This window comes from Ruminococcus sp. 1001713B170207_170306_F1, from assembly GCF_015668065.1.
Taxonomy (GTDB): domain Bacteria; phylum Bacillota; class Clostridia; order Lachnospirales; family Lachnospiraceae; genus Blautia_A; species Blautia_A faecis.
In genome coordinates this window covers 98,522-156,192 of sequence record NZ_JADPEX010000001.1, presented here as the reverse complement: position 1 = coordinate 156,192, position 57,671 = coordinate 98,522, and the positions used below count along the sequence as shown (strand labels likewise).

At 43.5% G+C, this 57,671-nt stretch carries 46 protein-coding genes and 2 pseudogenes (2 of these 48 running past the window's edge); 35 read left to right on the top strand and 13 right to left on the bottom strand.

The genetic code is table 11. The features are described from left to right. The 4 genes from I4V84_RS00700 to I4V84_RS00685 form a co-directional block, all read left to right on the top strand. Positions 1-817 carry the final stretch of a U32 family peptidase gene (locus tag I4V84_RS00700; protein WP_243283988.1) on the top strand. It extends 1,391 nt beyond the left edge of the window, so the window shows 817 of its 2,208 coding nt (coding positions 1,392-2,208); its start codon lies beyond the left edge, outside the window; it ends in the stop codon at positions 815-817. 6 nt (positions 818-823) lie between these two features. Continuing rightward, entirely contained in the window at positions 824-2,197 is a 1,374-nt protein-coding gene (locus I4V84_RS00695) for an FtsW/RodA/SpoVE family cell cycle protein (RefSeq protein ID WP_118578052.1), read from the top strand. Beyond that, on the top strand, positions 2,121-3,602 hold the full coding sequence (locus tag I4V84_RS00690; protein WP_173715982.1) for a penicillin-binding transpeptidase domain-containing protein: 1,482 nt from the start codon (positions 2,121-2,123) through the stop codon (positions 3,600-3,602). The genes I4V84_RS00695 and I4V84_RS00690 overlap by 77 nt, the downstream gene beginning before the upstream one ends. Before the next feature lie 96 nt (positions 3,603-3,698). Continuing rightward, on the top strand, positions 3,699-4,154 hold the full coding sequence (locus tag I4V84_RS00685) for an NUDIX domain-containing protein (protein WP_021925514.1): 456 nt from the start codon (positions 3,699-3,701) through the stop codon (positions 4,152-4,154). Positions 4,155-4,200: 46 nt separating this feature from the next. On the opposite strand, the pseudogene I4V84_RS20220 reads toward I4V84_RS00685, so the two are convergent. Next, positions 4,201-4,311, bottom strand: a pseudogene (locus tag I4V84_RS20220) (DUF6783 domain-containing protein); the annotation flags it as partial. Between I4V84_RS20220 and I4V84_RS20215 the strand changes: the two are divergent. From I4V84_RS20215 to I4V84_RS00665, 5 genes are all read left to right on the top strand, one after another. After that, complete coding sequence (locus I4V84_RS20215; protein WP_334285980.1) at positions 4,270-4,389, top strand: DUF6783 domain-containing protein; 120 nt, start codon at positions 4,270-4,272, stop codon at positions 4,387-4,389. The pseudogene I4V84_RS20220 and the gene I4V84_RS20215 overlap by 42 nt on opposite strands. Positions 4,390-4,556: 167 nt before the next feature. Further along, the gene (locus tag I4V84_RS00680; RefSeq protein WP_173769063.1) at positions 4,557-4,868 is read left to right on the top strand and encodes a hypothetical protein; all 312 of its coding nucleotides are present in this window, start codon (positions 4,557-4,559) and stop codon (positions 4,866-4,868) included. A 4-nt stretch (positions 4,869-4,872) separates the two neighbouring features. Then, positions 4,873-6,039, top strand: a complete 1,167-nt coding sequence (locus tag I4V84_RS00675; protein WP_195991030.1) for a DUF2953 domain-containing protein — start codon at positions 4,873-4,875, stop codon at positions 6,037-6,039. 2 nt (positions 6,040-6,041) lie between these two features. After that, entirely contained in the window at positions 6,042-6,419 is a 378-nt protein-coding gene (locus I4V84_RS00670; protein ID WP_118578055.1) for a GerW family sporulation protein, read from the top strand. Positions 6,420-6,541: 122 nt separating this feature from the next. Next, positions 6,542-6,679: a hypothetical protein gene (locus I4V84_RS00665; protein WP_173715983.1), complete on the top strand. Its 138-nt coding sequence runs from the start codon at positions 6,542-6,544 to the stop codon at positions 6,677-6,679. Positions 6,680-6,913: 234 nt separating this feature from the next. Here I4V84_RS00665 and rpmB read toward each other — a convergent pair whose 3' ends face one another. Continuing rightward, the gene (gene rpmB, locus I4V84_RS00660) at positions 6,914-7,099 is read right to left on the bottom strand and encodes a 50S ribosomal protein L28 (RefSeq protein WP_118578056.1); all 186 of its coding nucleotides are present in this window, start codon (positions 7,097-7,099) and stop codon (positions 6,914-6,916) included. A gap of 212 nt (positions 7,100-7,311) precedes the next feature. Between rpmB and I4V84_RS00655 the strand changes: the two genes are divergently transcribed. The 9 genes from I4V84_RS00655 (at position 7,312) to I4V84_RS00615 (ending at position 22,471) form a co-directional block, all read left to right on the top strand. Further along, entirely contained in the window at positions 7,312-7,671 is a 360-nt protein-coding gene (locus I4V84_RS00655) for an Asp23/Gls24 family envelope stress response protein (protein WP_117851829.1), read from the top strand. A 21-nt stretch (positions 7,672-7,692) separates the two neighbouring features. Beyond that, positions 7,693-9,378: a DAK2 domain-containing protein gene (locus tag I4V84_RS00650; protein WP_272112844.1), complete on the top strand. Its 1,686-nt coding sequence runs from the start codon at positions 7,693-7,695 to the stop codon at positions 9,376-9,378. A 442-nt stretch (positions 9,379-9,820) separates the two neighbouring features. Then, on the top strand, positions 9,821-11,899 hold the full coding sequence (gene recG / locus I4V84_RS00645; protein WP_195991029.1) for an ATP-dependent DNA helicase RecG: 2,079 nt from the start codon (positions 9,821-9,823) through the stop codon (positions 11,897-11,899). A gap of 275 nt (positions 11,900-12,174) precedes the next feature. Next, entirely contained in the window at positions 12,175-12,687 is a 513-nt protein-coding gene (locus I4V84_RS00640) for a DUF6465 family protein (RefSeq protein ID WP_195991028.1), read from the top strand. A 229-nt stretch (positions 12,688-12,916) separates the two neighbouring features. Then, the gene (gene miaB, locus I4V84_RS00635; RefSeq protein WP_118578058.1) at positions 12,917-14,365 is read left to right on the top strand and encodes a tRNA (N6-isopentenyl adenosine(37)-C2)-methylthiotransferase MiaB; all 1,449 of its coding nucleotides are present in this window, start codon (positions 12,917-12,919) and stop codon (positions 14,363-14,365) included. A 340-nt stretch (positions 14,366-14,705) separates the two neighbouring features. Continuing rightward, positions 14,706-15,794, top strand: coding sequence for a GGDEF domain-containing protein (locus I4V84_RS00630; protein ID WP_195991027.1), 1,089 nt, complete (start codon positions 14,706-14,708; stop codon positions 15,792-15,794). A 57-nt stretch (positions 15,795-15,851) separates the two neighbouring features. After that, the gene (locus I4V84_RS00625; RefSeq protein ID WP_195991026.1) at positions 15,852-17,393 is read left to right on the top strand and encodes a diguanylate cyclase; all 1,542 of its coding nucleotides are present in this window, start codon (positions 15,852-15,854) and stop codon (positions 17,391-17,393) included. Then, complete coding sequence (locus tag I4V84_RS00620) at positions 17,390-21,004, top strand: ATP-binding protein (RefSeq protein ID WP_195991025.1); 3,615 nt, start codon at positions 17,390-17,392, stop codon at positions 21,002-21,004. The genes I4V84_RS00625 and I4V84_RS00620 overlap by 4 nt, the downstream gene beginning before the upstream one ends. Before the next feature lie 96 nt (positions 21,005-21,100). Further along, on the top strand, positions 21,101-22,471 hold the full coding sequence (locus I4V84_RS00615) for an MATE family efflux transporter (RefSeq protein ID WP_330608403.1): 1,371 nt from the start codon (positions 21,101-21,103) through the stop codon (positions 22,469-22,471). Positions 22,472-22,677: 206 nt separating this feature from the next. Here the strand turns inward: I4V84_RS00615 and I4V84_RS00610 are convergent, their stop codons facing one another. Both I4V84_RS00610 and I4V84_RS00605 read right to left on the bottom strand, forming a co-directional pair. Continuing rightward, positions 22,678-23,919: a M56 family metallopeptidase gene (locus tag I4V84_RS00610; protein WP_243110286.1), complete on the bottom strand. Its 1,242-nt coding sequence runs from the start codon at positions 23,917-23,919 to the stop codon at positions 22,678-22,680. Positions 23,920-23,947: 28 nt separating this feature from the next. Then, positions 23,948-24,352 (bottom strand): hypothetical protein, encoded by a 405-nt coding sequence (locus tag I4V84_RS00605; protein ID WP_118578066.1) that lies wholly within the window; start codon positions 24,350-24,352, stop codon positions 23,948-23,950. A 281-nt stretch (positions 24,353-24,633) separates the two neighbouring features. On the opposite strand from I4V84_RS00605, the gene I4V84_RS00600 reads away from it, so the two are divergent. Next, the gene (locus I4V84_RS00600; RefSeq protein ID WP_118578068.1) at positions 24,634-25,680 is read left to right on the top strand and encodes a 5'-3' exonuclease H3TH domain-containing protein; all 1,047 of its coding nucleotides are present in this window, start codon (positions 24,634-24,636) and stop codon (positions 25,678-25,680) included. 206 nt (positions 25,681-25,886) lie between these two features. After that, complete coding sequence (locus I4V84_RS00595) at positions 25,887-30,689, top strand: fibronectin type III domain-containing protein (RefSeq protein WP_118578069.1); 4,803 nt, start codon at positions 25,887-25,889, stop codon at positions 30,687-30,689. A gap of 112 nt (positions 30,690-30,801) precedes the next feature. On the opposite strand, the gene nrdG is transcribed toward I4V84_RS00595, so the two are convergent. The 5 genes from nrdG to I4V84_RS00570 all read right to left on the bottom strand — a co-directional run bounded on the left by nrdG (position 30,802) and on the right by I4V84_RS00570 (position 37,348). Further along, on the bottom strand, positions 30,802-31,311 hold the full coding sequence (gene nrdG / locus I4V84_RS00590) for an anaerobic ribonucleoside-triphosphate reductase activating protein (protein ID WP_118578070.1): 510 nt from the start codon (positions 31,309-31,311) through the stop codon (positions 30,802-30,804). Between the two features lie 192 nt (positions 31,312-31,503). Beyond that, positions 31,504-33,693, bottom strand: coding sequence for an anaerobic ribonucleoside-triphosphate reductase (gene nrdD, locus I4V84_RS00585; RefSeq protein WP_118578071.1), 2,190 nt, complete (start codon positions 33,691-33,693; stop codon positions 31,504-31,506). Between the two features lie 432 nt (positions 33,694-34,125). Next, complete coding sequence (locus tag I4V84_RS00580) at positions 34,126-34,989, bottom strand: carbohydrate ABC transporter permease (RefSeq protein ID WP_118578072.1); 864 nt, start codon at positions 34,987-34,989, stop codon at positions 34,126-34,128. A gap of 1 nt (position 34,990) precedes the next feature. Further along, positions 34,991-35,869: a sugar ABC transporter permease gene (locus tag I4V84_RS00575; protein WP_227200503.1), complete on the bottom strand. Its 879-nt coding sequence runs from the start codon at positions 35,867-35,869 to the stop codon at positions 34,991-34,993. Positions 35,870-36,118: 249 nt separating this feature from the next. Continuing rightward, positions 36,119-37,348: an extracellular solute-binding protein gene (locus tag I4V84_RS00570; protein ID WP_243283987.1), complete on the bottom strand. Its 1,230-nt coding sequence runs from the start codon at positions 37,346-37,348 to the stop codon at positions 36,119-36,121. Between the two features lie 479 nt (positions 37,349-37,827). Between I4V84_RS00570 and I4V84_RS00565 the strand changes: the two genes are divergently transcribed. The 3 genes and pseudogenes from I4V84_RS00565 to I4V84_RS20210 all read left to right on the top strand — a co-directional run. Then, positions 37,828-38,085 (top strand): hypothetical protein, encoded by a 258-nt coding sequence (locus I4V84_RS00565; protein ID WP_148462016.1) that lies wholly within the window; start codon positions 37,828-37,830, stop codon positions 38,083-38,085. 35 nt (positions 38,086-38,120) lie between these two features. After that, positions 38,121-39,053, top strand: coding sequence for an AEC family transporter (locus tag I4V84_RS00560; protein WP_195991024.1), 933 nt, complete (start codon positions 38,121-38,123; stop codon positions 39,051-39,053). Between the two features lie 67 nt (positions 39,054-39,120). Further along, positions 39,121-39,195 (top strand): annotated as a pseudogene (locus I4V84_RS20210) (DUF6783 domain-containing protein); the annotation flags it as partial. 24 nt (positions 39,196-39,219) lie between these two features. Here I4V84_RS20210 and I4V84_RS00555 read toward each other — a convergent pair. From I4V84_RS00555 to gnpA, 3 genes are all read right to left on the bottom strand, one after another. Then, on the bottom strand, positions 39,220-40,563 hold the full coding sequence (locus I4V84_RS00555; protein WP_187564815.1) for a sensor histidine kinase: 1,344 nt from the start codon (positions 40,561-40,563) through the stop codon (positions 39,220-39,222). A 2-nt stretch (positions 40,564-40,565) separates the two neighbouring features. Beyond that, entirely contained in the window at positions 40,566-41,282 is a 717-nt protein-coding gene (locus tag I4V84_RS00550; protein ID WP_173773307.1) for a LytTR family DNA-binding domain-containing protein, read from the bottom strand. Positions 41,283-41,399: 117 nt separating this feature from the next. Continuing rightward, positions 41,400-43,562, bottom strand: a complete 2,163-nt coding sequence (gnpA, locus tag I4V84_RS00545) for a 1,3-beta-galactosyl-N-acetylhexosamine phosphorylase (RefSeq protein WP_195391638.1) — start codon at positions 43,560-43,562, stop codon at positions 41,400-41,402. A 271-nt stretch (positions 43,563-43,833) separates the two neighbouring features. Between gnpA and I4V84_RS00540 the strand changes: the two genes are divergently transcribed. From I4V84_RS00540 to I4V84_RS00485, 12 genes are all read left to right on the top strand, one after another. Further along, positions 43,834-44,658 carry a helix-turn-helix domain-containing protein gene (locus I4V84_RS00540; protein WP_148462020.1) on the top strand — a complete coding sequence of 275 codons (825 nt, stop codon included), beginning with the start codon at positions 43,834-43,836 and terminating at the stop codon, positions 44,656-44,658. A gap of 165 nt (positions 44,659-44,823) precedes the next feature. Then, positions 44,824-45,033 (top strand): hypothetical protein, encoded by a 210-nt coding sequence (locus I4V84_RS00535; RefSeq protein WP_187564817.1) that lies wholly within the window; start codon positions 44,824-44,826, stop codon positions 45,031-45,033. 33 nt (positions 45,034-45,066) lie between these two features. After that, a complete protein-coding gene (locus I4V84_RS00530) occupies positions 45,067-47,172 on the top strand; it encodes an ATP-binding protein (protein ID WP_195991023.1) in 2,106 nt (701 codons plus the stop codon). A gap of 176 nt (positions 47,173-47,348) precedes the next feature. After that, the gene (locus I4V84_RS00525) at positions 47,349-48,710 is read left to right on the top strand and encodes an MATE family efflux transporter (RefSeq protein ID WP_118578079.1); all 1,362 of its coding nucleotides are present in this window, start codon (positions 47,349-47,351) and stop codon (positions 48,708-48,710) included. Between the two features lie 204 nt (positions 48,711-48,914). Then, a complete protein-coding gene (locus tag I4V84_RS00520) occupies positions 48,915-50,252 on the top strand; it encodes a potassium transporter TrkG (RefSeq protein ID WP_195589872.1) in 1,338 nt (445 codons plus the stop codon). Positions 50,253-50,270: 18 nt separating this feature from the next. Beyond that, positions 50,271-50,918, top strand: a complete 648-nt coding sequence (locus tag I4V84_RS00515; RefSeq protein WP_173735587.1) for a TrkA family potassium uptake protein — start codon at positions 50,271-50,273, stop codon at positions 50,916-50,918. A 38-nt stretch (positions 50,919-50,956) separates the two neighbouring features. Continuing rightward, the gene (locus I4V84_RS00510) at positions 50,957-51,232 is read left to right on the top strand and encodes a hypothetical protein (RefSeq protein ID WP_173735588.1); all 276 of its coding nucleotides are present in this window, start codon (positions 50,957-50,959) and stop codon (positions 51,230-51,232) included. Positions 51,233-51,270: 38 nt separating this feature from the next. Continuing rightward, the gene (locus I4V84_RS00505) at positions 51,271-53,247 is read left to right on the top strand and encodes an ATP-binding protein (RefSeq protein WP_195991022.1); all 1,977 of its coding nucleotides are present in this window, start codon (positions 51,271-51,273) and stop codon (positions 53,245-53,247) included. Further along, a complete protein-coding gene (locus I4V84_RS00500; RefSeq protein ID WP_118578082.1) occupies positions 53,240-53,959 on the top strand; it encodes a response regulator transcription factor in 720 nt (239 codons plus the stop codon). Before I4V84_RS00505 ends, I4V84_RS00500 begins: the two co-directional genes overlap by 8 nt. Positions 53,960-54,039: 80 nt before the next feature. Continuing rightward, positions 54,040-55,089: an FUSC family protein gene (locus I4V84_RS00495; protein ID WP_173717784.1), complete on the top strand. Its 1,050-nt coding sequence runs from the start codon at positions 54,040-54,042 to the stop codon at positions 55,087-55,089. 431 nt (positions 55,090-55,520) lie between these two features. Further along, positions 55,521-56,276: a YoaP domain-containing protein gene (locus tag I4V84_RS00490; protein WP_173717785.1), complete on the top strand. Its 756-nt coding sequence runs from the start codon at positions 55,521-55,523 to the stop codon at positions 56,274-56,276. Between the two features lie 21 nt (positions 56,277-56,297). After that, on the top strand, positions 56,298-57,149 hold the full coding sequence (locus tag I4V84_RS00485; protein WP_173717786.1) for a DegV family protein: 852 nt from the start codon (positions 56,298-56,300) through the stop codon (positions 57,147-57,149). A 136-nt stretch (positions 57,150-57,285) separates the two neighbouring features. On the opposite strand, the gene I4V84_RS00480 is transcribed toward I4V84_RS00485, so the two are convergent. Next, positions 57,286-57,671: the end of a tetratricopeptide repeat protein gene (locus tag I4V84_RS00480; protein ID WP_195991021.1), read on the bottom strand. 490 nt of this gene lie beyond the right edge of the window; only the last 386 of its 876 coding nucleotides appear in the window; the start codon falls outside the window, past its right edge; the stop codon is at positions 57,286-57,288.

The following is a 57,671-nucleotide window of genomic DNA, read 5'->3' as shown; positions in this document are numbered from 1 at the left end:
GGTTTACGTGTCCTGTGAAAGCGAGGAGGCTTCTGAAGTCCTCTGCCAAAAAGACGGAATCCAGGGTATTTATCTTCCTTACGCATTAATAGAGAAACATTTGCAGACAGGTCTTGACGATGGAAAAGAAATGTATCTTTCTCTTCCTCACATTACAAGAGAAAATCCACCGGAAGGCTATATGGAGCAGGTGAAAAAGTGGCTGGAAGCAGGGCTGAGCGGATTTCTTGTGCGGAATCTGGAGTCCTACAGTGCACTGGCACAGATGGGACTGGCAGACAAGTGTGTGCTGGATCACTCCCTGTATACCTGGAATGATGAAGCCATCCGTTTCTGGAAAGATCAGGGAATCCTTCGAAATACAGTTCCCCTGGAGCTGAATGAGAAGGAACTTCGCCACAGAGAAAATGCAGGCAGCGAGATGATTGTCTACGGCCGTCTGCCTCTTATGCACAGCGCCCAGTGTGTACGAAAGAATACTTTCGGCTGCAATGGACAGGAGGAGAGGCTTGTTCTGAAAGACCGTTATGACAAGGAATTTCCTGTAGTCTGTTATTGTCGTCCATGGAAAATGGGAAATACAAAGGCGGCAGAGTCGTGTTATAATATCATCTATAACAGTCTGCCATACGGTCTTTTGAAGGAAGCTGACAGGGTGAAAGAGCTTGGTGTTTCATCTGTAAGACTGGCTTTTACCATAGAAAGCAGGGAAGAAACAGAACGGATCGTGGAAGACTTTGTGGCTGCATATCATGGCAGCCAGGTATCTCACGAATATGAGTTTACAAAAGGTCATTTTAAAAGAGGAGCCGAGTAAAGGCGTATGATTAATATTGTTGTTGAATTATCCAAATATGTGATCCTGACACTGATGATCGTGTACACAGTTTTGTGCTACTACCTTGTTGTGGGGAAACACGCTTCAGACAGGAAAGGACTTTTAAGAAGTCAGATCACTTTAACCTTTTTTCTGGATTTTACCGCATTTGTTGTGATTTTTCTGAAAACCTTTGATTTTAAGGTTGTCATCTTTTATGCAGAAATGATGATATATTTTGCTGCGATCCTTATTTTATACCGCAGAATTTATAAAAATGCGTCTATGCTGCTTTTAAATAATATGTGCATGCTTTTAAGCGTTGGATTTATAATGCTGTGCAGGCTGGATATTGCCTCTGCCAATAAGCAGCTTTTGATCGTTGCGTGCGGAAGTGCAGTGGCGCTGGTGATCCCGGTTATGATCCGCAAGATGAAATTTCTCAAGGATCTTACCTGGGTGTATGCAGGGCTTGGGATTGTTCTTCTTGGAGCAGTTCTTGTTCTGGCACAGACAAGCTACGGCGCCAAGCTTTCTCTGATGGGAATCCAGCCTTCCGAGGTGATCAAGCTCACCTTTGTGTTCTTTATGGCATCCCTTCTGGCAAGAGAGGTAACTTTTAAGAAAGTTGTGCTGGCTACTGTTGTGGCAGGTCTCCATGTGGGAATCCTGGTGCTTTCAAGAGATCTTGGAAGCGCTGTAATCTTTTTTGCAGCTTATCTGGTGCTGATCTATGTATCAACCAGGAAGCCGGCATACCTTTGCATTGGAATTGCAGGCGGTACAGCAGGCGCTGTAGTGGCATATCACCTGTTTGGTCATGTAAGGCAGCGTGTCAGTGCGTGGAAAGATCCTATGGCAGTTTATCAGAATGAAGGATACCAGATTGTACAGTCCCTGTTTGCCATTGGTACAGGCGGATGGTTTGGAATGGGACTTTGCCAGGGCTCTCCGGAGAAAATTCCGGTTGTAAAAAACGACTTTATTTTCAGTGCGATCTGCGAGGAGCTTGGCGGGATTTTTGCCATCTGCCTGATCTTTGTGTGTATGAGCTTTTTCCTTACTATCGTGGAGATTGCCCTGCAGATCAAGAATCCATTTTATAAACTGATCGCCATTGGTCTTGGTGCGGAATATGCGTTTCAGGTGTTCCTTACCATTGGAGGTGCTACCAAATTCATACCTATGACAGGTGTGACTCTTCCTCTGGTCAGCTATGGAGGAAGTTCCATTATGTGTATGATTTTGATGATCGCTATTATCCAGGGCTTGTATATTTATAGAGAGGACGAGGACGAAGAAATTGAGAGACATCGACGAGAGGCAGCAAAGAGAGCGAGACAGAGAGCTGTTGAGGCAGCGGAAGAAAGAGATTACTAAAAAGCGCAAAGCCAGAAATAAAGAATATACCTTTGTTTCCATCTTCTTTGGGATTATTTTTATCAGTATGATCGGGTATCTGATTTATTTCGATGGCTTTAAAAGCGATGATTTTATTAACAGCCCTTACAATACCAGACAGGATTCCTTTTCCGACCGTGTAGTACGAGGTAAGATCCTGTCTTCTGACGGACAGATTTTGGCGCAGACCAATGTAAGTGAGGATGGAACTGAGACACGTAATTATCCATATTCCAATATGTTCTCCCATGTTGTGGGTTATGATACCAATGGAAAAAGCGGTCTGGAATCAGAGGCGAACTTTACCCTTCTGACTTCCCATTCCTTTTTTCTGACGCAGATGAAGAATCAGTTCCTTAATGAGAAGAATACAGGAGATACGGTTGTATCTACCCTGAATGCCAATCTTCAGAGCATTGCATACAATGCATTGGGTGACAGAAGAGGGGCTGTTGTGGTAATGGAACCATCTACCGGAAAAAGGCTTGTAGAAGTGAGCAAGCCTGATTTTGATCCCAATACCATTGGGGATAATTGGGACTATCTGGTAAACGACGAGAATGACAGCAGTCTTCTGAACAGAGCCACAAATGGTGCATATCCGCCAGGTTCCACCTTCAAGGTTGTGACTGCACTTGACTATTTCCGCAAAAAAGGAACTTTTGAGGGATACAATTATCTCTGTGAGGGAAGTATCACCTTGCAGGATCACACGATCCACTGTTATCACAATACAGTTCACGGGCAGGAGAATTTCTATTCTGCATTTGCAAATTCCTGTAACTGTGCATTTGCAGATATTGGAGTTGGTCTTGGGGGTGCGTCTCTTCGCGAGACTGCGGAGAATCTTCTGTTTAACAAGAGTCTGCCTCTGAACTCCTACAGAACCAGCAGCTTTTCCCTTGATGCAGATTCCGTAACGCCTCTGATCATGCAGACTGCCATTGGACAAGGCAATACTCTTGTGTCTCCTATGCATATGGCATTGATCACCTGTGCCATTGCAAATGACGGTGTTCTGATGAAACCTTATCTTATTGACGAGGTGGTAAATGACAATGGCGATTCAGTAAAAAAGACAGAACCGGTAGCTTATAAACGGCTGATGAGTTCCAATGAGGCCAATCTTCTTGGCAAATTAATGAAACAGGTGGTTGATTCCGGTACAGCTTCCGCACTTTCCGGCAGAAGCTATACAGTAGCAGGTAAGACTGGTTCCGCAGAGTTTGACGAGGAAGGACACAGCCATTCCTGGTTTATCGGCTATTCCAATGTGGATGATCCGGATCTGGTGGTTGCCGTGATCGTGGAGAATGGCGGTTCCGGCAGTGAGGCAGCAGTTCCGATTGCGGGACAGATTTTTGATGCTTATCACGCCAGCTAACAGCAATCTATATGATATTCCCTGTTGCCAGTTTTCTGAAAAAGAGGTATACTATATACAGTTTAGAAAACACACGCATTACAGGAGGATTGCAGCATGATAGAAGCAACGAGCTGTGGCGGTGTGGTAATTCATCGAGGTAAGATTCTTGCACTATATAAATCTTACAAAAACCGTTACGAAGGCTGGGTTTTACCGAAAGGAACCGTAGAGCCAGGAGAGACTCATGAGCAGACCGCATTGCGGGAAGTGAAGGAGGAAGCTGATGTCAGAGCTTCCATTGTGAAGTATGTAGGCAAGAGCCAGTACAATTTCACAGTGCCGGAAGACATGGTCAATAAAGAGGTACACTGGTATCTTATGACGGCGGATAATTATCATAGCAAGCCTCAAAGAGAGGAATTTTTCGTGGACTCCGGGTATTACAAGTTTCACGAGATTTACCATCTGCTTCGTTTTGCAAACGAGAAGCAGATCGTTGAGAAGGCGTACCAGGAATATCTGGAACTGCGAAGTGCCGGATTATGGGACAGGCAGCAGAAATATTTCTGATTCATGGGGAGAATAAAGGCTGCGTAGCTGATTTACGCAGCCTTTATTATATGATAATGTTGCTAGAGCCTGTTTGAAAAAGCATTCCCGCAATCTGCACGCCCCACTTTGCGGTATATTTTGCCCGAATTCGGTTGCCGTAGCCCGCTACGGCGCCCTCCTCCGGACAAAATCTCCCACAAATTGTGACGCACATCTTGCAGAAAGCCTTTTTCAAACATGCTTTAGGGAATGATTTTTCAAACACGCTCTAGCATCTGACAGGTTCGTTCTGTGAACGAGGTTCACAAGAAATGCTTTGCGGAATAGTTGCAAAATGTTTAAAATTTCCAGAGAAGGGAATCATTAATATAACAAAAGGTGTATGTCAAGCAGTAATAACAAAGGAGAGTTGTGCCGAATATGCTGAAATGGCGAGAAGACTATTATGTGGGAGAAGGAATCAAAGACGCGGCAAAAGCACGGAAGAGGATTGACGCAGGCAGGATGGCTTTTGGGGTTTATCTGGTCACATTGTCTGAGAATCCGGGAAATCTTCTTGAAATTGTACCGTCCTACATGCTGATCCAGAAGAGCTATTATGCCAGATGTCCTGAGATCGTTGGTATGGCGAAGGGAAAAGACGAAGCCATTGATCTGGCAGTAGATATTGTGAAGAATATTTACGGGGAGACAGGTGCATTTCAGGTAAAAGAATATTTTAAGAACAGGTGAGCGCATGTTACATATACTGTGGATCCTCATAAAGTTTATATTGATCATACTGGGAATCCTGCTGGGACTTGCGCTTCTGGCAGTGCTTCTTCTGTTGTTCTGCCCGGTACGCTACCAGGCGAGGGCTGTGAAGGAGACCGGCAGCTTCAAGGAGACAGAACTGGAAGCCAGAATTACCTGGCTGTTCCACGTCATAGGCGTCAGGTTTTGCTTTCATAATGGAGAAGGAAAGCTGGTGATCCTGTTTTTTGGAGTTTCATTAGAAACTATAAAAGGCTGGCTTAAGAAGCTAAAAGGCGGCAGAAGAAAGAACTCCGTCAGCCAAACCTCCAGGAGTAAGGCAAAGAAGAGGAAAAAGAAATCTGCGCAAACGAAGGGAATATCTCAGGAGAACAGAACAAAAAAGCCAGATGTAAAAGAAGCTTCTGGTGAAGAGTCGAATGTGAGTAATGCTGTTGCTGAAGAGAAAACTAAGCAGATGGCAGAGTCTCGCATAGAAACTGAGAAGAAAGCATCTCAGCCTGAAGCACATGCAGCAGAGAATTTTCAAGATCATGCACCAAAAACTGAGGCGGTGCTGTTGGAAAATAATACAGCAGAACCGCAGACAGGGAAGCCATCAGCAGAGAAGCAGGAAAAAAATATCAAATCTGCTTCAAAGTCCGGCTTAATTACGCGTATTTGGGAAATACTAAGCAAAATAATCCGATTCCCGGGTAATCTGTGGAATAAGGTTATTTCAATAATTAAAGGTATAATTGAGAAAATTAAAAATATAAAGAAAACAATTTCAGGAATCACAGATAAGCTTGGCTGGTGGAAAGAATTTCTTACCAATGAACGGACCAAGGCTGCAATTTCTCTTATATGGAAAGATGTAAAAGGTCTGCTCCATCATGTACTTCCAACGAAATTGGAAGGTGATGTTACTTTTGGATGCGATGATCCGGCCATTACCGGGACAGTTCTGGCAGTGCTTGGTATGACCTTTCCATTTCACAAGAACAGGATTCATGTGAATCCGCTTTTTGATGGAGAGAACCAGCTGACTGGAAATGTATTTCTGAAAGGTCGTATTTATGGCATTGTGCTTATCAAGGCAGCAATAGAGATTTACTTCAATAAAAATATAAAATACGTTATCAACCGATGGAAGCATAAGGAGGACTAGAAATGGAAAACGAAAACAACTTTAAAGAAACCGTAAGCTCCCTGTTTAAGGGAATGGATGGATTTGTATCTGCGAAGACAGTGGTAGGAGATGCGATCCATGTAGGAGACACCATTATACTTCCACTGGTGGATGTATCCTTTGGTGTAGGCGCTGGTGCATTTGCAGGTGATAAAAAGAACAATGGCGGCGGAGGTCTCGCCGGAAAGATGACCCCATGCGCAGTTCTGGTAATCCAGAATGGTACCACCAAGCTTGTAAACGTAAAGAACCAGGATGGTCTTACTAAAGTTCTGGATATGGTTCCTGACTTTGTAAACCGCTTCGCACCTGGCGGAGATAACAGCGCGGATGAAACTGTAGATTCTGAAGAGAACTAGATCGTGTCTGATCGAGTAACTGATTATAAAAGCTGCAGACGGTTATTTTAGAAGTTAATGTGTTCAGATGTGGCATTTCAGCATAAAATATACTAAACCAAAGAGGCAAGGCTGTATGAATTATGGGAAAAGCTCTTGGTTTTATGCTGTTTTTCATCGGACTTGGAATGGTGATCGGCTTGCTTGTCTCCGAGACCACCGCACTTCTGATTGCAGCAGCTTTGTGTATGCTGTGTGGCTATCATTTATTTTGTAAATAAAATGGGTATGAAAAGATTATCAGCGAATCCTTTCATACCCATTTACATTTTATGTAACTATCCTTTTTATTAAAATAATTTCTGTCTGGGAGAAGCTGCTCTGGAGTTTGTTGAAAAAGGCCTTCTGCAAAATGTGCGCCATACTTTGCGGGAATGATTTTCAACCACACTTAGAAAATACTTATTCGGGAAACAAAAAAATAGCCCCCACAAAACTGTGAGGGCAGGTGTTTCTTAGGCTCTTTCAACGTTTCCGGATCTTAAGCAGGAAGTACATACGTACATTTTCTTAGCTCCGCCTTCAGTTTTAACCTTAACGGATTTCACGTTTGATTTCCACATCTTATTGGATCTTCTATGGGAATGACTCACATTATTTCCGAAATGAGCACCTTTTTCACAAATTGCGCATTTAGCCATGATAGCACCTCCTTGACGCTTTTTTTCAACAGTTCATATTCTAACAGATGGAAAAACATTTTGCAAGCAAAAAAAGGAAAATTTTAAAACAATTTAAAATAAATTTGCTATTTGCGTGGATGCGTGCTAAAATTGGACATTGTGTTATGAATGAAAAAAGGGTATAATATGGTATATACATTTTGAAAATCAAATTAATGGAGGTAAACCATATGAAGGGACGTATAGATTCCGGCCTTGGCCAGATCATTATTGATACGGATGTAATCGCGACTTATGCAGGAAGCGTTGCAGTAGAATGTTTTGGTATTATCGGTATGGCCGCTGTCAGCATGAAGGACGGCCTTGTAAAGCTGCTCAGGAGAGATTCCTTACAGCATGGTATAAATGTTAAGATCACAGAAGATAATAAGATTCGCCTTGATTTTCATGTAATCGTGGCGTACGGTGTGAATATCAGCACTATTGCAGATAATCTTGTAAACAATGTGAAATATAAAGTCGAGGCTTTTACAGGAATGGAGATTGAGAAGATCAACATTTACGTAGAAGGTGTTCGTGCAATAGATTAGGATTAGAGGAGGAAACTTGTGGTGGATAGACAGACCATAGATGCCAAGATACTTTCCAGAATGTTTCTGGCAGGAGCCAAGAACCTGGAAGCGAAGAAAGAATGGATCAACGAGCTGAATGTATTCCCGGTTCCGGATGGAGATACCGGTACGAATATGACAATGACTATTATGTCAGCTGCATCAGAGGTAAGCAGTCTTACAGATCCTGATATGGAGACACTCGCCAAGGCTATTTCGTCCGGTTCCCTGCGTGGAGCCAGAGGTAACTCAGGCGTTATTCTTTCCCAGCTTCTCAGAGGCTTTACCAAGGGAACCAAGGGACATAAAGAAATGGATGCAGTTGTGATCGCAGCTGCTATGGAGAAGGCTGTAGAGACTGCATACAAAGCAGTTATGAAGCCGAAGGAAGGTACCATTCTTACAGTAGCACGTGAGGCCGCAGTAAAGGCTGCTGAGATTGCAGAGGAATCTGCAAATCTGGAGCTTTTCTTCCGTGCCATTTTCGAGCATGCTGAGAAGACACTTGCCCGCACACCGGAAATGCTTCCTGTCCTGAAAGAAGCAGGTGTAGTAGACTCAGGCGGACAGGGACTTCTAGAAGTTTTCCGTGGTGCATTTGATGGTTATCTTGGAAAAGAAATCGACTATTCTGCATTTGAGAAGGTATCTTCCGGTCCGGCAGTGATCAGGATCTCCCAGCAGGCAGAAGCGGATATCAAATTTGGATATTGCACGGAGTTCATCATTCTTTTGAATAAGCCTCTTCCAGATGAGGAGCTTCACAGCTTCAAGGAGTTCCTTACATCAATTGGTGATTCCATTGTACTGGTAGCAGATGATGAAATCGTGAAAGTACATGTACACACCAATCATCCTGGCCAGGCATTCGAGAAAGCGCTTACCTACGGTGCACTTTCCCGCATGAAGATTGATAACATGCGTGAGGAACATCAGGAGAAGCTGATCAAGGATGCCGAGAAGCTTGCCCGGGAGCAGGAAGAACAGGAGAAGAAGGAAGCTGCTGCGAAAGCTGCCAAAGAGCATAAGAAATACGGATTTATCAGTGTTTCCGTCGGAGAAGGACTCTCCACCCTGTTTAAAGAGCTGAATGTAGATTATATCATCGAGGGCGGTCAGACCATGAACCCAAGTACAGAGGACATGCTCAATGCCATCGCTGAAGTAAATGCAGATACTATTTATATTTTCCCGAATAATAAGAATATTGTTCTTGCTGCAAACCAGGCGAGAGACCTTACCGAGGACAAAGAGATCGTGGTAGTTCCTACCAAGACGATTCCGCAGGGAATCACAGCTCTGATCAGCTTCCAGCCGGAAATGAATGGAGAAGAGAATCTGGAAGCCATGATGGAGGCTGTATCCATGGTGAAGACCGGACAGGTAACATACGCAGTCCGAGACACCAGACTGGATGAGAAAGAAATCCACGAGGGCGATATTATGGGAATCGGTGATCACGGAATTCTTGCAGTAGGCAAGGGACGTGAGAATGTTGCCAAAGAGATGGTGGCAGCTATGGTAGACGAGGATTCTGAGGTGATCAGCATTTACTACGGTGCTGAGACCACAGAAGAGGATGCCGAGAGCCTTGCCGCAGAGCTGGAAGAAGCATATCCGGACTGCGAAGTAGAGGTAAATATGGGCGGACAGCCGATTTATTATTACATTATTTCTGTTGAGTAATGAATGTTACTGTTCACTGATAACGTTCCGCGAGGTGTTTTTTGTGAACAAAGTTCACAGAAAACCCGAGAATTAAGTTTGCGCAGCAAACGCTACTTCTTGTGCTTGTCACAAGAAGGTTCGTCTTTCTGTGCATCGCGAAGCGCGTTACTGGTCACGGAGTGAACAGTAACTAATGAATAGCTGCAGGGCGGCGAGTGATAAAGAGATGGAAGACAGGGTGGAAGATTTCCGCCCTGTCTTCTTTAATAATAAACATAGGCTCATTGGTAATATTAAGTTTTTTTGCGCACCGTGAAGCTGTTATTGAGTTGGAAGTGGTTAGCAGCAGGAGATATTGCTCTGGGTAAAGTGAAATAAGTATGGAAAATTGACAGTCTTTGTTGTAAAATAATGAGAACGCTTTTCGGGTAAATGAAGAAAGACCCGGAAACAGAGATGAATGATCAGAAAGAGAGGAAAAACAGTGGCAAAGCTTCTTCGGGAACTAAAAGGAGTAGGAGAAAAGACGGAAAAACTATTTCAGAAGATCGGTATCACCACAACAGATGATCTGCTCCATTATTATCCAAGAAATTACGACTCATATGAGGCACCGGAGGAAATTGGTTCTTTGAAGGAGAACTCCGTGGTGTCTGTTCGTGGAACTGTCACTGCCGGAGTCTATGTAAACAGGATCCGTAATCTTCAGGTGATCTCCATCACTGTGGCAGATACCACCGGAAAACTTCCTGTGGTATGGTTTAATGCCCCCTACTTAAAAAACACTCTGAAAAAAGGCAGCTGCTTTATTTTCTGTGGCAAAATCTCCAGAAAAAAAGGTCATCTGGAGATGGAGCATCCGGAGATTTTCACACCCGCAGCTTATGAAGAAATCCTTCACAGCATGCAGCCCATATACGGACTTACTGCAGGGCTTACAAACAAACTGATAATCAAGCTGATGCATCAGATCCTGGATGAACAGAGCCTGCAGACAGAATTTCTCCCAGATGAGATTAAGGAATTTTATCACTTGGCAGATGATAATTATGCTATTTCCACTGTCCATTTTCCAGGCAATATGCAGGAACTTCTGGTGGCACGAAAACGCCTTGTGTTTGACGAATTTCTTTTGTTTATTCTGGCAGTACAGATCCTGAAGGGAAAAACAGAAGAAGCTCCTAACGCTTTTCCCATGAAGCCGGTATGGATCACAGAACAGGTTATGGAAGGTCTTCCTTATCATCTGACAAAGGCGCAGCTAAACGCCTGGCATGAAATCGAAAGAGACCTTTGCGGGCATACCCTTATGTCCCGGCTGGTTCAGGGCGACGTTGGAAGCGGAAAAACGATTCTGGCTTTTCTGGCAATGATCCTTACTGTGGAAAATGGCTATCAGGCAGCATTGATGGTACCCACAGAGGTACTTGCAAATCAGCATTTTGAAGCATTTACAAAGCTGATAGAGGAACAGGAAATTTCATCCTGCCATCCGGTTCTTCTTACTGGCTCAACCACCCAGAAAGAAAAAAGAAGAATCTATGGAGAAATCGCATCCGGGGAGGCAAATGTGATCATTGGAACTCACGCCCTGATCCAGGAAAAAGTGGTGTACGAGAATCTTGGCCTTGTGATCACCGATGAGCAGCATCGCTTTGGCGTGAAGCAAAGAGAGGCACTGACTACCAGGGGAAATGCGCCGCATGTGCTGGTTATGAGTGCCACTCCCATCCCCAGAACTCTTGCGATCATTGTATACGGGGATCTGGATATTTCCATTATAGATGAGCTTCCTGCCATGCGTCTCCCGATTAAGAACTGTGTAGTTGGCACGTCTTATCGCCCGAAAGCCTACTCCTTTATAGAAAGGCAGGTGCGGGAAGGGCGCCAGGCGTATGTGATTTGCCCTATGGTCGAAGAAAGTGAGGGGGCAGATGGGGAAAACGTGACGGACTATACAGCACGGCTGAGGGAGATTTTCCCATCAGACATCACCATTGGAATGCTCCATGGAAAAATGAAGCCCAAGGAAAAGAATGGAATCATGGAACAGTTTGCAAGGGGAGAAATCCAGGTGCTGGTGTCTACTACAGTAGTGGAAGTAGGGGTAAATGTGCCAAACGCTACGGTGATGATGGTAGAAAATGCGGAGCGGTTCGGACTTGCGCAGCTTCATCAGCTGAGAGGGCGTGTTGGACGTGGGGCGTATCAGTCTTACTGTATTTTTATGCAGGGAAATGAAGAGGAAGAGACCTCCAGAAGACTGGAGATTTTGAATAAATCGAATGATGGATTTTTTATAGCAGGGGAGGATCTGAAGCTTCGGGGACCGGGAGATCTGTTTGGAATCCGTCAGAGCGGACAGCTGGAGTTTCGGATCGGAGATATTTATCAGGATTCGGATATATTGAAGGCTGCCAGTGATGCTGCGGGAGGAATCCTGGATCTTGACAGGGAGCTGGAACTGCCCCAGCACGAAAAATTGAAAGAAAGATTGAATGCTTATATGAAATATGACCTTGAGAACCTTGGATTGTAAGGTTTTACAGGGAAATAGATGACGAAAAAAATAAGAAAATACATCCTTTTTTTGGTAATAACTGTGCAAGAAAACAAAAATTATCAGGATTTTAAGATTTGTACCCGAGGATTTCCTGAAATTAACAGGTTTTGTTTGTATACTTTTACCTATGAATTCAGAGAAATGGTTTGTCAAGGGGGATTTTATCAGAACTTGCAAAAAAAATTGATTCGTAGTATTCTATCATAGAAGCGAAAACGAAGATTATATTCACCGTCAAGGAGGCTATTATAATGGCTACGAAGAGAACTACAAAAAAGGCAGAAACAATGGCGGCCAAGAAGGCTGCTAAGACTGTGGCTGAGGTTAAAGCTACAGCTGCAGCAGAGGTAAAGGCTGAGCCAAGTAAGGCAGAGGCTGTTAAGACAGCTGTTGTTGAGAATGTGAAAGCAGCTACAGAGACTGTTAAGGCTGCTACTGAGAGCGTTAAAGAGACTGCGAAAGAGGCTGTTAAGGAGACTGCAAAGGCTCCGGCTAAGACAGCTGGGAAGGCAGAGGCTAAGAAGCCTGCTGTTAGAAGAACTGCTAAGAAGGCTGCTGTTGCAGCTGAGGAGATTTTTATTCAGTATGCAGGCAAGGAATTCACTACTAAGGATGTAGTAGCAAATGTGAAAAAGGCCTGGACAGAGATGACCGGAAAGAAAGAAGAAGATATCCAGGATATTAAAGTTTACGTTAAGACTGAAGAGAATAAGGCATATTATGTAGTAAACGGTGAAGCAGAGGGACATTACGTAGAGCTGTAATTTCCCCTATATGAATGGCTTCAGGGAGTGTGTGTGCGTTCCCTGAAGCCTTTTTTTTGTTTCAAGGGACGTGAGAGGAAGTGGGTGTCGTCTGGGGGAGTATAATTGTATAGGTGGTGTGGGGAAATAAATTGCTGGACAAAAGGGGGTAAATAGGATAAAATATTTAGATATAGACAGGAGTAGCCCCTTGATTTGACAAGGGGTCTTTTTATGAAAGGAATAAAGTATGTTTAATGAAATTGATTTCAGTAAGATAGATACGAGTATTACACCGCCTCAGGATGATACAGAGCGTCAGTATTATTATATGGCGAAGCTGGCTGAGATGGTGGCTTTGAGGGAGCGGGAGCTGGGACGGCGGATTACTTATTGTCTGCAGACGTTTGGGTGTCAGATGAATGAGAAGCAATCTGAGGTTGTCGCAGGGATTATGGATGAGATTGGTTTTAAGAGACAGGAAACAGAGGATGCGGATGTTGTGATTTATAATACCTGTACGGTTCGTGAAAATGCCAATCTTAAGGTGTATGGTCGCCTTGGTAAGCTGCATAGTCTGAAGAAGTCTAATCCGGATATGAAGATTGCTTTGTTTGGGTGTATGATGCAGGAGAAGCAGGTTGTGGATAAGATCCAGAAGGATTATCCATTTGTCAATCTGGTGTTTGGAACCCATAATATTTTTAAGTTTGCAGAGCTGTTTTATGAGATGGAGAATCGTGACAGCCAGCTGATCGATATCTGGGAGGGTACGGATAAGATCGTGGAGGAGCTGCCTACAGAGCGTAATTATTCTTTTAAGTCCGGTGTGAATATTATGTTTGGATGTAATAATTTCTGCAGTTATTGCATTGTGCCTTATGTAAGAGGGCGTGAAAGAAGCCGTGAGCCGGAGGCGATTGTGAAAGAGATAGAGGCTCTGGTGGCGGATGGCGTTACAGAGGTTATGCTTCTGGGACAGAATGTAAACTCTTATGGAAAGACTTTGAAGGATCCGGTGACTTTTGCACAGCTTCTTGAGAAGGTGGAGCAGATCGAGGGGCTGAAGAGAATCCGGTTTATGACTTCTCATCCGAAGGATCTATCTGATGAGCTGATCGAATATATGAGTAAGAGCAGGAAGGTGTGCCATCATCTGCATCTGCCTATGCAGTCTGGCAGCAGCCGTATCCTGAAGATCATGAACCGGCATTATGATAAGGAGAAGTATCTGGGACTGGTGGAGAAAATCCGTACAGCGGTGCCGGATATTTCCCTGACTACAGATATTATTGTAGGTTTCCCGGGTGAAACTGAGGAGGATTTTCAGGAAACTCTGGATGTAGTGGAGAAATCTGATTTTGATACTGCATTTACCTTTATCTATTCCAAGAGAAGCGGCACTCCTGCGGCGAAGATGGAGGATCAGGTTCCAGAGGATGTGGTGAAGGATCGTTTTGACCGCCTTCTAAAGCTGGTTCAGGAGAAAGGAAGAGAAGTCTCTTCCAGATTCCAGGGCGAGGTTCAGGAAGTTCTTGTTGAGACGGAGAGCAAGGAAAAGGGTATTTTCACAGGAAGAACCCAGTATAATCTGCTGGTTCATTTTCCAGGAACCCCGGATCTTCTTGGCAAGTATGTGAATGTGCGTCTGGATACCTGTAAAGGCTTCTATTACATGGGAACAAGAGTGGAGGATTAAAGCACCTGCCGAATCGTTACAAAAGATTTATATATCAGATTTTTTGATTCTGTAATCCTGACTATGAATAAAAAGCAATATTTGGCAAAAAGGCTACTGTCACTTCGTGACCAGTAACACGCTTTGCGATGCGCAGAAATCATGCATTCGCATGATTTCGTGCTGAGATTCCCGGACTTCCTGTGAACTTTGTTCGTAAAAAACACCTCGCAGAACGTTACCATTGAACCGTAAAGTAAAAAGCGCAAATAATATAAATAATTACAAAAAAGGTTGCATTTTTGTGATAAATAGTGCAATATTATTATATTGAACACTCGTGGGAAAGGCGGCACCTGTAATGTTTAAAGGGCTGTGCAGGAAATTTAATGCATTGTTGAGGAAAGAAGCAGTTCATGAGAATGAGCCTCAGCGTATATTGTTCCTTCTCAGAATTATATTGTTGATTCTGGGACTTTATTTTCTGATCATTCCGTTAGTATTCTGCATTGTGGGACCGAAGACAGAGGTCTGGACAGGATATATTTTCGCAGCAATGGCGGTTGCTGCTTTTTATGCAACATACCGGCTGAAGGTACACACCAGTGTGCTTGTCTGCAGCGGTCTGCAGCTGGCATGGATAATTGTGTTTGTTGTTCTCTATGGATGGGACTGCGGTATTCAGCATCTGATGTTTGAGATGCTGGTACTGGTATATTTTGCTGTCTACAATTCTCTTGTGTATAAGGTCAGCTATACAGTAGTTCTGTTTGCAGTACGATTCAGCCTGTTTTTGTACTGCAGGGTAAATATTTCTGTTTTTGCCCTGACAGAAACGGCTACAGTTGTATTACAGATCATAAATACCATTGTGACGTTTGTGCTTATGGCCGTAGCGTGCAGTATGTTCAGCTCCAATGTGGAATCCGCGGAGAAGAAACTGGTGCTGTATAATGAGCAGCTGAAGAAACAGGCAGGGACAGATCCGCTGACAGGTTTGTGGAACCGCCGTCAGATGATACAGTACATTACGGAGAAGCGCAGGAAAGAGCCTGTTATGGCGTTTACCATTGGTATGGGCGATATTGATTTCTTTAAGAGAATTAATGACCACTGGGGACATGACTGCGGAGATGCGGTACTGGTATGGATCACACAGCACATGAGCCGGGAATTGGGTGAGCATGCCAAATTGTGCCGCTGGGGAGGCGAAGAATTCATCTTCTTTTTCCCGGATATGAACGGAGACGAAGTATGCCTTATGCTCAACACTCTTCGCATGAAGCTGGGCAACGATCTGTTTGACTGGAGGGGAGAATGGATTCCGGTTACTATGACGTTTGGCGTGGAGGAGAATGATTTCAAGTCCAATATAGACACCTTGCTGAAAAATGTGGATGCGAAACTTTATATGGGCAAAGAACAGGGAAGAGACCGGGTGATCTATTAAACTCACCGGGTCTTTTGTCGAATTAACAACAGTAATAAGCAGGAGAATAAAACTTGTATGTATACAGTTGAAGAAATAAAAAATAAAGTAAAAACAGGAACCTGGACAAAAGAGGATGTGGCACGCTGTGTGGAGGAGCTGAAGCAGATATCGGATTTTACTGTTTATACAGAAGAAATCTATTATATAAGTTATGGGATTTTTGCCTATAATTTTCGGGAATATGCTTATCCTCTGATCGAAATCTGCCGGGAGGCCGGAGTTCACATGGAGCGTTCCAAGGAGAAATCCAGACTTTATCTTGCCCTGGTAAGACTTTATTTCTGCCTTGGTTTTCCCCCGAAGATTGTGGAATATGGCCTGAAATATGCCAATTCCGGATTTACCTTAAGATCCCCTCTGAAATCCGTTTATAACACTATCGTAGCCGCTTTTTCAGACTGTGGACTGTTTTTTGAGGCGGATTTTTATCTGGAGAAAATGATGGATATTTCCAGACTGGATCCCTGTGACAGCAGTGTGGATTTCTGGAATTCGGATACTTTAAATGAGCTGGTCTATTATGACAGCAAGGTTTATGTGAAGCTGGGCATGGGAGATGTTGCAGGCGCGGAGCAGGCGGCAGTGGATATGCAGGCGATTCTTACAGAACGGGAGATTCCTGAAGATGGCAGAGCTTTTTTCCTGCTTCAGAAGGAATTTACGGACTTGTACCTTCGTCTTTACCAGCAAAAAGACAAGGCGGTCATTGCGGAAGAATTTAACAGCTATATAAAGAAAATGGAAGCCGGGGAGGGTGCCAGGGATACCTTAAGCTTCTGCGTCTGCTATTTCGGAGAGTTCCTTCAGGTAATGGCGGAGGAAGAACGCTGGGACGATATTATACGTATTGGCAATTACATTAAGAATGCCAGAAATTTCAGTGGAAGCTTCTGCCCGGTTTATAAGCTTATGCGCACGGCTGCATACGGAAGTGACCGGGAAGAGCTTCGGAGACAGATACCGGAATTCGAGAGAATGTATCTGGAGTCTCTGGAGCAGGAGAAGGAGAATTACGACCAGATGGTACGTCTCCTTACCCGTGAGGAGCTTCGGATTGAACGCCTGAAGGTGTCCATGGAGAAGGATGCCCTTACCGGCTGTCTGAACCGTGCGGCTTTTGACCACAACAGCAAGCGCTTTATGAAGAATCATAAGAAGGGCAGCCTTGTATTTATTGACCTGGATTATCTGAAGCTGATCAATGACTGCTATGGCCATGAAAACGGAGACCGTTACCTGGTGTGTTTTGCAGAGAATATGAAGTGTGCTATGGACAGGCAGGATCTTCTGTACCGGTATGCAGGAGATGAGTTCCTTATTTTGTCTGCACTGGAGCCGGAGCAGATACAGGAACGGCTAAACGAAATTCTGGAAAAGAGCCCGATTCATTTTGATATTAACGGAGAAATCCGCAACATCAGCTTTTCCTATGGCATTGTGGCATTTGAGGAAAAAAAGGGAAAAATCGCAGATTTGGTGAAGGAAGCGGATCAAAGAATGTATCAGTGCAAGAGCCGGAATCATGAGCGTATTTCCAAAAGAGGTGCGGCGGAATGATCACGCGGGAAAATATTATTCATTTTTACACCAAATACAAAGAAAATCTGAAGACGGAAGATCAGATTCAGGAGAATCTGCTGAAGGCAGAAGACCAGGAGGCGTGGATCGAAAATCTGAAGAACAAATCCAGAATGATGCGCCGGCTTTACATTGAAAATGAGGCACTTCTGAATCTGTATATCCGCCCCTTCCTTGACGGAGAGGCGGAGCTGAACGAGGAACTGGCAAGAGAATTTCTGCATCAGATCCGCATGGCCGATGAGGAGGGCTATGAGGATAACCTTGCCATGCTGGAAATTCTGGAGCTTCTGGATAGATATTTTCAGAAAAGTGATGATCTGGACTCTTATATCTGGACCCTGAATCTTCTGGGAAATTTTTATAACCGTCCCTTCAGTGATGAAGATGGAAAGAAAGGAGCCATGTATTTTGACAGACTGCGGGCACTTTCTTCCAGATATTTTGAGATTGAGGATTTTGACGTAAGGAAGCGAATCCTTTTTTCCTATTATAATTTTCCGATAGTGTTGATGAACTTTAATCTGGACACGTCCAAGGAGCTTTTGCAGTACATTGATGAGGCAATGGAATTTTATAATGATGAGAAAGTTCGGGAATTAGACGGAGAGCGGTTTGATTTTGATGAACTGATCGAAGAACTGAATTATGATCTTCTTGGAAATTCAGTCCTGAGATTTACCGTGAGGGAGATTGATCCGGAGCTTCTTTCCAGAGCATCCCGGGTTCTGGAAGAATATTATCAGCGTGAGCTTGAGAAGAATCCGGAGCCCTACGAAATGCTGGATGAAATATACTGTAATTATAAGTCCTGTCTGTTCTATCAGGGTAAGATAACCTGCACAGAGCTTCTGGAGGATTACCGGAAATTCTGTGAACACAGTATGGAGCATGACGATCTGGATAGCCAGGAGGGAGTGCCTTTTTCTGACAGCCGCTATTTTCAGGTTGCGATCAACCATCTGCCGACGATTCTGGAATTGTTGGAGAAATATGCGGATGAATATCACGGAGCACCAGATCTCCGTGATTTTTGTGTATCCAATTATGTGCATGCTATTCGCAGGCTTTCCAGAACAGAAAACGATACCTTTGTAAATGATGTAGTATGGCGTTCTCTTAGGGATGTGTTGAAATATATTACCGGAGATGAAATAAACACCCTGGTTCTTATGCAGATCATGGTAAGCCGGGATGAGGGCACTGCCATGCACAGTGCAATGGTGGAGCAGATTGCCAGGCGAATTCTGAATATAGTGATGAAAAAGCGGCCGGAGCTTCTGATTGGAACCTTTGGTTATGATAACGTGGTGGAAGTGCTGGAAAATCAGGAGACCATTCTGGACTATGTTTCCCAGTCCGCACAGCTTCTGGATATTGGAATGATCAGACTTGCCTCTATTGTGAACAAGCAGTCACGGCAGCTGACCCAAAGAGAAAAGAATGATATTCTCAGCCATCCCTGTGAAGGTGCTAAATTCGTTGAGGAGATTCCGGCTCTTCGCAAATATCGGGATGCTGTTCTGGGACATCACAAATCCTGGGATGGAAAAATAGGATATCCGGCAGATTTTGACAATACCAGGTCAAATGAGCGTATTCTTATTGAAATACTGCATATCAGCGATTGTCTGGATGCAGCCACTGACTTTGTGGGACGAAGCTACAAGAATGCCAAGAAGCTGGAACAGGTAGCGGAGGAGTTTTCCTGGGGAAAGGGTTCTGTTTATTGTCCGGAGCTGGTGGAGCTTCTGGAAGAGGACAAAGAACTGCAGGCAGATCTCAGATATCTGCTGGGAGCGGGACGCATCCGTACCTGTTATTCTGTATATGGAAAGGCAGTAGACCAAACTGAAATAGAAGAAAGCAGGTTGTTTACAGATATTGAAAACTGGGAAGCCAGCAGCCGGAAGCAAAGTGATGAAGAGGGAGATACGATTCTCGATTTCCTTCACAAAAGCGGAAACGAGAGCCGTCAGCTTCTTGGAGCACTGGCAAGGAATTCTCTGATCATTTTGTATGTGGATATGATGTCCGGCGAATACAAGGTATACTACCGCGGAAACCAGAGACTTCTGGATAAAAAGATTCCGGACGGTTATTACGGAGACTTCCTGAAAGAATATCTGGCGCCAAACTGCGAACCGGGTGATTGGGAAAAAGTACGGCTGAAAATCAGACTGTCAGAGCTTTCCCGTATATTTCTGGAGCAGGAGGGCAGCTATGAGTGTGAAGCCCGGATCCGGGCAAAAGATGCTTACCGCTGGGTGCGGTTCCAGTTTATCTGCCTGGACGAGGAAAATGTTATGCCTGGCATGATGACTGTGATCGCGACAGATGTTCAGGAAAGCCACAGCAGAAATGAACAGCTGATGAACAGTCTGAAGGAGGCATATCAGTCTGCAGAAGAGGCAAACAAGGCAAAAAGCATTTTCCTCAGCAGTATGTCCCATGACATTCGCACTCCTATGAATGGAATCCTTGGTATGACCCAGATCGCCATGAATCATCTGAACGATCCTGCGCGTATTCTGGATTGTCTTCAGAAGATCGACGATTCTTCCAGACACCTTCTGGAGCTGATCAATGAGGTTCTGGATATGTCGAAAATTGAGAGTGGGGATACGACGCTTCATGAGGAACCACTGTACCTGAGCAAAACCATGAAAATTGTGGATGGAGTATGCCGTCAGGCAGCTGTTGATAAACGACAGATTTTCGATATGGATATAGAAGAAATCCGGGACGATCATGTGCTGGCAGATCCGGTAAGACTCAGGCAGGTTTTGATCAATCTGATTTCAAATGGAGTGAAGTACACGCCTGAGCATGGATGTGTGCAGGTAAAGGTAACCCAGGGCAATAGCTTTGCAGAGGGCAAAGCAAGCTATTCTTTTGTGGTGAAGGACAATGGAATCGGCATGTCGGAAGAATTTCAGAAGAAGCTGTTTGAGCCTTTTTCCCGCGAAGATAACAGCATGACAAATGCTACCCAGGGAACTGGACTGGGACTTTCTATTGCCAAGTCTATCATTGCGCAGATGGGTGGAAGTATTGAGGTAAAGAGCATTCAGGGGAAAGGTACGACTTTTCTTGTGCGGCTGGATCTGAAGCTTGTGGAAGAAGAGAAGGAGGCTGATCAGGCCTTACTGGCAGCAGAGGCTGGTGAAGAGAAGGAAAAGGATCCGGGCTTTTTGAAGGGACGCAGGATCATGCTGGTGGAGGACAATGAGCTGAACCGGGAGATTGCGTACGAGCTTTTGTCCGAATCCGGTCTGATCGTGGATGTGGCAGAGAATGGACAGGATGCGATTAAGCTTCTTGGAACCCGGCCGGAGAATTATTATGAACTGATCTTCATGGATATTCAGATGCCGGTGATGAATGGTTATGAGGCCACGGCAAATATCCGTGCAGGAAAGAGCGATTACTGGAAAAATATTCCGGTGATCGCCATGACCGCAAATGTGTTCCAGGAGGATGAGAGCCGGGCTGCAGAGTGTGGAATGAGTGATTATGTAACTAAGCCTATTGACATGAATGTGATTTATTCTGTCCTTGAAAAATGGCTTCGGGGACAGAAAGGATGATGTGTGCCAGTACCTGCCAGAGCTTTTTATATACTCTGGCAGCAGACCGGAAGGGGCTTCCGGTGGTGCTGGCATATGAATGAGGGAGCGATAGAGTTGAGTAAGAATAAGTACGAAATTGATATGTGTAACGGAACCATTATGGACAAGCTGGTTTCTTTTGCCATTCCGCTGATGGTTTCCGGAATTCTGCAGTTGATGTTCAATGCTGTGGATATTATTGTGGTGGGACGGTTTTCCGGCAGCCAGGCCCTAGCAGCAGTTGGTTCTACTACCGCTTTGATCAATGTGTTTACCAATCTTTTTATTGGTGTTTCACTGGGAGCTAATGTTTTGGCTGCCAGATTCTATGCGGCAGGTAAGGCAAAAGAGATGTCGGAAACGGTACATACGTCTGTGACACTGGCCTTGGTCAGTGGTGTGGCGATGGCTGCTGTAGGACTTGTTTTTTCAAGATGGGCACTGGAGGTTATGGGAACGCCTGCGGATGTGATTGACCAGTCCACTTTGTATATGAGGATTTATTTCCTGGGAATGCCGTTTTTTATGCTTTATAACTATGGTGCAGCTATTCTGCGTGCGGTAGGGGATACCAGGCGTCCGCTGATGTTCCTGGTCGTGGCTGGTGTGACCAACGCGGTGCTGAATATGATTCTGGTGATCGTGTTTCATCTGGGTGTTGCAGGTGTTGCCATTGCGACCATTATTTCCCAGCTGATTTCCTGTATTCTGGTTCTTAGATGTCTGTATATGACGGACAGCAGTTATCAGCTTCGGTTTTCCAGATTGTGCATGAAGAAATTTTATCTGGTACAGATTTTCCAGGTGGGAATACCGGCGGGAGTGCAGAGTACGGTTATTAACATTTCCAATGCGCTTTTGCAGTCTTCTGTAAATTCCTTTGGTTCCACTGCCATGGCTGGTTATACGGCGGCGAATAATATTCTGGGATTTTTGTATGCGTCTGTAAATGCGGTCACTCAGGCCTGTATGAGCTTTACCAGCCAGAATTATGGCGTTGGGAAATATAAACGTATGGACAGAGTGCTGCTGGACTGCGGAATCCTGTCTTTTGTGATCGCCCTTGTGCTGGGATGCGGCTCTTACATGTGTGGCGGTGAGATCCTGAAGGTTTACACAGAGGACCCGGAGGTTATCCGATGCGGTGTGGAGATTCTTTCCATCACCACAGTGCCTTATTTCTTATGTGGAATCATGGATCTTTTTCCTGGCGCTCTCCGGGGAATGGGACATTCCGGTGTGCCTATGATCCTTTCTATTATCGGTACGGTTGGTACTAGAATTGTGTGGATCTTCTGGATATTCCCACAGCACAGAAGCCTGTACACCTTGTTTATTTCCTATCCGGCATCCTGGTTCATTACCATTGTGCTGCAGGTGATCTGCTTTGTGTTTGTGAGACAGACGGTGCATGGACAGCTGAAAGGTACCGGGAAAGCGGCGTGATGGAAAGAAAGAAGAGAAATGTTATAATATGTTTCTGAAACGGGTAAGAGCCAGGGAAAGCGAAACGCTTCCCTGGCTCGTTTTTAGCTTCCGTTCCCTCTGAGCTTCACGAAAGATAATAATGGAAAATGACATAATTGGGTAAGTGTGAATGATTTAATAATTCGGCTGGGCTAACTTCCTCCCATTAAAGTTAGTGCAGGCGATTATTTGTGTGGGCATTTGGCGTAAGTTGTTGTGCTTACGTAGTCCATGATGACAAGATGATTGCATTTTTGACAAATTTTTGCAGTATAGCGTTTTACTTCACAACCACCATTACTTTTGGGATAATGTCTATCCGCGTATCCCTCTTTAAAATCATGTGTGCATATAAGGGCACGTGTTTCTAAATCGGAAGAAGTAACTGGAACTGAAAAATGATCTTCTGTTTCAAAATATATATCTGAGTTTGAAAACTGAGAATCTAAAGTGTTCACTTCTTCAAAAGAAATAGAGGATTCAGTAATTGGAGAAAATACTGGTGCTTCCGTCGTCTGCATCGGCGCATACCCAAACACCGTAGTCCCGCTCAAAAATACAGATGCCAATATTGCCGCAGCAGTACCAATTTTACTGGCTTTTCTATTCTTCATCATAATAAATTCCACTCTCCTTTTCATTGTATGTTTGGCCCCCAATAAGTTGTTTTTCCAGACTACAGGAACCTGTCTGTTCCTTGCGGAAAGATTCACGAGAGCGACTGCGTAGGCTTTTTTCTCTTCCGTGGTGAAACCTTCGGTGGCGGCTTGATCTGCAATGTTTTCGGAAAAGCTGGTGTAAAGCAGAAGCGTAAGCAATGTTAACGGGTTATAAAAATGAAGGCAAATGGCTAACAGGCAGAGCAGCTTTACAGCTGAGTCATGACGGCGCAGGTGTGAATATTCATGCCGCATAATCATTTCTGACAATCTGGAATCCTCAAGGCTCTCCGGCGCGACAATGAAAGGCTTCAGGAAACCTATAGTATAGGGAGAACCAATAAGGGGAGAAATACGGTATTCTACATCCCCGATTCCAGGTAAGAAACAAGTTCTTTTCTCAGTAATCTTTTTCAGCTTTCGCGTGAGCCGGTGATACTTTATGATTTCGTAAACACTGAAGCCTGAGATTAAAAATAGCCAGCATAATCCAATCATAAGAATCCAGTCGGACATCCATAATGAAATTCCGTGATAAGAAATTGCTCCTTTGTCGTCAAAATTGATGTAATAAGAGATGTTTGCAAGAGCGTCTGTTCTTATCAAAACATCTGTTGGCATCAGATATTTAACCACCTGAAACGGTATCAAATACCCCGCCAGACTCAGAAACACCAGGTTCCGGCCAAGCCGGTATGAAAATTTTTTCCTTTGGAGAAGCAATAGCAGGAGACAGATGATCAGTGGCACTGTTCCTGCTATGCTCATACAGATTAAAAGCATGCAAGTCCCTCACTTAAAATTTGTCAATAAAATCCAGCAAGTCCTTCTGATCCTCTTCGCTGAGACCGGAATCTTCTGCAAAGGCACAGAACAGACAGGTAAGTGAATTTTTAAAGCTCTGGAAATCAGAATCTCCAGAATCCCTGCAGCTGGTCTGGCGATTTTTTATCAGCTCCTTCATCGCATTCCGGAACAACTGGTTCTTCTTATCAAGCTTTCGTCTAAGCTGCAAACAGTGTACGAAGAGACCTAAGGTTACCAGAGGAAGGCTAAAGGATAACAGAATTGCTTTCGCCAGGTAAAAGGCAGCAGCCGGCTGATCTAAATTCGGAATTCCGTTCATCATGCAGATCAGCAGCGAGCATCCGGTGACGATCACAAAAAGAACGCCGGATAAGGTTAAAATTATTTTTTTCATTGAGTACCTCCTCATTCTACGTAGAAGCGGGAATTCAGAAATAATTTTGTTTTCTGCTCCCTTCACTATATATACGAAAACCAGAGAAAGAAATAACACGAAATCTGAAAAAATTTTTGGAAATTTTTCAGATAAGATAAATTTATGGTATACTTACAGAGAGATTGAGAAAAATTACAGGTCTGATATCATATCAGATCTTGAAAAGACACTTCCTGACAGTGTGTAAAAATCAACGCTTCGTTAGGAAACTGTCAAATAATCATAGAAGGAGAACAATCATGCCAAAATTTCTGATCATCGACGGCTCCTCCATGCTGTCCACATCCTATTATGGAAATCTTCCAAAATCTATCCTTTTCGCAAAGACAGACGAGGAAAAAGAGAGACACTATCCGGAAATCCTGCACACCTCCGATGGAAAATACACAAATGCCATGTTCACCATGCTTCGCACCCTTCTGGCTGTCTATAAGAAAGTAAAGCCGGAATACGTGGCATTTACCTTTGATATGACAAGAGATACTTTCCGCCGCACCCAGCTTGGCGCTGATTTTTACAAAGCCAATCGCAAGGAGACTGCCCAGCCATTAAAAGAACAGTTTATCCAGATGGAAGAGCTTCTGAAGGCAATCGGCTGTCCGGTATTTATGAGTCAGGACTATGAGGCTGACGATTATGCGGCATCTCTTGTGGAGAAATTCCAGGGCCCGGATCTGCAGACTTATGTGCTTACCAAGGATCACGATTATTTTCAGCTGGTAAGCGAATATACCCGCATGTGGCGTGTTGTTACGAAGGATAAGCTGGAGAACTTGAAGGATGCATATGGCCTGTTTGGAAAAGAGGTTTACGAGGAACTCCCTTCTAATGTATTTGAATATACACCGGAAATTGTCTGTTCTGAGGAAGGGGTATATCCGGAACAGATTCCTGTGCTTCTGGCGATCACCGGAGATCCAGGCGATGGAATTCCAGGCTGTAAAGGAGTTTCCTCGGCAGCAGCGCCGCTTGTAGCAGAATATAAAACCCTGGATGCGATCTATGAAGCAATTGAGGACTGCCAAGGCGTGGCAAAGAAAGAAAAGGAATTGAATACTTTCTGGAAAGAAAACCTTGGAATAGGAAGAAGCCCTCTGAAAGCACTGAAAACAAATAAAGAGATGGTATACTTAAGCGAACAGCTGGCAACTATGAAACGTGACATTGAGATAAAAGAAAGCCTGGAAGATATGCGGCTTCATATTAATGCAGAAGAACTGATCAGACAGCTGAAGCGCTACGAAATGAACAGTATTTTGACAGAATATGAAAAAATACAAAAATAGTCGAAATATAAAGAAAACAATTAATTGTCAGAAAAAAGAGAAAATATCAGAAAAATACAAACGGGGGGTGGTAATGTGTGTTTATTTACACAAAAAATACATAATTTTTTTCACAAAACACTTGCCTAAAACGGAGTAATACGCTATAATTTCCCCATACTACTTATTGATCAATTTCAATAAATTTAATTCATGGAGGAAAATGTATGAAGAAAGATTTGAAAACACTCAATAAGTCTGTTGCCATTGCAATTGCAGCGGCAATGACCGCAACTTCCGCACCGACACCGCTTCTGGCGTCAGATTTTACAGATGGAGGAGATTTCGTATCTGAGTCTCCGGCAGCGGAAGCGGACACCACAGAGGAAGCTGCTGTAGAGGCAGATGGCTTCGGAGATGAAGCCGCAGTGTCAGCTGTTACAGAGGATGGCTTCGGTGACAGTGAGGCAGTTGCAGACGCAGAAGAGAGCGGAAGCACCGATGAGGTTGCTGCTTTTGATGCAGAGGCACCTGGCAAGATCGGACATGTTGCATTTGATGAGGAGGATAAGAATGTTCTTACCTGGTATGCAGACCAGAAGGCAGATGAATACCAGATCCGTGTAACAGACGGAGAGTACACTTACCGCTACAATTATGATGCAAGCGAGCCAGAGACCGGTTATCCGTCAACAGTCAACTTGAGCTATAGTCTTACAAGTCTTACCATGCGGCCGTTCAAGGTTGACGCAGAAGGAAACCTTGTATACAAACCAGATGGTAAAGACGGATATATTGCAGGTCTTGAGAATGGCAAGACATACAAAGTTTCCGTTCGCGCCGTAAACCGTAACAGCGCAGATGGAACTGTTGCATATGGTGAATGGTCTGACGCTGTAGATTATACCTACGCAAAGAAGGTCGCTGAGCCGAAGAGTGTGACAATTTATGCAGCTGAAAGAAAGAATCAGATTCAGGTATCCGGCGAGAACCAGAACCTCGAGGTTTCCATTAAGGATGAAGCTGGAAATGAATATTATTCTTATGCATATGGAGCAAAGGAACCCTCCTATGTAACTACTTCAGGTAACTGGCTCAATTTCTATGAGAATTACGGTTATCTGCTTAAAAAGAACGACACCACAGGTCTTTATGAAGTCGCTTCTGATGCAGACGGAAAATATATCGGTGCTTTCCAGAAAGGCAAGAAATATACCGTTAAAGTCCGTGCATATACAGGCTCCGGCGACGAGAAGAAGGTAGGCGACTGGTCCAATGAGCTGGTTGTAGAAGCAGACGACAGCGGCAGTCTTGTACCAGAGAAGACCGGTAATTTCAAATACAACGATGAATATGAATATGTAAGCTGGAACCGTATCCAGAATACATATGTATCCCAGTACGAAGTTGAAGTAGATGGAAAAGTTGCCTTTACAACAGATTCCAATTATTCCTATCCAAACTTCTATTTAGGAAGAACCTACGGAGAGTTCAAATTTGAAAGAGGTAAAACCTATACCATCCGTGTCCGCGGAATTAATTACAGATATGAGAATGGTGCAAACAAGAAGCAGGAAGGTGAATGGTCTGACGCTTATACAGTAACTTATAAAGCTGTAGATACAAGCCTGAAGAAAATCTCCGGTGTAACAGCTTCTTCTTATGTTCTCAGCTGGAATCCGGATAAGAATGCAGACAGCTATGAGATTAAGATCACAGACGAAGCTGGACGTGAGTACTTTGAGTCGCTGGCATCCGATCGGAAGAGTGGCAGGTATACCAGAGTAAGCGGCACCAGATATTCCTTTGATGAGTCTGATTATAGAACTTATACAAGCGTAGACGGAGTTCTGGAACCTGTTATTTACCCGGCTACCGGTCAGCCTGTTTATGCATTTGAAGACGGAAAGACCTATAATCTTTCTGTTCGTGCCGTTAAGATCGGAGAGGATGGTAAGGAAGTATACGGAGACTGGTCCAATGCATTTGCATACAAAGTAACCGCTTCAGATGCAGGTACCAGTGAGAAGCCTGCAGCTGTTTCCGGTGTAAATGTAAACACAGAGGATAGTGAGCCAACCTTGCGTTGGAACGCACTTGACAATGTAAACCGCTATGAAATCCTTGTAAAAGATTCTGCCGGCCGTGAATACGTGAGCTCAGCTTCTCTGAAGGATGACGGAACTGTTGATAAGACCTACTACAGCGTCGGACGCGGTAATTTCCCAAGTGTTTCCCTGTCAGAGCTTAAAGATGAAGATTTGTATACATATACAACAGATCCTAAGGTTTCATTTGACCGTGTAAGAGATGAGAAGGGCGATCCGATCAAGGCAATGGCTCCTGGAGAATCCTATACCTTCCAGGTACGTGCAGTACGCACTTATACCGTTGATACAGACGGAAAGAAAGTCACAAAGACCGTAGAAGGCGACTGGTCAGCACCGTCCGCTGCATTTACAGTAGATGCTCTTCAGCCGATCACAGATCTTCAGTATGTAAAAGCTGACGATGAGTACTATTATTTCACATACAGTGCAAAGGTTGATTTAAACAGCGTATGGTATCAGATCGCAACAGGCACAGAATTTACTACTGCAACTATGGCAAGTGACTGGAGCAGCTTCTATTATGATGGCTCAGCTGGTTCTGCGAAACTGAAGATCAGTAAAAACAACAGTAATCTGGAAGCAGGAAAAACCTATTATGTTCGTGCAGTGAGCAGTGCAGACAGACCGGAAGAGGAAGAGGTTGCAAAACTGAAACCTGCAGCAGTCTCCTTCACTACAGATGCAGAAAAGGCACCTAAGAATGTGACTGGCTTAGAGATGTATAAAGAATCTGAAAACAGCTTCGAATTCCGTTTTGATGCTGTTCTGGAAGATGGCGACTCTTATGAGCTCCAGTACACTGATAAGGCACAGCCTTCCGAAGAGGACTGGGTAACAGCTTCTTCCAGTGGTTACTATGATGAAGATGAAGATGAGTACTATGAGGATGATGATGCACTTACATTGAGAAAATCCTTATTAAAAGAAGGAGCAACCTATGTAAGAGTTGTCGCTTATGTAAAAGACAAGAGCGGAAACAAGAAATACGGTACTCCTTCCAATGTAGTAGCTGTCAATGTCTCCAAAGCCACTTCAGCGATCAGCAACCTGAAGCTGGTTGAGAAAACACCGGATGGTTATGTATTCTCCTATGACGGAACTGTAAGAAAAGAAGAAGATGTAGAATTCTGGTATTCCGAATCACCTGAATTTGTAAATGATTACAAGGTTACAGATTGTATTTCTGGTGAGAATAATAAGGCAACACTTTACTTTGAATCACTTACACCAGGCAAGACCTATTATGTGCGTGCCCGTGTAAAAAATGATAAGGCAGCTACACTTGCACAGAAATACAGTGCATACACAAATACAGCATCATTTAACGCTGGTATGCCGAATATATCTGTAACAAATGTTATCACAGCTAAGACCGTTACCTTAAAGATGAGCGCTGAAAGCGGATCAGAAAGCTGGCTTACCGGCTATCAGATCCAGAGAAAGAATGGCAAGAAATATAAAACAATTGCCAAAACTACAGACAGCGTTTATAAGAACACCAAACTGAAAGCAGATACTACCTATACTTACAGAGTAAGACCATATTATTATGATTCCGAAACAGGCAAGACCACTTATGGAGCATGGGCTTATAATAAGGTTACTACCTGGGGCGGTGCGCTGAAGCTGAAAGCAACACCTAAGAGCACAACTTCTGTAAAACTGTCCTGGACCAAGATCAAAGGTGCTAAGGGATATGAGATTTACAGATGTGAAGGATCTTCTATTGGAGATACTGTAGCAGCTGGCATGACCAACAATTTTGCTAAGTATAAACTGATCAAGACTACAAGTGCAAAGGCTTCCAGTTATACAGACAAGAAGCTTCAGAGCGGTATGGATTATTACTATCTTGTAAGAGCATACAAGACTGTAGGAAACAGCAAGTATTACATTGATGAAGGTGTATATGCAAATCTTAGCTTCGAGATGACTACCGTTAACAGAATTTCTTATGCAAACGGTAAGATGAAGTTAAGCTGGCAGCCGGTATATGCAGGAAAGGGTTATCTGGTTGAGAAGAGAAATGAAGAGACTGGTGCATGGGAAACCTATAAGACACTGAAAGCTTCCACATCTTCCATTACATTCCCGGCAGCAGATACGGAAACAACCTATCGTGTACGTGCATACAGAGGACAGGAATACAGCAATGAAATCAGAGCAACAGTTAATCCTGTTTTAGCAACTCCTGGCAATGTAAAAGCTGTTGCAAACAAAGCAGATGGAAGTATTACTGTAACATGGAATCCGGTAGCAGGTGCTGATTACTATCGTGTATACAGAACCACCTCTTCCTGGAACAGATATAACAAAGACAGCAATTCTTACAGCTATAGTTACGGTTCCAGTGCAACTGTCCCGAATTATGTTGCTGATTCCACAACAGTCAGCGGATACAAATTCGTTAGTGAACTGAAGGAAACGACTATTACAGATCGCGAGATCAAGTACACCTATAATGGTGCAACAAGCACAGAGTACAAAGGACCGAAAGCAGGAGTAAAATATTACTATTATGTAATTGCTTACAAGAATGGTAAGTCCTATGAGTACAAAGATTCTGCTGATGAAACATATACAAGTGGTGCAAGCAAATCTGCAAGTGCTATAGTTTCCACAGCAAAGATCGCGAAGCCAACCAGTCCAAAAGCGAAAGCAACAAAGGGCAAGATTACTGTCAGCTGGAAGAAAGTAACAGGAGCTACCGGATATCAGGTATACCGTTCCACTAAGAAAGGTTCCGGATACAAACTGGTAGGAACTATTACAAAAGGCTCCAAAGTGAAATATGTTGACAAGAGCTCCAAGAAAGCTGGAACCAAGTATTATTACAAAGTACGCGCCGTTGGAAACAACGAAGCAGGTGTTCCAATCTATTCTTCTTACAGCACACCAAAATATGCGAAAGCAAAATAAATAAAGTGTAATAAAATCCCCCTCCTGTTAGACAGGAGGGGGATTTTCGATTACCCAGATGTAAAAACTTATGCAACTATTTGAATGCAGATATAAGAAAAGAAGACCCGTATCACAGGCCTTCTTTAATAAGCTTACCATCTTTTAAATGCAGAATTCGCTGATTGCTGCTCCCTCTGAACTGAAGGGAGAGGTTTTTCAATTCCTGAATAAACTCTCCGTCTACCAGAACGTCGATGCAGGAAAGCATCCGGTCTGTAAAAGGAGTGTAGATCTTACCTCCGGGAACCATATCTTTGTCAAAAAGATATCCACTGTAACACCAGATGGATTTATCCGGAAAGGTACGCCTGATCTCTTCCAGAAGCTCTGCCAGAACAGGCTGATTCTCTGGCTCGAATGGCTCGCCGCCGAGTAGGGAGAAGCCCTCTATATAAGACGGAGCAAGCAGCTCCAGGAGCTTATCCTGAGTCTCCCGGGTAAATGGCTTACCGTAGTTAAAATCCCACGTAGGTGCGTTAAAACAGCCCTTACAGTGGTGCCTGCAGCCAGATACGAACAGGCTTACACGCACGCCTGTGCCGTCTGCAATATCGTATGATTTGATGTTTCCATAATTCATAATTGAGTTCCTCCAATCAGATAAAATCTCCCACAAATTGTGACGCACATCTTGCAGAAGGTCTTTTTCAAACACACTCCGGAAACACTGTAAAAGAAATCCGGACAGGGATCAAAATTGTGAAAATTAGAAAGCTGTCCGGATTTTTTTATAAAGGCAATGTAAAAAAATTATAATACAATGCCGGATTTATTATAGATGTAATACACGATCCTTAATCTCCTGGGTACGTCCCTGGTTCCAGAACTGGGTACCGATGTATCCGCAGGTTCTTCTGGCAACGCTCATCTTGTCCTGATTGCGGTTACCGCAGTTCGGGCATTCCCAGATCAGCTTGCCGTTCTCGTCTTCTTTGATCTGGATCTCTCCGTCATATCCGCAGACATCACAGAAATCACTCTTGGTATTCAGCTCTGCATACATGATGTTATCATAGATAAACTTCATAACAGAGAGAACTGCCGGAATATTCTGCTTCATATTCGGAACTTCCACGTAGCTGATGGCTCCTCCTGGAGAAAGCTTCTGGAATTCAGACTCGAATTTCAGCTTGGAGAATGCGTCGATCTCCTCAGTAACGTGAACGTGATAGCTGTTTGTAATATAATTCTTATCCGTAACTCCTGGAATGATGCCAAAACGCTTCTGGAGACATTTGGAAAACTTGTATGTGGTGGATTCCATCGGAGTGCCATATACAGAGTAGCTGATGTTCTCAGCTGCCTTCCACTGGGCACATTTGTCATTAAGGCGCTGCATAACCTTCAGCGCAAACGGACGAACCTCAGGGTCTGTATGAGGCTTTCCGTACATTCTCATGCACATCTCATGGAGACCTGCATATCCAAGTGAGATCGTAGAATAGCCGTCATAAAGAAGCTTGTCAATGGTCTCACCCTTCTTAAGCCGTGCAAGAGCACCATACTGCCACAGGATCGGGGCAACATCGGAAACTGTGCCAAGAAGACGCTCATGTCTGCAGCGGAGTGCTCTGTGGCAAAGCTCCAGGCGCTCCTCCAGAATCTCCCAGAACTTATCAAAATCGCCGTCTGAGGAGCAGGCTACATCTACAAGGTTAATGGTAACAACACCCTGGTTAAAACGACCGTAGAACTTGTAGGAACCGTCCGGGTTCTTCTGTTTCTCCTCAACGGTAAGGAAGGAACGGCATCCCATGCAGGTGTAAACATTGCCGTTTTTTAACTGGCGCATGATCTTGGCTGAGATGTAATCCGGAACCATACGCTTGGCAGTACATTTCGCTGCAAGCTCTGTGAGGTACCAATATTTGGAATCCTCGTGGATGTTATCCTCATCCAGCACATAGATCAGCTTCGGGAATGCAGGTGTGATCCACGCACCGCGCTCGTTCTTAACACCCTGCATACGCTGCTTCATAACTTCCTCGATGATCAGTGCAAGGTCATCACGGGTGCGTCCCTCCGGAACTTCATCAAGATACATGAAAATCGTTACAAATGGTGCCTGTCCGTTACAGGTCATAAGAGTGATCAGCTGGTACTGGATCGTCTGGATACCACTCTGGATCTCATCCTTCAGTCTGCGTTCCGATACCTTCTGGATGATCTCATCATCAAGAGGCTCACCGCAAGCCTTACGTTCCTCGATTACCTTGTTACGGATCTTCTGGCGGCTGATGTCTACAAAAGGAGCCAGATGGGCGAGAGAGAAGGACTGTCCGCCGTACTGATTGCTGGCTACCTGTGCGACGATCTGTGTGGTAACGTTACATGCGGTAAAGAAGCTGTGAGGCTTCTCAATCAGTGTCTGGCTGATAACCGTGCCGTTCTGGAGCATATCCTGCAGATTGATCAGGTCACAGTTATGCTCACGCTGTGCGTAGTAATCGGAATCATGGAAATGAATGATTCCCTCGTCGTGAGCCTTTACGATCTCCTCAGGAAGAAGAACACGCATGGTCAGGTCCTTGCTGACCTCGCCTGCCATGTAATCACGCTGGGTAGAGTTAATAGTAGGGTTCTTATTGGAGTTCTCCTGCTTGGCATTCTCATTAATCTGGTCAAGAAGAGCAAGGATGCTGTCGTCTGTGGTATTGGACTTGCGGGTAAGCTCTCTCTTGTAGCGATAGCGCACATACTTCTGTGCAACCTCATAACCGCGCATCTCCATAATGCCGGTCTCTACCATATCCTGAATATCTTCCACATTGACAGCGTGGGAGGATTCAAGGGCACGGGTGGCAATCATATCAGCAAGCGCTGTGATCTGGTAATGACTCAGCCTGTGAAGCTTGGAAACCTCCTCATTCGCTTTTTCAACGGCATTGATGATCTTCGCCTTATCAAAAATAACTTCCACGCCATTTCGTTTAATGACGTTTGCATTGACCTCAGTACTCATTCTTTCAAATCCCTCCATATATTGTGTTTAAATCTTTAATTACATACTAGATGTTGTGCACTATCAATATTACAGTATTCTACAGAAAAGTCAAGGTCAAAACCATTGATTTTAAAAATCTGTGAAATGTGCTGAATTTTCGTCAGCAGGACAGAAGAATCATTCGGTGATCTCCGGTATAGAGTTCCTGGAATGTGCGGAATCATCGGGGTTATTCCGTATGTGAAATTTTACCGTACACAATAAAACAGTTACTGGATGACCAGTAACATGCTTTGTATGATTTCGCGCCGCAGCTGTGAACAATGTTCACAAAAACACCTGGCGGAATACTGCCTTCTGAATAGTTATGGGGCATGAACAAAGGGCTGCCCTGGGCAACCCTTTCTCGCGTCCGCATCTTTCTCTATTATACTTGGAAAAAAATAAAAATCAACCCTTGACACCACCAGAAGTGAGTCCTCCAACCAGATTTTTTTCGATTCCGACGAACAGAATCACAACTGGAACAATTGCATAGAGGGAAGCAGCAAACAGATACTGCCACTCGATCATATTGTAACCGTTGAAAATATTGATACCAACGGTGAGAGGCTTGAAGGTATCAGTGGAGATCAGTGTCAGTGCCACTGTATATTCGTTCCAGGCGTTGATAAATACGAAAATAAGCGCTGTAACGATACCAGGTGCAGCAACAGGCAGAAGGATCCTTAAAAGGGCATGTACGCGGTTACAGCCGTCAATAGTGGCAGCCTGCTCCATCTCAGGGGAGATGCTCAGGAAAGTACCGCGGAGCAGCCAGATAGCAAATGCCTGGTTAAATGCTGCGTTGATAAAGATCAGGCCGATAATGCTGTTGGTAAGATGGAACGCCATCATAACCTTGTAGATACCGATGAGAAGTACAACCGGTGCGAACATCTGGGAGACAATAACAAATCCCAGAAAAGCAGTCTGGCCTTTGAATTTCATTCTGGACAGGGCATAAGCAGCTGGGATACCGCAGACCATAGCCAGAAGAGTGGAGCCTCCTGCGATCACAATGGAGTTCATCATGTAATTGCTCATGGGAGCCAGCTTCCATACGTCTGTGAAGTTGGACCAGATGGCCTCAACAGGGAAAATAGTTCCATTCATGGAAAAGATTTCCGCGCGGCTTTTAAGAGCAGTACATACAGTTACAAAATATGGGTATAAAGTTATCAGACAGATGGCGATGATCACTACATAGAGCAATACACGCAAAACTGTGTTTCTGGTATTTTTTTTCTTAACTGAAGCATTGGTGTTTGCCATATTATTCGTCTCCTTTCTTCAGTACGGAAACCATGTACAGGCTGGCGCAGAAAAGAAGAATCAGGAAGCCGATAACAGATACGGCTGCTGCCTGTCCCTGTTTGCCATTGTAGAAGGCCAGTTTGTACAGATAGGTAACCAGGGTGTCGGTACGGTTGGCAGGGTCACCCTTGGTGATGGTCCATATGATCGGAAAAGAGTTAAATACGTAGATAATGTTCAGGATGGTACTGATGGTAAGATTCGGACGTACCAGCGGGATGGTGATCTGGAACATTTTCTGCCAGTAGCTGGCTCCGTCTACGGCTGCTGCCTCATAGTAGCTGGCATCAATACTCTGCAGACCGGAAAGTACGGTAAAGGTTACAAATGGAATGGTAACAAAAATACCGCAGGCAATTTCCCAGGCGAAATAAGCACCGGCAGTAGGAGTCCAGTTCACAGCGTGGTCAATAATGCCAAGCTTCATCAACAGTGTATTTAAGGTACCGTAATCTGTGTCGATGATGAATTTCCAGATACTTGCCTGAACGATCAGGGTTGTGGCCCATGGGAAAACAACAACGGCACGTGCAAGCTTACGGCCTTTAAATTCATTGTTGAGGAGGATCGCAAGGATAAATCCAAGGAGTGTGGAGATGCCGACTACGGCAACGGTCCACACAAGGGTGTTTTTCAGCACCATGGCAAAAACAGGGCTGCTTGTTACCTTGCGGAAATTTTCCAATCCGGCGAAGCCTTTGATCAGACCAGCTTTGCTCACGTCGCTTAAGGCCATACGGAATACAAAGATAATAGGAACCAGGATGAAAATTGCCATGAGAAGGACACTTGGCAGGATCCATATATATGGTTCCACTTTTTTGAATTTTTTCTTCACAGGGATACCTCTCTTTTTATAAAAATAGCGTTGACGCTGCGCAGACAAGCACAGAAAACGGCGTTTGTTACGCAGAAAAACAGAACCTTCTTGTGACAAATACAAGAAGTAGTGTTTGCTTCGCAAAAAGGTGGAACCTTCTTGTGCCTGGCACAAGAAGTAGCGTTTGCTTCGCAAACTTAAAAATGGACCGGACCTGTAAGTCCGGCCCATTATCTTCCTCGTAATGGGAAAAACAGTGGATTAAGATCAGCCAGCGATTTCTGCCTGAAGGTCATCCAGTAATTCCTGAACGTCGCCGCCAAGAAGAGCATTCTGCTCTACGTTGATAACGCCCTGTTTTACATCTGCCCATTCTGCTTTCGCTGTTGGATAGAATTTACAGCTGTCTAAGATATCAATCCAGCTTGCCATATCTTCGTTAGCTGCTGCGAGAGCCTCGCCGCCGGACTTGGTTGCCGGAAGGAATCCCTCCATGTCAACCCACTCTGTATAACGGGCATCATCATAGAAATAATCAAAGAATGTGGAGATAGCAGCTTTCTCATCATCTGAGTAGTCGTTATCGAAGCACATGAAGCGGTCCATAACACCTGCAGATACAGACTCGCCTGTATTGGAAGGAATGGAAGCAACGCCGTAGTTTACTTCATTTCCGCCTGTAGCAATGTAGGTAGGTAAGCTGTTCGGTGCGATGAGCATAGCAACCTTACCTGCGCCGAACATATCCTGCAGATCGTAACGGGTATCGTTAGCAGGATCGGTGTTTGTGTAACCGGAATTTACAAGATCGATTGCGTACTGGATTGCTTCAACGTTCTGCTCACTGTTCAGTGTCCAGTTACCTTCATCGTCAACAAATCCGCCGCCGTTGTTCCAGGTGTAGTATGCGAATGCTGCCTGACCTTCGTCAGTAGTCATATCGATACCCCATGGATAAATGCTGTCATCATAAGCTTTAAGGGCTTCACAAGCAGCTTTCAGTTCATCCCATGTAGTAGGAACTTCTACGCCTGCTGCATCGAGGATGTCTTTGTTATAGTACATAGCACGTGCAGATGCAAGATCAGGGATAGCCCATACAGTTCCGCCTACTTCAGACTGTGCAAGGAATGCATCGTACATCTTGCTGTAGGTCTCTTCAGAAACAACGTCCTGGATAGGAAGAAGGAGATCATCTGCCTGATAATCTGCGAATACGTCGATATTCAGGACATCAGGAGCTTCGCCATTGGCGATACGGGTATTTACTACGGTGTAGATGTCGTTCCAGGAAACAACTTCTACGTTCAGGTTAATGTCCGGGTTTGCCTCATTAAATTCTGTCACGAAGTTCGCCCACCAGTCAGCAGTCTGCTGGCCATACTGTGCAGCAATGACGTTTATGTCCACTTTGTCTGCGGCGGATGCGGTGACCGGAGTCATGGAGAGGGCCATTGATAAAGCTGCGCCTGTTGCTAAAACCTGTTTCATTTTCATAAGTATTACCTCCCTTTAGATACGAGTTGAGGCATTCCATAGATACATCCTTGTACCAAACGGAGTGCCTCTCTGTAGAAAATAGCATACAACAAAAACAGTCAGATGTCAACAGAAATTGGTGAAAAAAACAATGAAAAATATCAAAAACAAAGAAAAACACAACGAAATACACAAAAGAAAAAACAAAAAACCACAAAAGCCATGGAAAAAATGTAGAGAGTAGAATAAAATAACAGATAATTTATAAAAAATTATACAAAAAACGAGAAGTATGGTACGAAATCATACAAATCAGGATTTCTTTGCTCACGAAGAAATTACGATAACCAGGATTTGGTTAAAATGTGGTTTGACATTTCAGGGGCGGATATTATACAATCATATTTAATCGAAAAAAATTCAGGAAAGGAGTATGCGGCAGTCAAAAAGAACTGAGAGGGTAAGCCCTGATGGCATGCACTGCTGCAGAACATAAAATGGAAGAATTATACGCTGCAATTGAGAAAAAAATCAAAGCTTCCGGTTATCCGCGTGAGATTTCCGGTGCAGATGTGTATGATGATATCTGCGACCAGATCGAGGGAAAAGAGAACGGAAGCTATATTCTGCTGTCCAAGTTTGAGGATGATGTAATCTTTGAGTATCATATCACGGTAATGGATGATGATTTTAATCTCGGGGTTCTTACCATGCGTACGCCTGAGGGAGTATTTGAGACCGATTTTGATGAATAAAAGAACTATAAACAAACATAGAAAGCGTGCATAAAATGAAAGTATTGGAAATTATTTTGCCCGTACTGGTGATGATCCTTCTGGGCATGGCCTGCAAGCGGCTGAAACTGCTGGATCAGAATGGAATTAACAATATGAAGCTTCTGGTGACCCAGATCATGCTTCCTGTAGCAATTTTCCATGCCCTTGCTACGGCAGATTATAATAAAGAAACCGGAATTCTGGTTGGAATCATGTTTGTAATGCTGGTTGTTTCCTTTAGCATCGGTTTTTTACTCCGCCCGCTTATGCCGGCAGAGCGTTACCGGAAATATCTGCCCTTTATGGTCAGTGTATACGAAGGCGGTTCCATGGCCTATCCTTTATATACCAGCCTTTGCGGAGCGGAGAATCTTTCCCAGATCGCTGTGCTGGATATTGCAGGTCTTCTGTTTGGCTTCAGCGTCTATATGGGAATGCTCGGACAGGTGGAAAACGGGGAAAAGATCGATCCGGGAAAACTGTTTTCCAGTGCAATACGCACACCGGCGTTTATTGCAAGTGTGCTGGGAATTATTGCCGGACTTACCGGTGTGGTGCAGAAGCTTCTTGCCGGACCGTTTGCAGGTACCTATACAAGTGTGGAGAACATTCTCACCACTTCCATAACCTCAGTTATTCTGCTGGTGGTAGGATTCAGCATTGAATTTGATAAGAAACTTCTTTCCCCATGTATCAGGACCATCGTACTTCGTGTTCTTCTTCAGGCAGTTATGATCGGGGGAGTGCTGCTGGCAATACATTACATAGTAGGGGATCATCTTCTTTTGAACCTTGCAGTGATCAGCTACATGTCCGCTCCAGCCACATTCAGTATGCAGACCTTCCTGAAGAGTGAGGATGGAAGCGCTTATGTTTCCACCACCAATTCTCTGTATTGCCTGGTATCCATACTGGTGTATGTGGTCATGGCATTTGTAGTTTATTGATGCAGAAAAAGAAAGCTTCAGACAGTATCATTTCTGATATTGTTCTGCAGCTTTCTTTTTTTGTTGGATTCGGGGAAAATATACCGCAAAGTGGGGCGTGCAGATTGCGGGAATGATTTTTCAGATACGCTCCAGAGTGTGTCTGCATGAAACCTCTCTGCTTTGCTTATGGATGAGAAACGGCTGTTTTCTGTATGCGCAGCATAATTTTAGCAGTAAAAACACCATTCTCATAAGTGAAGCTGCTGTCTCCTCCATTCTTTTCTGCAATGTGGCGGACAGACTGGATTCCCACTCCGTTTCCGGTACGCTTGGATGACTGGAAAATATGATTTTTCTCCTGTATTTTCCCTTCAAAGGTATTTTCCACCTGGATCAGGAGAAGGTGCTTATGATGAAGGTAAACCTCTGCATGGATGCTCCTGTTGGAAGACTTTGCTTTCAGGCTGGCTTCCAGAGCATTTTCCAGAAGGTTGGAGAGAACCAGGCACATATCAATCTGGTCTATGGAAATGTGGGCTGGCAGATCTGCCTTTGCCTGGAAAGGAATGTTCTCTCGTTTTGCCAGAGCGGCATAATGGCTGATTACGCTGTCAGCCGCCTGGTTTTCACAAAAATGCAGGTTGTAGTCTGGGATTTTACTGTTTGCATTGGAAAGATATTCTTTTATTTTTTCCAGATCTCCCTTTTCAGCCAGGGAAGAAAGCTGCAAAAAGTGATGGCGGATATCATGTCGTGCCTGTCTTGCCTCCTCTATGGCAGAGCAAAGGTTCTCATATCGTGCCTGCTGAAGGGAGAGAAAATGGTTTTCCTGCTGAAGCCTTGCATTTTTATTCAGGCTGTTGGCCATCATAAGAAACATTGTGTAAAACAGCATGAGAATTATAAGAAGCACCAGGCTGATCACAATGTAGCCCTGCAAAATACGTCCGGTATACAGAGTTCCCTCATATTTGGGAATCATAAACAGGTTCAGACCTATAAAAATCAGTGGCAGTATCCAGAAAACATACCAGGTCTGGGCTAAATTTTCGTCATCAATCATAGTGCGGGCTGCATGGGAGGCCGGGTACCAGGCGGCAGCAACGAACAGAAGACATATTACATTGTAAAAAATACCGGCACTGGTGTGAAACCAGATTTCTGTTTCTGGAAGTCCAAGTCTTTCTGCCACAATGGCATTTACTGCTCTGGAAAGGCTGTTTACACAGGCAAAGACCGCACATACTGCCAGAAAAATGCTGCCGGATTTCCAGATAGAGATAGTCAGGCTTTTGTGATAGATCAGCATCAGTACCAGCAGAGTGGGAAAAAGCACTGAGCTGGTAGGGATGTTAAGAAAGTAACAAAATCCTCCTTCCAGGAGACAGATTCCTGCCAGAAGAGGTGCAAGCCATGCAGCCAGTCTGCCGGGCGGTTGTTTCAGATATGTCTGTACCGGCAGATAGGCAAGGAACAGACCAGAAATCATTACCGTAAGCTCCAGAACAGGTCTTAATATAGTATTCATATTCAATGTCCCCTTTGAAACAGAAAATCCATAAAAGTCTGTCTTGCATTTTTAACCAGCTTCCGGCTGACGGAAATCCGGGTTTCATCGTCCAGGATAAACAGGGCTCCATCAAAATCAACAGCATGCTCCAGATTGATCACAACGCCTCTGCTGCAAAGATAAAATCTTGGATCCATTTTCAGGGATGCAGTAAAGGCTTCAAAGGACTGGCGGGTGATCAGCTCTTTGCCGCCGGTAGTGTGAATATGGATCATATGGGAAAAATGTTCTGCGTATATAATATGTCGAAACGGAACCTGTACATTGCTTCCATTTACTTTTATATCTATGTATTTTCCGGAATCCGGGATCCGGGAAAGAACCTCATCGATCAGGTCTGAAATCTCATTTTCGGGATATGGCTTCACAAGGTAGTGCATGGCACGGACCTTGAACCCATCCAGAGCATGATCCGTAGAAGTGGTAGTAAAAATTAAAAGTGCATCTGAGTCAAATATCCGAAGCTCTCTGGCAGTCTCGATCCCATTTGCACCACTCATGTAGATGTCCAGAAAAACGACGGTGAAAGGACGTTCCTTTGCCGCAATAAGAAAATCTTCTCCATTTTCAAATTCAAATAAATTTACGTGAATCCCACGTCTGGAAAGCTGTTTCGTCAGTACGTCTGCGAGCTTGTCACGCTCTTCTTTAATGTCATCAACAATTGCAATTCTCATAATGGTTTCCTTTGTTTTGTGATAGGTTTATTATAATACCATTCGCGCCATTTTCCAACACTTCGTGACAGAATTATTGAAATATGATGTGGTTTAATTATAATAAACCTATGACTATTAAATCTGGTACCATTTAATTTCGTTTGCATCCATATGAAGCGGGAAGCTGCTGCCATCTCCTTTATAGACGACTGTATCCTGTGACTCGTAAGTATTGTTTACGACACAGTACTTGCCATTCTTTACATAAGCGTGGACCTCTACATTATAATTGGTGGAATACCATCGGTTCAGTTCGTCCTCGGCAGATGCAGACCAGAGAACCGCACGGTAGAGCACACGGCTGTTTCTGAAGCTGTATGGAAGTCCGCTGATGTAAACACCGCGGCCTTTTCCAAAGGTTTTTACTGCCATCTGAACCTCATGGTCATTCTGGATCAGAATCTGGGTTTCCGGAAGTGCAAAAATATTCTTTTTGCCCTCACCGAAGTCCACATCACCTTCTGCGTCAGCCAGAATAAAGTGGTCTCTGTGTTCCTCCCAGTTGTATTTATCGGTATTTAAATTGAAGCCTCTTTCTTCTTCCACACCCAGTACATCATCCAGCTGGAAGAATTTTCCCTGCCATTGATGGGCTGCAGGCTCGCCAACTCCGATGAAACCACCGCCATTGTAAACGAACTCCTTTACAGCAGTAATAATGGTCTCATTTACCCAGTACTCGCCGCCGCTTTGTGCAGTATCCGAATCCCCTACATTGATCACAACATCAAATTTTTTCAGTAGATCCTTATCTGCCAGAATATCATCAAAACTGATAAAGGATACATCAAAGGGTGCACCGCTTAATGCCTCAATAATGCCAAAGTAAGAGTAATTCTGTTTGTAATAAATTGCGTGATGTACCATATGATTACCCCAGGAGCGCATGCGGCCCCAGCAGTTTAACACAGCAACACGTTTCACGCAGTATGGAGTCACACCCTGGATATTATCATAAAGGGTGCGGAATTCCTGGCAGACCTCTTTAATGTACTGGACAAAATCCGGGAACTGAAGAGCCAGCTTCAGATATCCGCCATAACCAATTCTCTGGATGGGGCTTCTGAGAATGGCACGCCTTGCAGTTACCCAGTTTACCTTCGCCTCTTTCACCGGGTCTCCACCTTCGTGGAAGGTGTCCGGGAAAAAGTATGGAAGAAATCGTCCTTCCGTGTATTTTACATTTTTAATATCGCTGAACAGACGCAGGGTTGCACCATTTCCTACACTTCCAACCACAGCATCAAGACCGATGGAAGCAAACTCATCCATAAATGGCTCCATGCCGATCCAGTGGTCACCCATGAACATCATGGCTTCTTTGCCATATTCATGGACAATGTCTACCATTTCCTTTGCAAGCTTCGCGACCTCGCGGCGCTGGAATGCCTGGAAGTCCTTGAATTCCTTAGATGGAATGCGATAGGTATTGTTCATGTAGCCCTGGTCGATAATGTATTCCGGGCGGAAGGGATAACCAACCTCTTTTTCAAACTGCTCCAGCACATATGGACTGACAGATGCGGAATAACCGAACCAGTCTACATATTTTTCCCTTGCCAGCTCATCAAAGATCAGGGTGAACTGATGGAAAAAGGTGGTGAAGCGTACCACATCCACATACTGGTGGGTGTCAAGGAATCTGCGGAGGCGCTCCAGGGAATGAGTTCTTGTCTTTGGCTGGCGCACATCAAAGGTGATCTGCGGCTCTACATCTTTCCAGTCGTTTACCACTGCATTGTACATATGTACCGGATCCCACATAATATAAGCCAGGAAGCTGACGGTATACTCATGGAACGGTTTTACAGGTGTAATTACCACATTTCCGCTCGTTTCATCATAATGCCACTGACTTGCCGGAACCACTGCTCCTGTGGTACGGTCGATTACTTCCCACCACTTTGTGATATCATCGCGTGTGTTCACCTTCAGCATATCCGGGTACAGGTGGTCCATAAGGTGGATTTCCAGTTTGTCTGATGTTGCGGTGTGGAAAGAACTCATAATGTACATTTGCTGGATCTCATCCGGATTAGCCTTTGCCCAGGCATTGTCCTTTCGGGTGGTGTAGTAGGTAGCGTAGATTTTCGCACCAGTGTCCTTCAGCTCCTGTGGGAATTCGGTTCCATCACAGTCACGGATGGCATCTGCGCCCCACTCATTCATAATATCCAGTGTTTCCTTTACCACATCCAGGTTGGTAGGAATAGTAACTCTGCCTTTTTTCTGTTCCATTTTGCGACCTCGCTTTTCTTTTTTTTATTTACAAGGGTTGTTAACATTGTTTGATAGTTGTTTTTTTCTGTAATATAAGAATACGTTTTTGACAGCTGTTTTTCAACAGAGTTGTTGCTAAGGTTTTTAGAAATATTGCTGTATTTTCCGTTCTATGGTACTCTAAGTGTGCGAGTGTTTATTCCCTGTTGTTTGAAAACGCTGTATTCGGAATATCGGGAGCCGACAGCGCAGACAACAAACTATAGTTTATGATACATAAGGAGAATCTATGAGTACACGTTCCTTTTCTTTTTCCAATGATAATCCACTTTCTACAGAAGCAGTTCTGGTGAATGCCTCATCCTCCAGATACGAAGAGGACTGGCCCAGCATTCCCCATACCCACGCTTTTACGGAGCTTTTTTATGTTTCCAGAGGAAGCGGCGAATTTCTTATAGAAAATCAGCGGTTTTCCATTGCCAGGGACGATCTGGTCATTATCAATCCACATATCCTGCACACGGAAACTTCTCAGAGCGCTGCGCCCCTTTCTTATTATACTGTAGGAGTGGATGGAATTAGTTTTTCTTTCCGGGATCAGAAGGAATTCCAGATTTTCAACTGCCGGAAGATTAATACAGATCTTTTGTTTTATTTCCACTCCCTTTTTCAGGAATTAGATGAGAAAAAAGAGGGTTATGAAGAGATTTGCAGACATACGCTCTCCATTCTTATTGCCCAGCTTCGCAGGATAACAGATTCCGGCTTCCAGCTGGTGCCTTCTTTTCATCCAAGTAAGGAGTGTGCACAGGTCAAGCGCTATCTGGATTCTAACTATGGGGAAGATATCAATCTGGATCAGCTGGCGGCATTAAGTCATCTGAACAAATATTATCTAAGCCACGAGTTTACACGATATTATGGGATTTCTCCCATTAATTATCTGAACCGGCGCAGGATTGAGGTTTGCAAAAATCTTCTGGAAAATACAGATCATGATATTTCTGACATTGCCCATCTTGCAGGCTTTTCTTCCCAGAGCTATCTGGCGCAGAGTTTTCGGAAATCTTGCGGTATGACTGCTATGGAGTACAGACGAAGCAGGCGTGAATAAACAGAGATATTATTTCCGGAGGATTTTTTGAGGAAACGTTACCAGTGACCAGTCACATTTTGGTTAAAATGCCAAAAAATAGTTGAAGACACAGGTGAAAAATTGTATAATTGACTATAGTAAAAAGTGAAATCGTATTAAAATCATATACAGGAGGAAACTATTATGAAAGAAGCGAATGACAAAAAAGAGAGCATGAAGCCTGTGAGTCAGGCAGTTGTTGAGTTGGATGATGAAGCATTGGATCAGGTCAGCGGAGGCCTGAAGAGGCTGGACAGCGATTGGAAGCCGGAAATAACAGAGGTTTGCAAGTTATGCGGCTCCACCAGAAACGTCCGTGGTGGTTTATGCCTGGCATGCAAAAACAAATGTTAACAGCAAAAGAAAGGATAAATTTAAAACGGTATTATGCTTTCACGAGAAAAAACAAAGACAGACGATCAAAGGCAGGATGTAAATGATTATCCGGTGAAAGAACAATATGTTTTAAGCAGATTATTGTCCGAGTATGTATCCTTATACCGGATAGAGCTTAATTCCGGCAAATATGAAATACTGAGACTGGATGCGAATACCAATGCCAGGCAGCTGGCGGAGAAAGATCCCCATCCGGCTGAAAATTTTGATGAATATGTGAGAAGATATGCAGACAATTTTATTCTGGATGAAGAGAAAGAAGAGTTTATAGACTGGCATCTTTGCGCAAATATGAAAAGAAGGCTTTTACATGAAGAGAAGTTTACTTACCATTACCACAGTGTTTCAAAGGAAGGGAAAGATAGCTATTATGAAGCCTATGTAGTGAAGGGAAAGACAGATGATGAGACCTTTAATGCTTTTCTTGGATATCGCAATATAGACAATATCCTTTACAAAGAGAAGGAAATCCAGGAGAAACTGCGAAAAGCTCTGGATGAGGCCAGATTGGGAAATGAGATCATTTCCTCCATTGCCAGAACATACCAGTATATTTCCAGAATTGATATCCAGGCAGATTATTTTGAGGAAATTTCCAACAGGGATGTGGAGCATTTGAAATATATTCATTCAGGCATTTTGTCTGAAAGCAATAGAAAAGTTTGCAGTGAACTGGTTGCAGAAGAGTATCAGGATGCTTTTTACAGATTTACAGATATCTCTACACTGCCTGAACGAATGAAAGACGAAGAATCTGTCGTTATGGAATACCGGATGAAGGATGGAAGCTGGCATAGTCTGCGCTTTATTGAAAAGAAAAGGGATGAAAACGGCCGCCTGACCCATGTTCTTTGTGCAATCCGAAGTATCAGTGATGCGAAGAGAAGGGAGCAGACTCTTATATACCAGGCTGCAGAAGCGAAGAAGGATGCGGCGGTTAAAACCAGATTTCTGTCTAATATGAGCCATGATATCCGAACTCCCATGAATGGGATCATAGGTATGATCGAATTGGCAAACCGTTATCCCAATGACCCTGAAATGCAGCAGAAATGCAGGGATAAGATCATGGAATCCTCCAGATATCTGGTTTCTCTTGTAAATGATATACTGGATATGAATAAACTGGAGTCGGGAGATATTGTTGACCAGGAGCTTACTTTTGATCTGACAGAAATCCTGAGCAGGAGCAACACAGAAAAGCAGCTTCAGGCAGCTGAGAAAAATATAGAATACATCGTGGATTGGGAAAGATCAAAGCTAAGTTATATATTATTAACCGGAAATCCTGTTTATCTGGAACGGCTTCTGAATGCGATTTCTGATAATGCGGTGAAATTTACGAAACCAGGCGGAAGGATTCATGTATGGTGTAAGGAGAAATTTGCGGATGAAAAGCAGGTAGTGTATGAATTTGGCTGTGCAGATAATGGTCCTGGTATGAGCCAGGAGTTTGTGGCACATGCGTTTGATCTTTTTACCCAGGAGAAGGAGACCAGCCGGTCGAAATATGAAGGTACCGGACTGGGACTTTCCATTGCAAAGAAGCTGACAGACAGAATGGGTGGCACAATCCGGATCGAAAGTAAAGAGGGAACCGGCACAACTGTGGTCATGACAATTCCGTTCAAAATCGGAGAAGCAGAAAAAGCCCGGAAGCTGGAGGATTTTGTAAAGGATCCGAATACGATTTCCCTTGAAGGTCTGCGTGCACTGGTAGTTGAGGATAATGAACTGAACATGGAAATCGCCAGCTTTATGCTGGAAGATAATGGAATAATTGTGGATTGCGCCAAAGACGGACTGGAGGCAATTGGAAAATTTGAAAAGTCCGAGCCAGGCTATTATGACGTGATTTTAATGGATATCATGATGCCAAACTTAAACGGCTGGGATACTACCCGGAGAATTCGTTCCATGAAAAGATCAGATGCAGAGCGTGTACCGGTTATTGCCATGAGTGCCAATGCATTTGCAGAAGACATTATAAACAGCCGGATATCCGGCATGGATGAGCATCTTACCAAACCCCTTGAACCGGCGAGGCTTGTAAATGTACTTAAGGATTGTATCTGGAGGAGAAAACATAAGCTGTAAACAGGCTGTTGATCAGTGGAGGAAGGATGCGTGCAATGAGCAACAGCCGCATCCTTGATCGTTGCAAAATCAAAAAAGAAGCTTGATATTGACAAATATATGAGTTAAAATCAGAAGACATAATTCGTTTATATTTTATTGGTTTATGTCAAAAAATTTGTCAGGAGAAAACAGATATGAGTAGTAAATCTAATACACAGGCAATGGAAACGGAAAAAATCCCACGTCTTTTGGCGCAGCTTGCAATTCCTGCTGTTGTGGCACAGATCATTAACCTTTTGTACAACATTGTAGACCGTATTTATATTGGACACATTCCCGGTGTTGGTGCGGCAGCATTAACCGGTGTGGGGTTATTTACGCCAATTCTTATGCTGATCAATGCCTTTGCCATGCTCGCAGGTTCAGGCGGTGCTCCCAGAGCCGCAATTTCCATGGGGAAAAAGGACAATGCGACAGCGGAAAAGATTCTTGGAAACTGTTTCTCGCTTCTTATTCTTATGGCTGTGGCTCTTACGGTGATTTTTTTCGCTTTTGCTCCACAGCTTCTGACAATATTTGGTGCCAGTGATAAGACCCTTCCTTATGGAGTGTCATACGCAAGAATCTATATACTGGGAAGCATTTTTGTCCTGATCGTAATGGGAATGAATCCCTTTATCACCACACAGGGATTTGCAAAGATCAGTATGATGACCACTGTGATCGGTGCGGTGATCAACATTATTCTGGATCCTGTTTTTATTTTTGTATTTGACCTGGGCGTAAGCGGTGCTGCAATTGCTACTGTTTTGAGCCAGGCTGTTGGTGCCATCTGGATTCTTCGTTTCCTGTCAGGAAAAAAGACCATTCTCCATCTTAGAAAAGAGAATTTCAAATTACAAAAAAATATTATCTTACCATGCCTGGGGCTTGGAATATCCACTTTTGTCATGTTGTCTACAGAAAGTATTCTGTCCATCAGTTTCACCTCCAGCCTTTCAAGATATGGCGGAGATCTTGCGGTTGGAGCCATGACCATTATCACAAGTGTCAGCCAGCTTGCAACCTTACCGCTGCAGGGAATATGCCAGGGCGGACAGCCGATCATGAGTTATAATTTCGGTGCCGGCAATAAAGAGCGTGTTAAAAAAGCATTTTTTACGCAGTTTACAGTCTGCACGGTTTTTACCGGCTGCTTCTGGCTGATCATGCTTCTGTTTCCCAGGCTCTTTGCAGGTATTTTCTCCAATGATACGGATCTGATCACGTATACCGCATGGGCACTGAGAATCTATATGGCTGGTATTTTTTCACTGGGATTCCAGGTTTCCTGTCAGCAGAGCTTTATGGCACTGGGACAGGCGAAAGTCAGTCTGCTGCTTGCATGCTTAAGAAAACTGATCCTGTTGATTCCGCTGATCTTTATTCTGCCGCTTTTCATTCAGAATAAGGTATTTGCCGTTTTTCTGGCTGAACCAATCAGCGATATACTGGCAGCAATCATTACAACTTCAACTTTCTTCAGGCGATTTGATAAAATACTGGATAGAAGATAAGAATAAAAGCCATTTGGTTGGATATGTTTCTGACTGAATGGCTTATTTTTTTGCTACGGCAACCGAATTCAGGCTGAATATGGCGGAAACACATCTTTATACAATCTTAATACAGAATCAGATACTCTTATACCATCTTTAAAGGCAATTATATATAATGGGTGCAACAAAAAAGTAATCATTCGTAAGGAGTTTTGATCATTTATGCCGGAAAAATCATATAAGAAAAAACATCTGACATCTTTTCAGCTAATAATTCTGGGATTTGCAGGAGTGATCCTTTTGGGAAGCATTCTTTTAATGCTTCCATTTTCATCTGTAGATAGAATACCAACTCCGTTTCATGAGGCTCTTTTTACAGCCACTTCGGCGGTATGTGTAACCGGGCTTGTAGTAAAGGATACCGGAAGCTACTGGTCTCTGGCAGGACAGACGATTATTCTTATACTCATACAAATAGGCGGTCTGGGAGTGGTAACGGTGGCTGCATCTGTTTCCCTTCTTTCCGGTAAAAAAATATCCCTTATGCAGAGAAGTACCATGCAGGATGCGATTTCCGCGCCTAAGGTTGGCGGAATCGTCAGATTGACAAGGTTTATTTTAAAGGGGACATTTTTGATTGAAGCTGCAGGGGCAGTGTTACTGCTGCCGGTTTTTTTATGGGATTACAAAGGAAAGGGAATTTGGCTGTCAGTCTTTCATTCTATTTCCGCTTTTTGTAATGCAGGCTTTGATATTCTGGGAACATCTGCAAATCCTTTTCCTTCCCTGACAGGGTATTCTGCAAATGTTCTTATAAATGTAGTGATTATGCTTCTGATCATCATAGGGGGAATCGGTTTTCTCACCTGGGACGATATTTATACCAACAAAATGAAGTTTAAACGTTATCGCATGCAAAGCAAGATTATCCTTGTGACTACTGCATGCCTGATTTTAATTCCGATTATTTTTTTCTTCACCTGTGATTTAAAAAATCTATCCGCAGGGAATCGCTTATTAGCTGCGGCGTTCCAATCGGTAACTACAAGAACTGCCGGATTTAACACGATTGATATTTCAAAGATGAGTGAAGCCTCAAAAGCTGTTATGATATTGTTAATGCTGATTGGCGGTTCACCTGGTTCTACAGCTGGTGGAATGAAAACCACAACGTTTACAGTTCTTTTGTTAAATGCAATTGCCACATTCCGAAGCCAGGAAAATGCAGGGGCTTTTGGCAGGAGGCTGGAATACCATGTGATAAAAAATGCGGCGACAATAGCCATGCTTTATTTTACGTTATTTTTTTGCGGCGGACTTGCAATCAGTATATATGAAGAACTTCCTCTTTTAGACTGCCTGTATGAAGCTGCTTCAGCTGTGGGAACAGTAGGACTCACGTTGGGAATTACACCGAAGCTTCATATGTTTTCGCAAATTGTGCTGATTATACTGATGTATTTAGGGCGTGTAGGTGGTCTGACTCTGATTTATGCGGTGCTTTCAGGAAGAAACAGGGGAAATGCAAAACTGCCTCTGGAGAAAATAACAGTTGGATAAGAAGGAGAAAATATAATTATGAAAAATGTATTGCTTATTGGACTTGGAAGATTTGGAAGACATATTGCTAAGCAGCTGAATCAGCTGGGACATGAAATTATGGCAGTTGACTGGAATGAGGAGAGAGTAGATAAAGCATTACCATTTGTGACCAATGCGCAGATTGGTGACAGTACCAATGCTGAATTTTTACGTTCCCTTGGAATAGGAAATTACGATATCTGTTTTGTAACCATTGGAGGAAGCTTTCAGAATTCTCTTGAAACAACTTCCCTTCTGAAAGAACTGGGAGCGAAACTGGTGATATCCAGGGCTGAGCGTGATGTTCAGGAAAAATTCCTTTTGCGCAATGGTGCGGATAAAGTGGTTTACCCGGAAAAGCAGGTTGCAAAGTGGGCCTCGATCCGTTACACAGATGATCACATCCTCGACTATATGGAGGTGGATGCATCCCATGCGATTTTTGAAGTGGAAGTGCCGGAAGAATGGGTTGGAAAAACAGTAGGAGAACTGGATATCAGAAAACGCTACAATATTAATATTCTGGCAGTAAAAAATGAAGGAGAATTTGGTATTGCAATTTCACCGGATACGTATTTTGAAGAGAATCATAAATTACTGGTGTTAGGAGAATACAGAGCCCTTCAGAAATGTTTCAGAATATAGTCATTTGTTATGGAGAGGCTGCTATAGAGGTGAAGACAATGGCAGAAGGAATATTGGCAGTTACTGTATTTTGTATGTTTGGACTTGGATTTTATATTGCAAATAAAGCAGATCAGTTTTGGGGCGAAATTCAGGAAAATATGGAAGAAAAACAGCAGTCATCGAAGACATTGTTTTTGAATACTCTTTCAGATGAAGAATTGTTAAGAGAGATTCATGAGTGTAAAATTGAATATAAGGAAGCTGAAATTATAATTTTTGATGGACAGTCCGGGTATGAAAAAAAGAATTTTGACCATAATACAGTCGCATGATATAATTGCAAAAAAGGCAGAAAAAGGGGACTGGCAGGATGAGTCTTGGAATTGAAGAGGATAATAAAAAAACAGATGAACATATCCTTGTTTGTCTGTCAGCAGCACCCTCCAATAAGAAAATAATAGATACAGCGGCAAAAATGGCGAATGCGTTGCAGGCACGTTTTACAGCCTTGTACGTTCGCACTGGCACAAAATCAGAAGACTTAGATAAAGAAAAACTGGAAGAACATATTCGGTATGCAGAAAATCTGGGAGCAGAAATCGTAATGACTCATGGGGAAAACATACCGGTACAGATCGCAGAGTATGCCAGACTATCAAATGTTACTAAAATTGTGATTGGACAAAGTAATGCCCGACGAAATCATTTTTTCAGTAAAGTGACTCTGACAGAAAAACTGATTGAAATTGTACCAGATATTGATATCCATATTATTCCGGATACGGTCAAAACAGGAAACTACCAGAAACGGTCATTTACATGGTATATGGAAAAACCGTCTGCAAAGGATTATTTTCTGACAGTTTTTATATTTGCAGTATGTACTTTGATTGGTCTGCTGTTTCAGAAGCTGGATTTCACGGACACGAATATTGTAACCATATACATTCTGGGGGTTTTGCTTACTTCCATTGTGACAGATGGTTATCTATGCAGTGTAGCCGGTTCTTTCTTAAGTGTCTTTTTATTTTGCTTTTTTCTGACAGAACCAAGGATGTCTTTTCAGACCTATGCAGTGGGTTATCCGGTGACCTTTCTCATAATGCTAATTTCATCCGTACTTACAGGGGCACTTGCGGCAAAGCTGAAAACACATGCAAAGCTTTCTGCACAGCTTGCCTTTCGTACACAGATTTTGTTTGACACAGACCGTTTGCTGCAAAAGGCTAAAGGCGAGATAGAGATTCTTGATGTTACCTGTACACAGCTCCTTCGCCTGCTAAACCGTAATATTACAGCATATGTAGTAGAAAACGGAGCTTTATCAGATGGAAAGCTTTTTTCTGGTGAGGAGAGAGAGGACGCGGAAGATTTTTTAACACCTGAAGAACAGAAAATAGCCAGATGGACTTATGAAAACAGACAGCGTGCCGGCGCATCCACACATCATTTTCCACAGGCCAAATGCTTATATCTGGCAATCCGGAGCGGGAACAATGTTTATGGAGTAATAGGAATACCGCTGCAGAAAGAAACACTGGACTCTTTTGAATACAGCATCCTGCTGTCCGTGATAAATGAATGTGCACTTGCAATGGAAAACGCACAAAATGCCATGGAAAAAGAGAAAAATGCAGTGATAGCAAAAAATGAACAGTTGCGGGCAGATCTTCTTCGGGCAATTTCCCATGATCTTCGAACTCCCCTTTGCTCTATTTCGGGCAATGCAGACATGCTTCTTAGCAACAGTGAACGGCTGGATGAAGCTACAAAGCATCAGATCTATACGGACATTTATGATGATTCTGAATGGCTGATCGGAGTTGTGGAGAATCTGCTTTCCATTACCAGGCTAAATGATGGAAGACTGAAATTCAAATTTACAGATCAGCTGCTTGATGAGGTGATCGCAGAGGCTCTGCGGCATATCAGCCGGAAGCATGACGATTATAAAATCGTAACTGACTGTGAAGAACTTGTTCTTGCACGTATGGATGTCCGCCTTATTATACAGGTTCTGGTAAATTTAATTGACAATGCCATAAAATATACGTCGCCAGGTACTGTAATCAGCATCCGGGGAACTAAAACAGATGGAAAAGCGCAGATAAGCGTGGAGGATAATGGACCTGGGATTCCGGAAGAAATGAAGCCGCATATTTTCCAGATGTTTTATACCGGCAAAACAACAGTTGCGGATAGTCACCGAAGTCTGGGACTGGGGCTGGCGCTTTGTCACTCTATTATAGAAGCCCATGACGGAACCCTGATTCTGACGGACCATGATCCCCATGGATGTAATTTTACTTTTACTTTACCTTTAAGTGAGGTGACATTGAATGAATAAAACATTAATTCTGGTGGTTGAGGATGACAGACCTATAAGAAATCTGATCATTACGACGCTAAAAACACATGACTATAAATATCTGGCAGCAGAGAATGGTTCTTCGGCCATTCTGGAAGCTTCCTCTCATCATCCGGATATTGTTCTTCTTGATCTCGGGCTTCCAGATATGGAAGGGGTAGAGGTAATAAAGAAAATCCGTACCTGGTCGAACATGCCGATTATTGTGATCAGTGCCAGAAGTGAGGATACAGATAAAATTGAAGCACTGGACGCTGGTGCAGATGATTATATTACAAAACCGTTTTCCGTGGAGGAATTGCTTGCGCGTATTCGTGTTACGCAAAGGAGACTTGCAATAACGCAGACCGGAGAACAGCAGGAAACCTCTGTTTTTAAAAATGGTGAATTAGAGATCGATTATTCGGCTGGCTGTGCATATCTGAAGGGTGAAGAATTACATCTGACTCCTATTGAGTATAAGCTGCTCTGCCTTTTATCCCGTAATGTGGGAAAAGTATTGACACATACATTTATTACCCAGCAGATCTGGGGACAGTGTTCTGAAAATGATATTGCTTCCCTCCGCGTTTTTATGGCAACACTTCGAAAAAAACTGGAACCAGAAAAAAATGGTGTGCAATACATCCAGACGCATATTGGAATCGGATATCGTATGATCAGAATTGAAAGCAATAGTCTGGCCAGGTAATTATTTCCTTAAAAATCATTCTTGAATTACCTTCCTGTTTGTGATAAAATGCCTATTTGCATAAAAACGGGAGGTGCTATATGACATTTTATCAGGAACTTCAGTTGAATCAGGCAGGTTCAAAAGACCTGCTGAAAAAAAGTGAGACCGCAAAAGAAAAAATCTATCATCTGTTTGTATATATGGCGAAGGTAGCGGTCACAATGGCGTTTTGTTTTTTATTTGTTACTATTTTCAGCATTCTGCTTGGAAATGAGAACAGTATTGTAGGTGTCGTTGTCTTATTATGTCTTATGGTATTTCGAAATGCCGATCTCGGAATCCATACCGGACAGTCTACCATACTTCTGGCTTTGTTTTTCGCAGTTATGACTGTGTGTCCACATCTGGCAAATCAGCTTTCCCCGGTACCGGGAATGCTGTTAAATATTGCTGCATTGGCAGTGCTGATTCTGTTCGGCTGTCATAATCCATTTATGTTTAATCAGTCCACACTCGTTCTTGGATATCTGTTGCTGTATGGATATGACGTAACAGGGAAAAGCTATGAGATGAGACTGGTGGGAATGGCAGCAGGAGCTGTACTTACCTGTCTGGTATTTTATCGGAATCACAGAAACCGGGTTTATAAAAGAAAGATACAGGATGTACTGCAGGAATTTGATCTCTCTTCTTCCAGGACAAAATGGCAGTTATGCCAGATCCTGTGTGTACCGGCTGTACTTTGTATTGCAGAGCTTTTTAAAATGCCACGTGCAATGTGGGCAGGTATTGCAGCTATGTCAGCGATCTTACCGTTTATGGAAGACATGCAGTACAGAGTGAAGAAAAGAATTGTGGGAAATATTGCAGGAGTTCTTTGTTTTACAGCATTGTATTTCCTGCTTCCGTCATCCATCTATGCATATATAGGAATCCTTGGCGGAATCGGTGTAGGATTTTCCGCAAAATATGGCTGGCAGGCTGTATTTAATACATTTGGCGCTTTGGCTATCGCTGCAGAGAGTTATGGATTAAAGGGTGCAGTCAGTCTCAGGGTGATTCAGAATGTATTTGGTGTTGTTTTTGCTCTGGTATTTTGCGCTGTGTTTTATTTGGGTATGTCAAAAAAAATGGCAGGAGAAAACTGATATAAGTAGCCATTTGGTTGGATGCAATTCTGACTGAATGGCTTATTTTTATGCAATAGAAAATATAAAATTTCAAAAATATATACGCTGAAATCAGCCTATTGCAGTATACGAAATCTCAATAACGTGATATAGTTAGCTTAAATAGGCTTTTTAGAAAACATGCCGTATTTCATATGGCTTCCTGTAGAGCATTGCATCCGCGGTACCTATGGTTGGGAAATCAGGGAGGAGATTGCAGAGCTTCTGGAATCTGGTCTCATTGATAAAACTACCTTTGGAAGCCATTTTTGCCGGAAGTGCCAATCATTGTAGATTCGCTCTGTTGCGCAGGAGTAACGCCAGAGAGTCATGAACTGGCTCTGGAAGCTATGAAAGCGTGTTAGATCAAGGTTATTTAAGCAATCATGATATCTGGGAAAGGTGATATTATGCATTATATTAGAATTACAAAAGAAAACATTGACAAGGAACATATCTGCTGTGCTATGTCAGGAAAAAACAGTATCGTAAAAAAAGAGTGGTTAAAACAGCGTTTTGAAGAAGGATTGGTTTTTTATCGGAGTGCAGAGCGCGGAAAGTGTTTTATTGAATATATTCCTGCTGAGAATGCCTGGGTGCCCATTGATGCAGACGGATATATATACATTAACTGCTTATGGGTTTCCGGTTCCATGAAAGGACACGGCTATTCCAATGATTTGCTGAATGAATGCATTCGTGATGCAAAAGAACAAGAGAAAAAGGGAGTCTGTATTCTGTCTTCAGAAGGACGAAAAAAAGAATTTCTGGCAGACCCGAAATATTTAAAATTTAAGGGATTTTCTGTTGCAGATACTTCGGACTGCGGAATCAATCTTATGTATTTACCATTTGACACAGATACTGAGCCGTCAAAATTCAAAGAATGTGCAAGACACCCGAAAGTAGAAGAGGAAGGATTTGTTCTCTATTATACAGATCAATGTCCTTTTACCTGTTACTGGGTGCCTCGTGTAGTGGAAGTGGCAAAAGAACACAATATTTCTTTAAAGGTAATTCATGTTACAAGCAGAAAAGCTGCACAGAACGTTCCGGCACCGGTGACAACGTATGCGCTATTCAGAGATGGAAGGTTTCTGACACAGGGAATACAGTCTGATAAAAAATTTCTGGCTCTTGCAGGCCGGGAATCTGATAGAAAATGAGTTGGCAGAGGAGAAACGAATATGGTAAAAATTATTTCAGACAGTACCTGCGACCTTTCGCAGGAATTATTGAGAAAATACGAGATTGACATTCTTCCGCTTCATATTCTTCTGGGTGATAAAGAATATGGGGATGGAAAAAACATTACCCCGGATCAGATTTATACCTGGTCTGACGCAAATAAGACAACGCCTAAAACTTCTGCTCCTGCCCTGGCAGATGCCATGGAACTTTTCCGCCCATATGCAGAGGCTGGAAGAGAAATTGTCTGCTTTTCTATTTCAGCAGGTATGTCCACCTCTGGAAATGTGATGCGCCTTGCTGCTGAAGAGCTGGGGGCTTCTGACAGGATAAAGGTAATCGATTCTGCAAATCTTTCTACAGGTATCGGTCTTCTTGTAATAGAGGCTGCAATTATGGCAAAGAATAACCGGACAGCTTCCCAGATTGTTTCTGAGATAGAGCGGTTAAAACCAAATGTGAGAGCAAGCTTTGTGGTAGATACCCTTACCTATTTATACCGTGGTGGACGCTGCAATGCAGTAGCGGCTATGGCCGGCGGTGTTTTAAAACTGCACCCCAGGATTGTAGTAGAAAATGGCGCTATGAATGCTTCTAAGAAATACCGGGGAAAAATTGATTCTGTTATCATGGACTATGTTAAAGATATGGAAAAAGATTTAAAAAATGCGAGACCAGAACGTGTATTCATAACACATTCTGGCTGTAAACAGGAAACTGTAGAGAAAGTGCGGGCTTATCTGGAAGAGCTTGGCGTTTTTGATGAGATATTGGAAACCAGGGCAGGTGGTGTTATATCAAGTCATTGTGGACCTGGCACATTAGGTGTGTTGTATATTGCAAAATCGTAAAGCATGCCCCCCTTTTTATAAAACTGCACAGTATAGTTTTTCATTTGGCTTTGTAATTGTTATTCATCCCTGACACACTTCCATAAATTGCTCAGCTCGCTTTTTTCCTGGCTTTTGATAAATTCATCAACCCCAATCATGGCAGTATCACCAAAATCATCAAAAGCGCTTGCAGGAGTCTTACAGAAAACAAATCGGATACTTGAAACATCGTAATTTGGTGATTCGTCGAAGTGCAATGCAACATCCTTTGCTCGCCGAAGGCTGTTGATTGCTTCTTCTTTTTTACACAGCGACAGCAGAACATCCGCTCGCAGTGCCCAAAGAAATGCTTCGCTTTTGTCCATATATCCCTGTTTTTGGGATCTTTTAGCCCGGGATAAAAGGCAAGAGCCCAATCCACAAGAGCTAGAGCATTTGCATAATCTTTTGTCTTACAGAAAACATTCATATATCCCACCACAATTTCAAAGTGCGTCACAGTTAAATCTAATAATGCCCTCGATAAAAAGGGAAGTGCTC

Excerpts from the sequence above, each read along its gene's own strand:
- nrdD (WP_118578071.1), bottom strand. The coding sequence starts at position 33,693 with ATGAGTACTGAGGTCAATGCAAACGTCATTAAACGAAATGGCGTGGAA.
- I4V84_RS00520 (WP_195589872.1), top strand. The coding sequence starts at position 48,915 with ATGCCGGAAAAATCATATAAGAAAAAACATCTGACATCTTTTCAGCTA.
- I4V84_RS00580 (WP_118578072.1), bottom strand. The coding sequence starts at position 34,989 with ATGGCAAACACCAATGCTTCAGTTAAGAAAAAAAATACCAGAAACACA.
- I4V84_RS00595 (WP_118578069.1), top strand. The coding sequence starts at position 25,887 with ATGAAGAAAGATTTGAAAACACTCAATAAGTCTGTTGCCATTGCAATT.
- nrdG (WP_118578070.1), bottom strand. The coding sequence starts at position 31,311 with ATGAATTATGGAAACATCAAATCATACGATATTGCAGACGGCACAGGC.
- recG (WP_195991029.1), top strand. The coding sequence starts at position 9,821 with ATGATCAGAAAGAGAGGAAAAACAGTGGCAAAGCTTCTTCGGGAACTA.
- I4V84_RS00535 (WP_187564817.1), top strand. The coding sequence starts at position 44,824 with ATGAAAGAAGCGAATGACAAAAAAGAGAGCATGAAGCCTGTGAGTCAG.
- I4V84_RS00610 (WP_243110286.1), bottom strand. The coding sequence starts at position 23,919 with ATGAGCATAGCAGGAACAGTGCCACTGATCATCTGTCTCCTGCTATTG.
- I4V84_RS00490 (WP_173717785.1), top strand. The coding sequence starts at position 55,521 with ATGCATTATATTAGAATTACAAAAGAAAACATTGACAAGGAACATATC.
- rpmB (WP_118578056.1), bottom strand. The coding sequence starts at position 7,099 with ATGGCTAAATGCGCAATTTGTGAAAAAGGTGCTCATTTCGGAAATAAT.
- I4V84_RS00555 (WP_187564815.1), bottom strand. The coding sequence starts at position 40,563 with ATGAATACTATATTAAGACCTGTTCTGGAGCTTACGGTAATGATTTCT.
- I4V84_RS00550 (WP_173773307.1), bottom strand. The coding sequence starts at position 41,282 with ATGAGAATTGCAATTGTTGATGACATTAAAGAAGAGCGTGACAAGCTC.
- I4V84_RS00620 (WP_195991025.1), top strand. The coding sequence starts at position 17,390 with ATGATCACGCGGGAAAATATTATTCATTTTTACACCAAATACAAAGAA.
- I4V84_RS00495 (WP_173717784.1), top strand. The coding sequence starts at position 54,040 with ATGACATTTTATCAGGAACTTCAGTTGAATCAGGCAGGTTCAAAAGAC.
- I4V84_RS00680 (WP_173769063.1), top strand. The coding sequence starts at position 4,557 with ATGCTGAAATGGCGAGAAGACTATTATGTGGGAGAAGGAATCAAAGAC.
- I4V84_RS00505 (WP_195991022.1), top strand. The coding sequence starts at position 51,271 with ATGAGTCTTGGAATTGAAGAGGATAATAAAAAAACAGATGAACATATC.
- I4V84_RS00605 (WP_118578066.1), bottom strand. The coding sequence starts at position 24,352 with ATGAAAAAAATAATTTTAACCTTATCCGGCGTTCTTTTTGTGATCGTC.
- I4V84_RS00525 (WP_118578079.1), top strand. The coding sequence starts at position 47,349 with ATGAGTAGTAAATCTAATACACAGGCAATGGAAACGGAAAAAATCCCA.
- I4V84_RS00640 (WP_195991028.1), top strand. The coding sequence starts at position 12,175 with ATGGCTACGAAGAGAACTACAAAAAAGGCAGAAACAATGGCGGCCAAG.
- I4V84_RS00665 (WP_173715983.1), top strand. The coding sequence starts at position 6,542 with ATGGGAAAAGCTCTTGGTTTTATGCTGTTTTTCATCGGACTTGGAATG.
- I4V84_RS00630 (WP_195991027.1), top strand. The coding sequence starts at position 14,706 with ATGTTTAAAGGGCTGTGCAGGAAATTTAATGCATTGTTGAGGAAAGAA.
- I4V84_RS00510 (WP_173735588.1), top strand. The coding sequence starts at position 50,957 with ATGGCAGAAGGAATATTGGCAGTTACTGTATTTTGTATGTTTGGACTT.
- I4V84_RS00600 (WP_118578068.1), top strand. The coding sequence starts at position 24,634 with ATGCCAAAATTTCTGATCATCGACGGCTCCTCCATGCTGTCCACATCC.
- I4V84_RS00685 (WP_021925514.1), top strand. The coding sequence starts at position 3,699 with ATGATAGAAGCAACGAGCTGTGGCGGTGTGGTAATTCATCGAGGTAAG.
- I4V84_RS00485 (WP_173717786.1), top strand. The coding sequence starts at position 56,298 with ATGGTAAAAATTATTTCAGACAGTACCTGCGACCTTTCGCAGGAATTA.
- I4V84_RS00670 (WP_118578055.1), top strand. The coding sequence starts at position 6,042 with ATGGAAAACGAAAACAACTTTAAAGAAACCGTAAGCTCCCTGTTTAAG.
- I4V84_RS00530 (WP_195991023.1), top strand. The coding sequence starts at position 45,067 with ATGCTTTCACGAGAAAAAACAAAGACAGACGATCAAAGGCAGGATGTA.
- I4V84_RS00500 (WP_118578082.1), top strand. The coding sequence starts at position 53,240 with ATGAATAAAACATTAATTCTGGTGGTTGAGGATGACAGACCTATAAGA.
- I4V84_RS00675 (WP_195991030.1), top strand. The coding sequence starts at position 4,873 with ATGTTACATATACTGTGGATCCTCATAAAGTTTATATTGATCATACTG.
- I4V84_RS00695 (WP_118578052.1), top strand. The coding sequence starts at position 824 with ATGATTAATATTGTTGTTGAATTATCCAAATATGTGATCCTGACACTG.
- I4V84_RS00540 (WP_148462020.1), top strand. The coding sequence starts at position 43,834 with ATGAGTACACGTTCCTTTTCTTTTTCCAATGATAATCCACTTTCTACA.
- gnpA (WP_195391638.1), bottom strand. The coding sequence starts at position 43,562 with ATGGAACAGAAAAAAGGCAGAGTTACTATTCCTACCAACCTGGATGTG.
- I4V84_RS00655 (WP_117851829.1), top strand. The coding sequence starts at position 7,312 with ATGAAGGGACGTATAGATTCCGGCCTTGGCCAGATCATTATTGATACG.
- I4V84_RS00625 (WP_195991026.1), top strand. The coding sequence starts at position 15,852 with ATGTATACAGTTGAAGAAATAAAAAATAAAGTAAAAACAGGAACCTGG.
- I4V84_RS00565 (WP_148462016.1), top strand. The coding sequence starts at position 37,828 with ATGGAAGAATTATACGCTGCAATTGAGAAAAAAATCAAAGCTTCCGGT.
- miaB (WP_118578058.1), top strand. The coding sequence starts at position 12,917 with ATGTTTAATGAAATTGATTTCAGTAAGATAGATACGAGTATTACACCG.
- I4V84_RS00570 (WP_243283987.1), bottom strand. The coding sequence starts at position 37,348 with ATGAAAATGAAACAGGTTTTAGCAACAGGCGCAGCTTTATCAATGGCC.
- I4V84_RS00560 (WP_195991024.1), top strand. The coding sequence starts at position 38,121 with ATGAAAGTATTGGAAATTATTTTGCCCGTACTGGTGATGATCCTTCTG.
- I4V84_RS00515 (WP_173735587.1), top strand. The coding sequence starts at position 50,271 with ATGAAAAATGTATTGCTTATTGGACTTGGAAGATTTGGAAGACATATT.